Consider the following 56,884-nt stretch of genomic DNA (forward strand, 5'->3'; position numbering starts at 1 on the left):
TTCGCGGTGCCGTCGAGTTGCTGCTGCGTGCGAAAGAGCTGCAGCGTGCCCTGCATGCGCTCGTCGTACTGGATGCCCGTATCGGCGCGCAGAGCCTTCAGGCAATCGCGGCTGTATTCGGCCAGCCGCACCATGCGGCCCTTGTTGAGCTCGTAGCGCGCCTGCGTGCAGTTGCGCAGCATCGAGAGGCCCCAGCGCCACATCGCCGGATCGAGCATGGGTTTGACGACCAGCGGGCTGTGCTGCATCAGCATCCACTTGATCGCCTTGACCGGAACGCCCGGCCCGGCCCAGGGCGCCGAGTAGCCGGGCGAGACTTCGCCCGCGTTGCCGAAGCTGGTTTCGAGCGCGGGCGCTGGTTGGCGCTCCAGCACTGTCACCTCATGGCCGGCGCGCGCCAGGTAGTACGCCACCGAGGTGCCGATGACACCGCTGCCGAGAATCAGGACCTGCATGGAACTCCCTCTTTCTTGATGGCCGAACGGCCCGAGGGTACAGGCTAAGCGCTACAGGCCGAGAGCGTCTTGCAATCGCCGTGCCGGCCACCGCTCGGGTTGCTGCGGCCAGGCTTCGAGCAGCGCGACCATGCGCGCATTGCGCGGTGCACTCAGCCCGTGCTCCTGCGCGAGGCGCACCACCTCGCCGCTGAGCGCATCGATCTCGGTGCGGCGCCCGAGCGCGAGGTCATCGGCCATGCTGGAGCGCGCCTTGGCATCGATGCGCAGCATGCGTGCCGCGACGATGCGAAAGAGCCAGTCGGGCAGGCGCAACAGGCTCGAAAGCCGCTGCGCCGGCACGGCCGCCACCTGCGCGGGCGTGATGCCGCTCACGCCGAGCACACCGAGCGTTTCGTCGATGAGCGCGGCGAAGCACCGGCGGTAGCCGCGATGCATCAGCTCCTCCCGCAGCGGCAGGCCCGAGAGCGCGTTGACCGGGTTGTTGAGGTTCAGCAGCAGCTTGCCCCACTGCACCGGCAGCAGGTCGGCATGCAGGTCGATCGGCACGCCGGCGCGCTCGAACACGGGCAGCCAGGGGCGCAGCGCCGCGTCGTCCTTCGCGGCGAGCCGCCCGGGTGTGCCGCGATGGAAGGCGCCCTCGCCGATCTCGGCCACGTTGTACGGCACCATGCCCGGCAGCACGTTGAGCGACGGGCCGGCGTGCGATGCGGCCGCGCTGTTGGAGATTCCGTTCTGCAGCGAGACGACCGTGGTGCCCGCGGGCAGCGCGAAGGCCAGTTCGCCCGCCGCCTCGGCGGTGGCGCCACTCTTCACGCAGAGCAGCACCAGCGCGGGCTTCGCGCCGACAGGCACCTGCTCGCACAGGCGCAGCGCCGAAGGAAGAATGTGGTGCTTCGCGCCGTCGAGGTCGCTGAGCGAGAGGCCGTGGTCCGCGAGCTTTTTCAGCACGCGGGGCCGTCCGACGAAAGTGACGGGCACGCCCGCCGCGGCGAGCCGGCCGCCGATGTAGCAGCCGATGGTGCCCGCGCCCATCACGAGCACTTCGCCGGGCAGCGCGCCTGTCATCTCAGTTTTCCATCACGCTGCGCGTGAGCCTCGACACATGAAACTGCCGTGATTCAGTCGGGAGACACCGCGGAACCGGCTTTGCCGGGCCGCTGGTGTCGCCCCCTGAAAGGGGTTGGCGAAACGACACGAAGTGCGCGAAGACTGGGGGTAAGTTTCATCCTAGACGCGTTCCGAGACCCAGCCCTGAACCGACTTCAGCGCGGCAGGCACGCCCGCTGCATCGGTGCCGCCGGCCATGGCCATGTCGGCCTTGCCGCCGCCCTTGCCACCGACCTGCTGCGCCACGAAGTTGACCAGCTCGCCGGCCTTGGCCTTGCCCACGGTGTCGGCGGTGACGCCGGCCGCGATCTGCACCTTGTCGCCGTCGACGGCGGCCAGCACGATGATGGCGGTCTTGAGCTTGTCCTTGAGCTTGTCCATGGTGTCGCGCAGCGTCTTGGCGTCGGCGCCATCGAGCTTGGCCGCGAGCACCTTGATGCCGTTGATGTCGACCGCTTGCGCGATGAGTTCGTCGCCCTTGGACGACGCGAGCTTGCCCTTGAGCGAACCCACTTCGCGCTCCAGCGCCCTCACCTGCTCCAGCACCTGCGAAAGGCGCCCCTGCAGTTCGGCGGCCGGCGACTTGAGCGTGGCGGCCACGCTCTGCACGGTCGATTCGAGGTCCTGGAGGTAGGTGAGCGCGTTGGCGCCCGTGACCGCCTCGATGCGGCGCACGCCGGCGGCCACGCCGCCTTCGCTCACGATCTTGAAGAGGCCGATGTCGCCGGTGCGGCCCACGTGGGTGCCGCCGCACAGCTCGCGGCTCGAGCCGATGTCCAGCACGCGCACGGTCTCGCCGTATTTCTCGCCGAACAGCATCATCGCGCCGGTCTTCTGGGCCGATTCCATGTCCATCACGCGCGCCTGTGTGGCGACGTTGGAAAGGATCTCGGCATTCACGCGCTTCTCGATCTCCAGGATCTGGTCGCGCGTGACGGGTGCGTTGTGTGCGAAGTCGAAGCGCGTCTTGTCGGCATCGACCAGCGAGCCCTTCTGCTGCACATGGTCGCCGAGCACTTCGCGCAGGGCCTTGTGCATCAGGTGAGTGACCGAGTGGTTGCGCATGGTCGCGTTGCGGCGCGCGCCGTCGACCGCGGCCTTGACCGCGTCGCCGACCTTGAGCGTGCCCTGGGTCTGCGTGCCGTGGTGGCCGAACACGTCGGCCTTGATCTTCTGCGTGTCTTCCACGCCGAACTGCACGCCTTCGGCGCTGAGCACGCCCTGGTCGCCGACCTGGCCGCCGCTCTCCGAATAGAAAGGCGTGGTGTCGAGCACGACGATGCCGGGCTGGCCTTCCTTCAGTTCGTTGACGGCGGCGCCTTCGAAGTACAGCGCGACGACCTTGGCGCTTTCCTCCAGGTGTTCGTAGCCGGTGAAGGTGTTGCCCGCGCCGGTGTATTCGACGTTGCGGTCCATCTTGAACTTGCCACCCGCACGGCCCGCGGCCTTCTGCTTTTCCATGGCGACGTTGAAGCCGGCCTCGTCGACGCTCACGCCGCGCTCGCGGCACACGTCGGCCGACAGGTCGAGCGGGAAGCCGTAGGTGTCGTGCAGCTTGAAGGCGACGTCGCCCGGCAACGTCTTGGCGCCGCCGGCCAGGGCCGCATCGAGGATTTCCATGCCGTTGGCGAGCGTCTCGAAGAAGCGCTCTTCCTCGGCCTTGAGCGTGTCGGTGATGCGCTTCTCGTCGGCCACGAGCTTGGGGTACGCATCGCCCATGAGCTTCACGAGGTCGGGCACGAGCTTGTGGAAGAACGGCTTCTTCTGGCCCAGCTTGTAGCCGTGGCGGATCGCGCGGCGAACGATGCGGCGCTGCACGTAGCCGCGGCCTTCGTTCGAAGGGATCACGCCGTCGGACACCAGGAACGAGGTGGCGCGGATGTGGTCGGCGATCACGCGCAGCGAGTTGTTGCCCAGGTCCTTTTCGCCGGTCTCGCGGGCCGCCGCCTTGATGAGCGCATCGAAGATGTCGATCTCGTAGTTGCTGTGCACGTGCTGCAGGATCGCGGCCAGGCGCTCCAGGCCCATGCCGGTGTCGACGCAGGGCGCGGGCAGTTTCTTGACCGAGCCGTCGGGCTGCATGTCGAACTGCATGAACACGTTGTTCCAGATCTCGATGTAGCGGTCGCCGTCTTCATCGGGGCTGCCGGGCGGGCCGCCGGGGATCTCGGGGCCGTGGTCGAAGAAGATTTCGGAGCACGGACCGCAGGGGCCCGTGTCGGCCATCATCCAGAAGTTGTCGGACATGTAGCGGCCGCCCTTGTTGTCGCCGATGCGCACGACGCGCTCGGGCGGCAGGCCGATTTCCTTGGTCCAGATGTCGTAGGCCTCGTCGTCCTCGATGTAGACGGTGGCCCAAAGCTTTTCGGCCGGGAGCTTGTAGACCTTGGTCAGCAGCTCGAAGGCCCAGGTGAGCGATTCGCGCTTGAAGTAGTCGCCGAAGCTCCAGTTGCCCAGCATCTCGAAGAAGGTGTGATGCCGCGCGGTGTAGCCCACGTTCTCAAGGTCGTTGTGCTTGCCGCCGGCGCGAAGGCACGCCTGGACCGAGGCGGCGCGCACGTAGTTGCGCTTGTCTTCGCCGAGGAACACGTCCTTGAACTGGACCATGCCCGAGTTGGTGAACATGAGCGTCGGGTCGTTGCCCGGCACCAGCGAGCTCGAAGGCACCACGGTGTGGCCCTTGGAGGCGAAGAAATCGAGAAAGGTCTTGCGGATGTCCGCGACCGTGAATGTGGGCTGGCTCATCTTTGGATTTCGTCTTCTGTCGAGGGCGGCCTGGCGATGGCGACCTCTCGTCGAAACCACTGCGTCGAACCGACCTAACTGCTTGATTTGCTTGAACAAACGATTATAGGTTTGCCCATGGCGCCCGGGCGTGGCCGGGGCCAAGGGCGCGATCGGGACGCCGCGGCTAATATGCGCCCTGGCGCCCGCGCGGCCGAACCAAACGCAGCGAGCCCCGTCCTATTCATATGCACAACATGAATCAAGGAGTCCGCATGCCAGGTCTTGAGGCCGAACACTGGAAGATCGAGGACCTCGATTTCTCTCGCATCGCACTCGACAAGGTGCGCCCGGACGAGAACCTTTTCTACCTCGTGACCTCCGCCTCGTTCATCGAAAGCGGCTCGGACCTGTACACGCACAACCTGGTCGATTTTTTCCGCGGCGACGACGAAGTCACCGACTGGCTCTCCAACTACTGGGAACCCGAGGAGCTGCAGCACGGCCAGGCGCTGCGCGCCTATGTGCGCCATGTGTGGCCCGAATTCGAGTGGGACACGGCCTATCGCGGCTTTCTGGAGGAATACGCGAGCTACTGCAAGGTCGAATTGCTGGGTCCCACCCGCGCCCTGGAGATGACCGCGCGCTGCGTGGTCGAGACCGGCACCGCCACTTATTACCGCGCCATGGCCCGGGCCACCGACGAGCCGGTGCTGAGCGACCTGGCGACCCGCATCGCGACCGACGAGGTCAACCACTACAAGCACTTCTATCGGTTCTTCCGCCGCTACCGAGAGCAGGAAAAACTCAGCCGCTTCCGCGTGATCGGCACCATCGGCCGGCGCACGCTGGAGCTCAAGAGCGAAGACGCCGACTGCGCCATCCGCCACGTCGTGAAGGCCCGGTCGCCCCATCGCGCCGACGACACGGCCTATGTGCAGCAGCTGAGCGCGCGCATGAACAGCACCATCCGCACCAACCTGAGCGCCGGCAGCACGCTCAAGATGCTGATGCGGCCGCTGGAGTTGCCTGCCCGGGTGCAGACGGTGATCCAGTACCCGATCAAGCAATTCATGCAGCACGTGTTCCTGCGCTAGCGCGGGCCCGCGTTGTCCCTCTGAATGCGGGTCAGACGTTTGAGTAATTCACCACCGAGGAAGCGTGACCGCCTGTTAGTTCTGGGCGGTTTCAGCGAGAGATATCTCGCTGCCTAACTTCCCGAGCCACTCGTCTGGGGCGAGAGGACATATGAGTCCCGTAGACATCACCAGCTGCGCTCGAAAGCTCGATCAGGCACTGGCGGAAGAAATCGAGCGTCGCGACCGTTTCGGTCATCAAGCAGATTCCCCAGAAATCAATTCATCCTGCAGCAATTTCTGGAAGATTCGTATACCGGAATCGCATGGCGGGCCTTGCCTGCCACCGAGCCTTCTTGCGCTCGATCGATTTCACATATTCACCCCGGCGTCGGAATTTGGGGACTGCTTATCAAATGCGCCGAAATGCTTCAATGCTTCGTTCAGCCAAGGAACATTCCTTGTTGCCGCAAAATCTTCAAATGACGTCCCGCTATGCACCGCCTCCACCGATTCTCGAAGAGACGCGGCGCCGGCGCGGGTGCCACCCGGGTGACCATGCACCCCGCCTCCCGCGAACAGGGCGACTCTTGGACCAAGCTCTTTAACGATTTTCTCCGTAGTCAAAGGATCAAGACCAGCGCCGCAAATAGGCAAAACAGAACGCAATCCATCGAAATCCTGGGCCAGCCCTGACGCTGAGGAGGTTGAGGGTAGATAAGTCGCTTCCGTAACCGATGCAACGATATCGAGTACAGCGGCTTTTTTGGAACTCATAACGCCTATGGCTGGTGTGCCCGTGTGAACCTGATCCCCTCCAATTACTCGGAATAATTTCGCCCAAACCATGTAATCAACACCAAAATCCTGGGCTCGATGCAATGCGGCAAAAAGGGTTCTGTGCCCGTGAATAATGAGGCCCAGGTCCTGATTTCGCAGGGTATGAAGAAGAGAGCAACCGCCCATCACAAAGTCGATCATGATTGCGTCTCCCCCCAGTCTCGCAACAAAATCAGCTCGCCTTATCGATTCCAATACGTTGGACGACGTGACATTCGGCACATAGATTTTCTTTCGACCACTGATATCTTCCGCCCTTTTCATGGCGTCAATCGAAAGGCGAATCCGTGTGTAAAAATCACTGCCGAATGCCGGCTGGTGCGTAAGGGCTTCGTCATCCTTGACCATATCGACACCGTGCGTTCCGCCTTCACTAGCAAGTCCAGACCAGGCGTCGAAACAAATCTCGGCGTGTTCGCTTGCCGTGAGGCCGCATTTCGGTTTGATAATAGATCCGATGATCGGGATATTTTTTTCTATTTTTAACCGCTCATACACGCCCTTTATTCCATGCCTTGGTCCAAGGTAGGACGCCAAATACATTTTTGGGAGCGATATATCCATCAGCTTCAGCTTGGAAACATCGGCAAGGCCGAATGCATTACCGGCAATAACCGTCAGCAATTGACTTATATTGCCAGGTTCAAATAAATCAATTGGATACGCAATTTTTGCTATGCCTACAGCGGGATCATAGGCGAAGACCTTGCCCGCAATCAGGTTTGCCCCGGCGGTCGCGGTCTTTACATCGGTCCAGGTTCCGGTCGATGATTCTGCCGCAACTGAGCCTAAGAATGCGAGGCCATCCAGTCGAGAAGTCACCGCTTTCTCTATCAGATAAGTCGCAACCACATTTTTTTCCGAATCAACTTCAAGACCGATATCAACATATTTCAGGTATGAACTCGATGATTTCATTATTTTATCCCGACGAGGATGGTTCCAATTAAAGATATAAAGATCAGTCCATATGACTTCAGGCCAAGCTTTTCTCCCAAATAATGCGCCGCGACCGCCGTAAAAAGAATGCTCAGGTTTCTCAGTGTGGTGAGCTGTGCTGCCCCAGAGTCTTTGAGTGCATGGAGATAAATACTGAACCCTCCGAAGCTCATCAATCCAAGAATGCAGAGACGTCCCAACGATGTCTTGCTCACTTGATAAACCCGACTGCGCCTCTCCTTGCCAAGTAAAAGATAGGCAATAGCGACACGAATCACATCAGACACCCCTAGCAGCGCGAAGTGATTGGCGCCTGCAGTCACTGCCTTTTTATAAAAGACGCTGTAACCGACGATGCATAGTGCGGACGCCGCTGCCCACCACAAATGTTGATTCAGCTTCTCCTTTTTCCCCTGAAGCATCATCAACGAGAGAGAAACAGTCAAAATTGCAGCCCCGGCAACGCCGGTTGGAGTAATCTTTTCTCCGAGATAGAAAAATGATACCGGCCATAGAAGCAAGATCGCACCAGCACGGGATATGGTATATGCCAGGCCTAAACTTGATCCTTGAAAAGCAAGACTGATAGTCGCAAGAGAAAAGCCAGCAAATAACCCTGCACTAATTGTAAATGGCAATGTTTTTGCTGTAAGGGCGGATCCCAACTCCCCGCTCCCAGCTACAAGTGCAATTAAACAGGCGATGCCGCCCAATAAAACCGCACCAGCCGACACGTCGGCTACCGTTTTGAGGCCAGCATTCCAAATGGAATGAAGTAGCGCCGATACAATTATCAGAATTAAAGCAGTCAATTCCATACATAGCCTCTGCCGAATCACGTGGAGTGATCGTTTTCTTGGTATTGATAATGTCCAACGGACTACGATGGGAAGACGCTCGCACTTTCGGCTTGTGTCTTTCGCATGATTTCACGTCGCGCATTCATTAAACGCCGAACGAGAGTCGTGAAAATTAGCAGCAGCGCTGGCTCCAGCTTTCTGCCTGGCACGACCACTATGTCCGGTCTGACCATCCATGCGCCCTGCAGCGTATTTTTTAGAAATTGGAAGTCATCGGATTCGTTGAGTGTCAAGCGAATCACAGCATAAATCTCGTCCTCGCTCGGGATATTTAGAGACGAGAAGGGATTGGACGAGTCAATGATCGGGATGCGCTGAATATTGACATGCGTCCGAGAGAACTGTGGGCACAAATACCTTACGTAGTCAGGCATGCGCTGCAAAATGGATTCCGTTACTTCGGCTGCCGTATAGCCACGGGAAGTAGTGTCTCTATGCAGTTTCTGAATCCATTCCAGATTAATTGTAGGGACTACGCCAATCGTAAGGTCTACATACTTGGAAATATCGACCTTGTCCGTGACAATGGTGCCATGCAGCCCTTCATACAAGAGGCAATCGGTGTTCTCGGGCAGAGGCTCCCATTCAGTAAAGTTTCCAAGATTTTTTCCCCATTTATCTGCTTCGATTTCGTTATGCACGTAATGCCGTAGCTTGCCTGTGCCTGCCTCGCTGTACTCGCGGAATAAATTCTCGAGTTCATTCAACAGATTTGCTTCCGGATGCAAATGCGTAAAATGGGGATTCCCCTGCTTGGCCGCATCCGCCATCGCTACTTTCATGGCCTTGCGATCGTAACAATGGAACGAATCCCCCTCGATGAGCACAGAACAGATTTTTTCACGTTGAAAAATATCCTGAACTATGTTCGTGATTAATGTTTTTCCAGCTCCGGAAGAGCCCGTGATTGAAATAATGGGATGCTTTGCAGAAATCGAACTCCCTCCCTGGCTGAAATAATTATTTGTCTAAATCATCGATTGACGGCGCCCGTTCTTTTAATTTCCTTCTTAGACATGAAGTAATGCTCGATCTTTTTGGATCGGTTACAACCATGTCGTTTTAATGACCGACAGGGCATTGTTTTATTTCTTTAACCCATGCACAAGATCAATAAATTCATACGAATATGAGGGAATCTTCCATCTGTTGACGCTTACAGGAAGCATCGCGTGGTATGGCAAGGGAATAGTTTTTGGGCTCGCATAGCTGGCTCGGGCGCACCCTCTCCTCGCTGGGCATCACGAGAAAAATCGGTCCTCGCCGACAAGGGATGGGCCGTTTTCCCGGCCTTGTCCTGCATGGGTTTTTGATGCTCGCATGATTGAATTTGGTATCCGAATCATTCATGGAGCAACAACGATGGAGGCCAAGGCATCACGCCTCGGGGGACGGAAAAACGGTCTGCTGGGCATCGGCGTGCCAGGTTTGGACGACGTGCTCGGTGGGGGCATCGAGCCCAACCGCCTCTACCTGGTGGAGGGAACGCCCGGCGCCGGCAAGACGACCATCGCCCTGCAGTTCCTGCTCGAGGGCGCCAGGGCGGGCGAGTCGGTCCTGTACGTCACGCTCTCGGAAACCGAACAGGAACTGCGCGGCGTGGCCAATTCGCACGGTTGGGACCTGTCGGGGATCCACGTTCGCGAGATGCTCCCCGCGCAGGACAGCCTCCACCCCGAAGAGCAGTACACGATGTTCCACCCCTCGGAGGTGGAACTGAGCGAAACCACGCTGCGCATCCTCAGCGACGTCGACACGCTCAAGCCATCGCGCATCGTCTTCGACTCGCTGTCGGAGTTGCGGCTGCTGTCGGGCACGTCGCTGCGGTACCGCCGGCAGATCCTCGCGCTCAAGCAGTTCTTCGCGGGCCGGCAATGCACCGTGCTGCTGCTGGACGACATGACCGCCACCGAGCACGACCTGCAGGTGCAGAGCATCGCGCACGCCGTGCTTCGGCTCGAGCAGCTCAATTCCGACTACGGCTCGGCGCGGCGCCGCCTGCTGGTGGTCAAGTACCGTGGGCAGGCCTATCGCGGCGGCTTCCACGACTACAAGATCCATCGCGGGGGCCTGCAGGTGTTTCCGCGGCTCGTGGCCTCCGAGCATGCAACCAGCGGACCGCTGGTCAAGATGCCCAGCGGCATCGCGGAACTGGACGATCTGCTGGGAGGCGGTCTCGAGAAGGGAACGAGCACCCTGTTCGTCGGGGCGCCGGGCACGGGCAAATCGTCGGTGGCGGTGCAGTTCGCCGTTTCCGCCGCCCGGCGCGGCGAATGCGCCGCGCTCTTCATCTTCGACGAGAGCGTCAACACGCTGCGCACGCGCTGCGCCGGCCTGGGAATGGATCTGGAGCCGTACATCGCGTCGGGCCACCTGCGCATCAAGCAGGTCGACCCCGCCGAGCTCTCGCCAGGCGAGTTGGTCCACGAGATCCGCCTGGCCGTGACCGAGCACGCCGCAACGGTCGTCGTCATCGACAGCCTGAACGGCTATCTCAACGCCATGCCCGACGAGCGCTTTCTGATCGTCCAGTTGCATGAACTGCTCACCTACCTCGGGCAGGCCGGCGTGGCCACGCTGCTGGTCGGCGCGCAGCACGGGCTGATCGGCATGCAGATGCAGACGCCGGTCGATGCCAGCTACCTGGCGGATGCGGTCGTCCTGCTGCGCTACTTCGAGTTCGAGGGCGAGGTCCGGCAGGCCATCTCGGTGCTGAAGAAACGCGGCGGCGCGCACGAGCGGACCATTCGCGACTTCTCGATGACCAGCAGCGGGTTGCATGTGGGCGAACCCCTGCGCCACTTCCGGGGCATCCTGAGCGGCATTCCGGTGCCTATCGATGGCGTCACCGCCACTCCGCCGTGACGACGAACGCGACGGCCTCCACCATCACGCAAGAAGACACGCAACTGCGCGTCCTGCTCAGGACGGCAACTTCGAGGGACGCCGTGATGGCGACGGCCGTGCTCGAACGCGCCGGCATCGCCACCCGGGTCTGCGCCACGCTGCAGGAGCTGGTGCTGGAAATCGGCCGGGGCGCGGGCGCCATCCTGGTGTCCGAGGAAATGCTGTCGGGCGACGATGCTGCCGCCCTGTCGGACGCGGTGTCGATGCAGCCGCCCTGGTCGGACCTGCCGGTGCTGGTGCTGGCCCGCCAGGGCGCCGATTCGCGCGCCATCGCCGTGGCCATGGAAGGCATGGCCAACGTCACGGTGCTGGAGCGGCCGATACGGGTGGCGGCGCTGGTCAGCGCACTGCGAAGCGCCCTGCGAGCCCGGCGGCGCCAGTACGAGCTGCGCCGCATCCTCGATGACCTGAGCGAAGCCGACAAGCGCAAGACCGAGTTCCTCGCCACGCTGGCGCACGAGCTTCGCAATCCTATGGCGCCGCTGAGCACGGCGCTGGCCATCCTCACGCGCAAGCCGCTTACGCCCGAGGCCGCACTGCCCTACTACCAGCTCATGGGCCGCCAGATCGACCACATGGTGCGCCTGGTGAACGACCTGATGGAGGTCTCGCGCATCACCCGCGGGAAGATCGAACTCCAGCTCGGCGAGCTGATGGTCGACCAGGTGATCCGCGATGCGGTGGAACTCAGCCGCCCGCTGATGGACGCCGGCCGCCATCGGCTGGAGGTGCATGCAGCAGATGCTCCGCTGGCCGTCGAAGGCGACGGCGTGCGACTCACGCAGGTGTTCTCGAACCTCCTGAACAACGCGGCCAAGTACACGCCCGAAGGCGGACGGATCGACGTGTTCGTCGAGCGCGACGGTGCGAATGCGGTGGTTCGCGTTCGCGACAACGGTGCCGGCCTTCCACGCGACATGCTGGCGTCGATCTTCGACATGTTCGTGCAGGTGAGCGGCACGGCCAGGGCCGCCCAGGGCGGCCTGGGCATCGGGCTCACGCTGGTGAAGAGCCTGGTGGAACTGCATGGCGGCACGGTCAGCGCAAAGAGCGAGGGCCTCGGCCAGGGCAGCGAGTTCGTGGTGACGCTGCCATTGGCGATCGCGCACGACGCGGACGCCGGGAAGCGCGCAGCGCCCTCGACCGAAGCAGCCATCGCGCGGCACGACATCCTGGTGGTCGACGACAACCGCGATGCGGCGGAGTCGCTCGCGGCGCTGCTGGGCCTTCTCGGGGCGCGCACCGCGGTGGCGTTCAGTGGCGCCGAAGCGCTGAAGATCGCGGAAAGTTTTCGCCCTTCGCTGGCGATCCTGGACATCGGCATGCCCGGAATGGACGGCTGCGAATTGGCTCGCAGGCTTCGGGCCGACCCGGCGCGCAGCGGGCTGACGCTGATCGCCCTCACGGGCTGGGGCCAGCCGGACGACAGGGTGCGCATTGCCCAGGCCGGCTTCGACCACCACCTCCTGAAACCCGTCGACATGGAAGAGCTGTCGATGGCGCTGCGGCGGCTGGCGCAGCGCTAGCTGAAGTGGCGCTTCAAGCGCCGCTGAACCGGCGCAGCGCGCGGTGGCCGAGCCGGGTGAGTTCGGTCACCGTTGCCACCGGCACGCTGGCCTCGGCGGAGCGCTTCGATGGAAGCACCGCCTTGACGCAGCCCTCCATCAGCAGGGCCTGTACGGCGGCAATGCCTTGCACACCCGCGACGGTGGCGGGCAATCGCTGCGTGGAGAGGTAGTGCAACAACGTGTGGCGCATCTTCTTGAATCCCTGGACGCTTGATGGAGATGCGGAGCGCGGAGAAAGAAATCTTGACGACCTTCAGCCTCGAGGAACCGCTCGATGAGCGGGTGCAAAAGCAGATGCAGAAGCGACCTCTACCAACGCCGGAAGACCGTCAAGATTCAGTATCGTTCTCCAACCTTAAGCCGGGCTGAAGACCGGTTGTGCGTCATCGCAATCAAGGTAACTAGATTAGTGATGCGCCCGGTCTCCCGCCAGTGCCGAAAGTCATCTGCGACCGGCAGCCTTCCTGATCGAGCCTCTTACAGATGCTGCGCGACGATCACCACCGCCCCGGCCAGCGAGATGGCTCCACCAATGACTTTTCTGAATGTCTTCATGCGACTCTCCAACAGCGAAGTGAGTCGTCATGGTGCCGCGTCTGCACCTGCCGCGGGTTTGACAATATTCATCCCCGGGATAGGGACGGCCCTCAGGTCGCGGAGGTCAAGCCCGGCTTGCGGTTGCCATCCAGCGAATACAACTGGGGCCGGTCCTCCGCGAGGACGTCGGCGGGTCCCTGCTCCGCGCCGCGCGGCTGCCGATAGAGCTCGCTCTCGAGCCGCCTCACACGCTCTGCGTACATTCGCGCCAATGCGCTGTGATGCTCCGCCGCAGCCTGGTGTTCGATGCGGGCCATCTGTGCTTCCTCGAGCAATGCCGACGCCCTTTTGAGGTATGCGGTGTGGCTCGGACGAAACAAGAAGTCGAAGGTCATTTCATGCTCCTTGCCGCGAAAAGTGCGGTGAAGAGATGTTCCTCCCGCGAGCCCCATGACGTCTGTCAGAGCGCACCTACCCCGGTTGCTGCAACTACGTTTTACCTAGCACATGGCCATGTCAGGTTTTCCATTTTCAATGGGGACAATGTTGTGGAAAACCATGTGTGAAGAGTTCGGGATCGTTGCCTGGCGTGGCCTGCAACACGGTGCCTGCAAAAGCAGCAGCAGGCGAAAAATATTTGGATGCGCTGCAGATTTCGTTCTTTGCCGGGCACAAAAGTGCCATCTGCTACAATCCGCCTCCGCCCCGACTTGCTCTGGGTGTTGCCTGGCCAGGCAAGCCGAATCTCACACCGGCGCGTCGAAGTCACTCCGACGAAAAAAATAACAGGTGGCTTCCGCAATTGAACATTTGCCGTAACCGTGGACCGCGTGAGAGTTCACGACCACATTCCCGAAAAAGCCCGCCTCGTGCGGGCTTTTTCATGGCCGATCGAATCGGGCTAACCCGGGCTTTTGCTCTCGACTTCCCGCTCCGTCTCGCGCGGAAGCTCGGCCAGGAACGTCGACACGATGATGGCCGCGGCCCGATCCACCTCGAGCACATCGGTGATCCCGAACTTGAGCGAAGCCGTCTTGACCGTGGAGCCGAGCGGCCTGCGCAGCTCCAGAAGAACCTCGGCCGCCAGTTCGCGATCGGTGCGCGCGCGGCCGTCCGGCCGCATCACCCATCGGTCGACCTGCTCGAACGGCATGCCGCGAAAAACTCCCACGACGGGGAAATACTGGAACCGCTCTTCATCGAGCCGGATCGGAATGCTGAAGCGGCACACGAATGTGTCCACCTCAGGTGACAGTTCATTCATAACTCCCATGAGACACCTCTTTTTGTTGCTAAGAGTGTGCTGCAGCGATCCGCACATTGGGAATGTGTCGGCCTGCGACATGAGGCACAAAGACACAATTACACAAAGTTGATGGCCAAAAATGGCATTAATTCACGGCCGTTTGGAACGCCGAGGCCAAAAAAACCCAGCACGCGGCTGGGTTGAATCTCTTCAAGTGCTGTCACACACAGAGAACTCGCAGTTCGAAGCGAGTCCGCAAAATCTAGGGCTTCGCACAAGCCGCCTCTGTCAGACGAGACCGACACTTCGGACCCATCTCCCGTCCGAGTGGCTTTCGCGCCTGCCAAATACTTCACGTTTTTAGGTGTGTCCTACGCGAACAGCCTATTTTTGGCTTACAGCCGATAACAACTGCTCCACCGACGATCGAGGGGCTGTCACGCAACAGGGCCGCATAGAAGAAGAGCTCTCTGTTTTGTCCTTAGAGCGCCCTCAAAGGGCTCCTCGAACCCGCTTCGGCGGGTATTTTTTTGCCCGCCCGATTTGTCCGTTCGTCGTCCTGCCCGAAGCTCATTCGGCGGCAAGGGCCTGCGCCGGCGCGTAGGGCATCGGATCGGCATCGAAGCGCTCGAATCCGCAGTAGCAGAGAAAGTGGCGACCGGCGGCGCGCCCGAACAGCGTCATGCCGAGCTTCCCTGCCAGCTCGTGCCCCATCGCGGTGACGCCGTTGCGCGAGACGATGATCGGCACGCCCATGTGGGCCGACTTCATCACCATCTCGCTCGTCAGGCGCCCCGTTGTGTAGAAGACCTTGTCTCCGCCGTCGATGCCATGGACCGCCATCCACCCGGCGATGGAGTCGATGGCGTTGTGACGCCCGACGTCCTCCACGAACACCAGCATCTCGGTTCCGCTGAAGAGCGCGCAACCGTGCACCGACCCTGCCTGCCGATGCACGCTGTTGCGCGATTTCATCAGTTCGAGAATGCGCAGCAGCGTGTCCTGCGCGATGCGCGCCGACTGCGACGTCGGCAGCTGGACGGCGCCGATCTGGGCCATTGCATCGCCGAAAACGGTGCCCTGCCCGCAGCCGGTGGTCACGACCCGGCGCGCGGTCTTCTCTGCGAGGCCGTCGATGCCGCGATGCGTCTTCACGGCCGCGGCGTCCACGCTCCAGTCGACATCGATGCTCTCGACATCGCTCGCATGGCGGATCAGGTCCTGGTTGAGCAGATAGCCCAGCACCAGCAAGCCGGGCGCGGCGCCCAGGGTCATCAGCGTCACGAGTTCGCGCTTGTCCACGAAGACCGTCAACGGCCGCTCCGCCGGAATATCGATGTCGCGGCGTTCTCCGTGCTGATCGACGATCTCGATGCGGCGCAAGAGCGTGCCGCGCACCTGATTCAGCCGAGGCGCGTCGGCACGCCGGGGCAACTGGACGGCGTCGAAAGCCAGCGGCTCTTCGTCTTCAAATGTGGGCATGCGAAATCCTACGCCACCGCGGGTTCCGCCTCCGTGCTTTCTCGGCCGTAGCCCGTTGTCGGCGCCGGGGTTCCCCCCGCCGTGATGGCCACCGCGCAGTACTTGAATTCTGGAATCTTGCCGAACGGATCGAGCGCCGCATTCGTCAGCAGATTGGCGGCCGCTTCGTAATAGGCGAACGGAATGAACACCGCTCCCGTCGGTGTGCCGTCGTCGCGCCGCACGCTCAGCGCGACCTCGCCACGACGAGACTTCACGGTGATCACGTCGCCCGCTTCGACACCCAGCTTGCGCAGGTCGCCACCGTTCATCGATGCAGTGGCAATCGGTTCGATCGCATCGAGCACGCTGGCCCGCCGCGTCATGCTGCCGGTGTGCCAATGCTCCAGCTGGCGGCCGGTGATCAGGACGAAGGGAAATGCCGCGTCGGGCCGCTCATTGGCGGGAATGATGTCCGCCGGCACCAGCTTGACGCGACCGTCCTTCGTCGCGAACGTGTCGATGAACACGGTGGGTTGCCCTGGATCGTCCTCGGACAAGCAGGGGTAGGTCACGCTTTGCTCGCGTTCGACGCGTTCCCATGTAACGCCTTCGATCACGGCATGCATCGCCTGGCGCATTTCTTCGTAGACCGCCGCGACGCCGCATTCAGGGCCTTCGTAGTTCCACGACAAGCCCAGGCGCTCCGCGATCTGCTGAATGATCCACAGGTCGGGCTTGGCATCGCCAGGCGAATTCAGTGCGCGGCGGCCCATCTGGATCATGCGGTCCGTGTTCGTGACGGTCCCGGTCTTCTCCGGCCAGGCGCTCGCCGGCAGCACGACATCGGCATACCAGGCGGTCTCGGTCATGAAGATGTCCTGGACGACCAGATGATCGAGCGAGGTCAGCGCATGGCGTGCATGGTTCAAGTCCGGGTCGCTCATCGCGGGGTTCTCGCCCATGATGTACATGCCGCGGATCTTGTGCGGATCGCTGTCCGGCGCAAGCGCCTTGTGCATGATCTCGACGACTGTGTAGCCGGGCTTGTTGTCCAGCGGCGCGTCCCAGAAATTTTCGAACCACGCGTGCACGCCCGGATCGTCCACGCGCTGATAGTTCGGCAGCATCATGGGGATCAGGCCCGCGTCGCTGGCACCCTGCACGTTGTTCTGCCCACGCAGCGGGTGCAATCCGCTGCCGGGCTTGCCGATCTGCCCGGTGACACTGACGAGCGCGATCAGGCAACGCGCGTTGTCGGTGCCATGCACGTGCTGGCTGATGCCCATGCCCCACAGGATCATCGAGCCCTTGCTCGTCGCGAACTCGCGTGCGACCTCGCGAATCGTCTCGGCCGGAATGCCGCAGATCGGCGCCATCGCCTCCGCGGAATAGCCCTGCACATTGGCCTTCAACGCCTCGTAGTTGCTTGCGCGACGGGTCAGGAAATCGGCATCGACCAGGCCTTCGTCGATCACGGTGTGGATCAGCGCATTGAGCAGCGCGACGTCGGTGTCCGCGCGGAACTGCAGCGTGCGCCAGGCATGTCGGCCGATGTCCGTCACCCGTGGATCGGCAAGCACGATCTTCGTGCCGCGCTTTGCGGCGTTCTTCATCCACGTCGCGGCGACCGGGTGATTGGCCGTCGGGTTCGATCCGATCACCAGGATCAAGCCGGCGTGCTCGACGTCGCTGACCTGGTTGCTCACCGCGCCGGAACCGACGCCTTCGAGCAGCGCCGCGACGCTGGAGGCGTGGCACAGGCGCGTGCAGTGATCGACGTTGTTGCTGCCGAAGCCGGTGCGCACCAGCTTCTGGAACAGATAGGCCTCTTCGTTGCTTCCCTTGGCCGATCCGAAGCCGGCCAGGGCCTTGAGACCATGCGTGTCGCGCAAGGACTTGAGCTTGCTGCCCGCCAGGTCGAGCGCCTCTTCCCAGGTGGCCTCGCGGAATACCTTGCTCCAGTCGGCCGGGTCGCCGATCGCATCGGGGTCCTTGGGCACGCCGGCTCTGCGGATCAGCGGCTTGGTCAGCCGTTGCGGATGGTGTGCGTAGTCGAAGCCGAAGCGACCCTTGACGCACAGGCGGTTGTGGTTCGCCGGACCATCGCGGCCGTCGACGCTCACGATGACCTCGTCCTTCACGTTGTAGGTCAGCAGGCAGCCGACGCCGCAGAACGGGCACACCGAGTCGACCTTGCGATCGACCTCCTGGGCACCGATGTGGCTTTTGGGCATGAGGGCCCCGGTCGGGCAGGCCTGCACGCATTCGCCGCAGGCCACGCAGGTGCTGTCGCCCATGCCGTCCTGCAGGTCGAACACGATCGCGCTGTCGTGGCCGCGAAAGGCATAGCCGATCACGTCGTTGACCTGCTCCTCGCGGCATGCGCGCACACAGCGGTTGCATTGGATGCAGGCATCGAGATTGACGGCCATGGCCGGGTGCGACAGGTCGGGCGCGGGCTGCGTCCGGCTGATGGCCGCCAGCGCGGGGCGGACTTCGACATCCATGCGCGATGCCCACTCGCTCAGCTCGCCATGCTGCAGCGTCTCGTCGTTGCCGATCCACTTGTGGCCCTTCTGCGGCATGTCCGACAGCAGCATCTCGAGGACCATCTTCTGGCTCTTGAGGGCACGCTCGCTTTTCGCCTGCACCTTCATGCCCGCGACGGGCGCGCGGCAGCAGCTCGGCGCCAAGGTGCGCTCGCCATCGATCTCGACCATGCAGGAGCGGCAGTTGCCGTCTGCACGGTAGCCGGGCGTGTAGCAAAGCCGCGGAATCTCGACGCCGTGCCGATCCGCCACCTGCAGGATCGTTTCGCCCTCGTAGCCCTGGACCGGCCTGCCGTCGAGTTCGAACTCGACGACGGCGGGCGTCAGAAGGGTTCCTTCGCGTGCATTCATTCAAAGCACCTCGTGGGGAAAATATTTCTGGACGCAGCGAACCGGATTCGGCGCCGCCTGACCGAGCCCGCAGATCGACGCGTCGACCATCACCTGGTTCAGATCCTCCAGCGTGGCGTGGTCCCAATGGGGTTCCGCCATCAACCGGGCCGCCTTGCCGGTACCGACACGGCACGGCGTGCACTGGCCACAGCTCTCGTGCTCGAAGAAATGCATCATGTTCAGCGCGGCGTCGCGAGCACGGTCCTTCTGGCTCAGCACGATGACCGCGGCCGAGCCGATGAAGCAGCCGTGCGGCTGCAGGGTGTCGAAGTCGAGCGGAATGTCGCTCATGCTGGCTGGCAGGATGCCGCCTGACGCTCCGCCGGGCAGGTAGGCGTAGAGGTCGTGCCCCGGGAGCATCCCGCCGCAGAACTCGTCCACCAGTTCGCGCAATGTGATGCCTGCCGGCGCCAGCTTGACGCCAGGCTCCCGCACCCGGCCGCTCACGCTGAACGACCGGAGGCCATGGCGTCCGTTGCGGCCGAAATCGCTGAACCATGCCGCACCACGCTCGACGATGTCGCGCACCCAATAGAGGGTCTCGAAGTTGTGTTCGAGCGTCGGCCGGCCGAACAACCCGATCTGCGCGATGTAGGGCGGCCGCATGCGTGGCTCGCCCCGCTTGCCTTCGATGCTCTCGATCATCGCGGACTCCTCGCCGCAGATGTACGCGCCCGCGCCACGCCGAAGCTCGATGCGCGGCAACGCACAAGGCGGATTTGCCTGCAACAGTGCGAGTTCGCGTTCGAGGATCGCGCGGCAGCCGTGGTACTCGTCGCGCAGATAGACATAGCAGGCGTCGATGCCGACCACTGTGGCGGCGATCAGCAGCCCATCGAGGAATCGATGAGGGTCACGCTCCAGATAGGTTCGATCCTTGAACGTCCCGGGCTCGCCTTCATCGATGTTGACGGCCATCAGGCGCGGCGCCAATTGCTGCCGCACGATGCCCCACTTGCGCCCTGCGGGAAAGCCCGCGCCTCCAAGGCCGCGCAGGCCGGAATCGGTCATTGTTTTCAGTACGTCGTCCACCGGCCTGGCGCCGGAGGCCACCGCGGCCGCGAGCTGATAACCACCGCGCGCCCTGTATGCCTGATAGCCGACATAGGCAGGTGCCGTTTCTTCTGGCGATGAGGTGATGGACACCGGTCCCGCCGCTGCGGCATCGAATACCCCGTCGTCGGCAGGCAGCCCGTGCGCCCTTGCGTCCTGATCGACTGCTGCCTTGACATTGGCCGCCGTGGCCCTGACCACGGGGGCCTGGCCGATCACCGCCACCGGCGCCTGCTCGCAGCGCCCGACACAAGGCGCCGCGATCACCCGCACGTCGGCGCCGAGCATTGCCGGCAGGCGCTGCAAGAGATCGCGGGCACCCGCCAGTTCGCATGAGAGCCCGTCGCAGACGCGCACGGTCAGCGCGGCGGGCTGGTCGTCGCCGCGAAGCACTTCGAAGTGGTGGTAGAAGGTCGCCACTTCGAAGACCTCGGCCATCGGCAGATTCATTTCCCGAGCGAGCGCAACGAGATGCCGGTCGTGCAGGCATTGCCATTCGTCGTTCAGGCGGTGCAGATGCTCGATCAGCAGATCCCTCCTGTGCGGCCCGGGCCCGAGCAGCGCCTGAACCTCCTCGAGTGCCACGTGGTCGGGTTGGCGTCCCTTGAGCTTGCCCTTGCGGCGTATCTGACCGCGGAGTTCGTCCAATGTGGCTAGTCGCACCGGTTCAGGTGCGCGCATGGCTGTGGTCATGGCATCGGCGAAGCGATCAGGCCTCGCAGCAGTGGGTGGGGTTAAAGGTATGTGGGACCAACATGACGCCGGCGGCGTCACATTCCGTGTGTCGGGCGCGGACAAGTCCTGCTGGCCACCCGGTTGAGTGACGATGCTGATGGGTGCCCGAGGCCAGGTCATTGATCGTGGTCAACTTATCGCAGCACGGCGATCGGGCGAAACCCGAAGCTCGCCATGCTGCGGAGTTGCCTCGGCGTTTGCCCATGCGACTCCTTATTTGCGCGGCATGCTACCCCATGTATTCTTGTGGCGTATCGACGAGGCGGCGGCTGTACTTCCGTCGCGCGGGCACCCCCAACTGTCCCTGAGCATCGCTGAAGCATCGACTATCGTTCTCCCCATGCCCTCCTCGGAAACCCCTGCGATCTCCGCCTCCGGCCGCCCGACGCTCGATGTCGCGGTCGTCATGCGCCGCGAGCGGCTGCATGGCCCGTCCAGCCACTGGCAACCCTGGCGTTGGACGCTCGACAGCGTGATGCCCGACGAGCCCGGTTTCGGCACCGAGCCGCGCTTGCTGCACGACGACGAAGGCGAGCAACGCTGGTTGCATCCGGGCTTCAAGGTCGAACTGTTCCGCGACGAGGCCGAGGGCTACCACCTCAACGCGACCACGCCGACACCCTGCTGGTTCGTGCTCTGGCGCATGGACGAAGAGGCGACGCTCGGACCCGAGCCGATTCCGCGTCCGGTCGTGGTGACGCTCAGCTACTACGAGGCCGGGCGCTGGCTCGACGCGCAGGAAACCGTCGAGCAGGTGCCGGCGCCTACGGAAGTGATCGACTGGGCACGCGCTTTCGTGGACGAGCACTACGTGATCGAGCCGAAGCGACGTCGTCGGCCCGAGAGTTTCCGGTCGCTGGTCGATCGTTTCGGCAACGCCGCGAGCGTGACGACCGAGAAGAAGCGCGGGCGGGGAGCCGGGGATGTCTGAGGGTTTTCTCGGACGGTGGTCACGACGCAAGCAAGAGGTGCGGGAGGCCGAAGCATCAGTCGAAGCGAAGACGGCGCCGGAGTTGGTGTCTGCGCCGATGCCGATGCCAGCGACGGAGACTTCCCCTTTGCCGCAGGCTTTGCCCCCGCATGCGCCCCCTGCCTTGGAGAAAGAGCCGGCGAACGAACTGGAGAAGGCGCCACCGCTGACGCTCGTGGATGTGGAAGGGCTGGGCATCGAGTCGGACTACAAGCCCTTCCTGGCCAAGGAGGTCGCGCCCGAGGTCAAGAACGCGGCCTTCCGCAAGCTCTTCTCCGATCCGCATTTCAATGTGATGGACGGTCTCGACACCTACGTCGACGACTATTCCAAGCCCACGCCGATGCCCGACAGCGTGTTGCGCCAGATGGCGAGCGCCAAATTCCTGAAGCTCTTCGACGAGGAGCCCGAGCGCATTCCCCCTGAAACCCCCAAAGCCATGGGGGCGGAGGACGTGGCACAGTCCAACGATTCCGGAGATCTTCCCAGCCCGCCGGTTGCCGATGCGCAACCAGCCAGCCAAGAAAACGATGACCACCACGCTGATCTGCGACTGCAACCAGACGATGCCGCTCGAGCCGAAGACACTCGGCGCGGCACTGGCTGAATCCCTTCCCCTGCATTCGGCGCTCTGCCGCCGCGAAGCCGCTTCCTTCCAGCGCGCCATCCAGTCCGGAGACGAAGTGGTTGTCGCCTGTACCCAGGAAAAGCGGCTGTTCGGCGAACTCGCCACGCAGACGCCCGCTGCGACTTCTTCGATCCGCTTCGTCAACATCCGCGAGACAGGCGGATGGAGCCGCGACGCGAAAAGCGCGATGCCCAAGATCGCAGCGCTCCTGGCCGCGGCCAGCCTGCCCGAGCCCGAACCGGTCTCGACCGTGAGCTACAACAGCCAGGGCCGGCTGCTGATCATCGGGCCCCTCGACGAGGCCGAGCGCGCTGCGGCCTTGGTCGGCGACACGCTCGACGTGACCCTGATGGCGCAGGGTCCGGGCGCATTCGGCGGCACACAGGAGCGCCGCTGGCCGGTGATCGCGGGCCGCATCGATTCGCTCGCAGGCTGGCTGGGCGCCTTCAAGCTCCGCTGGACGCGCGACAACGCGATCGACCTCGACCTGTGCACGCGCTGCAATGCCTGCATCGCAGCCTGCCCCGAACAGGCGATCGGCCTGGACTACCAGATCGACAACGCCCGCTGCACGTCGCACCGCGATTGCGAGCGCGCCTGCAGCGTGGCCGGTGCGATCAATTTCGCGCGCGAGCCTCAGGTGCTCGACGCGGCGTTCGACCTGGTGCTCGATCTCGGCGCCTCGCCGCGCATCGATTGGCATGCGCCGCCCCAGGGCTACTTCCACTTGCCGGGCGGCGTCGCGCATGCCGAGGGCCTCCAGACGCTGCTGCGCCTGCGCGAGCTGGTCGGGGAGTTCGAAAAGCCCAAGTTCTTCGACTACAAGCAGAGCCTCTGCGCGCACAGCCGCAACGAGGTGGTCGGCTGCAATGCCTGCGTCGAGGTGTGTTCGGCCCATGCCATTGCCAGCGACAAGCAGCGCCAGCGCATCGTGGTCAATCCGAACCTGTGCGTCGGCTGCGGCGCGTGCACGACGGTCTGCCCGACAGGCGCGCTGGGCTACACCTACCCCCGTGCTCCCGATCAAGGACTCAAGCTGCGCGAGCTGCTCACCACCTATGCCGCAGCGGGCGGCCGCGATGCCGCGCTGCTTCTGCACAGCCAGGAAGGCGGCCAGGCGCTGGTCGAGCAACTCGGACGGCAGGCGCAACTGGGCAAGGCGCAAGGCGTGCCGGCCCGGGTCATTCCGGTGGGCCTCTTTCACGCGGCGAGCACCGGCATCGATCTGTGGCTCAGCGCGATCGCCTTCGGTGCTTCGCAGGTGATCGTGCTTTGTACCCGCGAGGAAGCGCCGCAGTACCTGGCAGCGCTCAAGAAGCAGATGGAGATCGCCCAGGCATTGCTGCTGGGGCTGGGCTACACCGGAACGCACTTCCGCGTGATCGAGGCCGATTCGACGGCGGTGCTGGATGCCGCGCTGGCCGGCTTGCGCACGACGACACAGCAAGTGCCCGCAACCCCGGCCCGTTTCGCAATCGGCGCGGTCAAGCGCGACAGGCTCGAGATGGCGCTCGACCATTTGATGGGTGCGGCCCCTGCCCTGCAGGCGCCTGCCGATGCGCCATTGGCTTTCGGCCTGCCTCCAGGCTCCCCCCTCGGTGCCATCGCAGTCGACAAGGAAAAGTGCACGCTGTGCCTGGCCTGCGTCAGCGCCTGCCCGTCCGGCGCGCTGCTGGACAGCCAGACCGCGCCGCAGTTGCGCTTCATCGAGAAGAACTGCGTTCAATGCGGCTTGTGCGAGATCACCTGCCCAGAAGATGCCGTTTCGCTCGTGCCACGCCTGCTGGCTTCGCCCGAACGCAAGCAGCAGGTGCTTCTCAACGAGGCAAAGCCCTGGGCATGCATCCGCTGCAGCAAGCCCTTCGGCACGCAGAAGGCGATCGAAGCCATGCTCGGCAAGCTGGCGGGTCATGCGATGTTCCAGGGGGAAGCGCTGGAGCGCCTCAAGATGTGCAGCGACTGCCGGGTCATCGACCTCTACAGTGCCACCAACGAAGTGAAGATCGCCCCGCTATGAGTGAGACCTTTCCCGCGTCCTCCGCGCTCGACGAGGAAGTGGCACGCGCCGAGCTCTACGGCCTGCTGGCGCGCCTTTGGTACGCGGCACCCGATGCCGGGCTGCTGGAGGCTTTCCAGGTTGCGCCGACCGAGGCTCCGGCCGCGGGCGCCTTTCTGGAGGAGCCGTGGCGCCAACTGGTCGGCATCGCGCGCGACACCAGCGCGGCCGCCGCGCACGACGAGTACGACGCGCTCTTCGGCGGCATCGGCAAGCCCGATATCTTCCTTTTCGGCTCGCACTACCTGAGCGGCTTTCTCAACGACAAGCCGCTCGTGCAACTGCGTCACGACCTCGACCGGCTGGGTCTTGCGCGCACCGAGGCCACCTATGAAACCGAGGACCACATCGCCTGCCTGTTCGAGGTGATGCGCTACCTGATCGCCGGCGACGACGTGGCCGTCGCCAACCTTACACAACAACAGGCTATTTTCTCGAAGCACATCCAGCCCTTCTTGCCCGCGTTGTGCGACGCTGTCGCCCAGCATTCCAAAGCCCGGTTCTATGCAGCACTCGCGGTCTTCACGCGCGCGTTCGGCGAGGTCGAGGCACAGGCTTTCGACATGATGGCCTGATGGAAGGGGAAACCGGGTTGCCCGTGAAGTGTTGCTGGTCTAGTATCCAAAAGCACTCACGTATTTCATGACGTGTCGCACCTAGCCACTCCTGGAGCCAATATGCAGGACAGCCAAAAAGACACCGGCCTCAAGCCGGCCTCTCGTCGGGGATTCTTCCTCGGCGCCGCGACCGCCGGCGTCGCCGCAGCAGCCGTCACGGCGCTGCCGAAAATTGTCGAGGCGCCCGTCGCCACCGCCGCTCCCTCCTTGCCGCCTGCGCCCGAAAACGGCGGCGGCTATTCCCTGAGCGAGCACGTCAAGCGCTACTACAAGACCGCTTCAGCCTGAGGAGTCCCCGTGCTTCTGACAAGAAAATCCCCGGGCAGCGCGAGTCAACGCGACTCCGACCCGTCCACCGCCACTTCACCCTTCGTCCACAGCCTGCGGCGCGGCCTTGCGAATGCACTGCCGACGATGGACCGGCGTGCCTTCCTGCGGCGCTCCGGTCTCGGTGTCGGTGTAGGCCTCGCCGCCAGCCAGCTCACCCTGATCCAGAAGGCTCGCGCGGCCGACGGCAGACCCGTCGCCATCGGCGCCGGCAAGATCGAGGTGAAGCGCACCGTGTGTTCGCACTGCTCGGTGGGCTGCGCCTCCGATGCGGTGGTCGAGAACGGTGTGTGGGTGCGGCAAGAGCCGGTGTTCGACTCCCCCATCAACCTCGGCGCCCACTGCGCCAAGGGCGCCGCGCTGCGCGAACACGGCCATGGCGAATACCGCCTTCGCTATCCGATGAAGCTCGTGAACGGCAAGTACGAGCGAATCAGCTGGGACACTGCGCTCGACGAAATCACCGCCAAGCTCAAGGAGCTCACCAAGGCCAGCGGTCCCGATGCGATCTACTGGATCGGCTCGAGCAAGCACAGCAATGAGCAGTCGTACCTGCTGCGCAAGTTCGTGAGCTTCTTCGGCAGTAACAACTGCGACCACCAGGCGCGCATCTGCCACTCGACCACGGTCGCGGGCGTGGCGAACACATGGGGCTACGGCGCCATGACCAATTCGTACAACGACATGCGCAATGCGAAGGTCGCGATGTACATCGGCTCCAACGCCGCCGAAGCGCACCCGGTGAGCATGCTGCACATGCTGCATGCGAAGGAAAACGGCTGCAAGATGATCGTGGTCGACCCGCGCTTCACCCGCACGGCGGCCAAGGCCCACGAGTACGTGCGCATCCGCTCGGGCTCGGACATCGCGTTTCTGTTCGGCATCCTGCACCACATCTTCAAGAACGGCTGGGAAGACAAGCGCTACATCAACGACCGTGTCTACGGCATGGACGAAGTGCGCGCGGACGTGATGAGCAAGTGGACGCCCGACAAGGTCGAAGAGGCCTGCGGCGTCAGCGAGGCCCAGGTGCTGAAGGTCGCCACGATGCTCAACGAGAACCGGCCGGGCACCGTGGTCTGGTGCATGGGCCAGACGCAGCACACCATCGGCAACGCGATCGTGCGGGCTTCCTGCATCCTGCAACTGGCGCTCGGCAACGTCGGCAAGTCGGGCGGCGGCACCAACATCTTCCGCGGCCACGACAACGTGCAAGGCGCGACCGACGTCGGCCCCAACCCCGATTCGCTGCCCGGCTACTACGGCCTCGTCGAAGGTTCTTGGAAGCACTTCGCCGCCACCTGGGGCGTGGACTTCGAATGGATCAAGGGCCGCTTCGCATCGCCCGCGATGATGAGCAAGCCCGGCATCACGGTTTCGCGCTGGATCGACGGCGTGCTCGAGAAGAACGAGCTGATCGACCAGGACTCGAACCTGCGCGGCGTCTTCTACTGGGGCCACGCGCCCAACTCGCAGACGCGCGGTCTCGAGATGAAGCGGGCCATGGACAAGCTGGATCTGCTGGTCGTGGTCGACCCCTACCCTTCGGCCACCGCCGCCATGGCCGCCATGCCGGGGCGCCCCGAGGACATGAACGCGAATCGCGCGGTCTACCTGCTGCCGGCCTGCACGCAGTTCGAGACCAGCGGGTCGGTGACGGCCTCGAACCGGTCGATCCAATGGCGCGAGAAGGTCATCGAGCCGCTGTGGGAGAGCCGCAGCGACCACATGATCATGCAGCAGTTCGCCGACCGCCTGGGCTTCGGCAAGGAGCTCAGCAAGAACTACAAGATGCAGAAGGTCAAGGGCATGGACGAGCCCGTGCCCGACGACATCCTGCGCGAGATCAACAAGTCGTGCTGGGCCGTCGGCTACACCGGCCAGAGCCCGGAGCGGCTGCAGGCGCACATGCGCAACATGGCCGCCTTCGACGTGCGCACGCTCAAGGCCAAGGGCTCGGTGAAGGACAAGGTCAACGGCTACGACATGACGGGCGATTACTTCGGGTTGCCCTGGCCCTGCTACGGCACACCCGAGCTCAAGCACCCGGGCTCGCCGAATCTCTACGACCCCTCCAAGCACGTGATGGACGGCGGCGGCAACTTCCGCGCGAACTTCGGTGTCGAGCGCAGCGGCAAGAACCTGCTGGCCGAGGACGGCTCGCATTCGCTGGGCGCCGACATCACCACCGGCTACCCCGAGCTCGACCACCTGCTGCTCAAGAAGCTCGGCTGGTGGGACGAACTGACCGATGCCGAGAAGCCCAAGGCCGAAGGCAAGAACTGGAAGACCGACAGCTCGGGCGGCATGATCCGCGTGTTCATGAAGAACCATGGCTGCCACCCGTTCGGCAATGCCAAGGCGCGGGCCGTGGTGTGGAATTTTCCGGATGGCATTCCGCAGCACCGCGAACCGCTCTACGGCACGCGGCCCGACCTGGCCGTGAAGTATCCGACGCACGACGACAAGATGGCCTTCTGGCGCATGCCCACGCTCTACAAGAGCGTCCAGCAGAAGAACATCGCCGACAAGATCGCCGAGAAATTCCCGTACATCATGACCTCGGGCCGCCTCGTGGAGTACGAGGGCGGGGGCGAAGAAACGCGCTCCAATCCCTGGCTCGCCGAGCTGCAGCAGGAGATGTTCGTCGAGATCAATCCGAAGGTGGCGGCCGAGAAGAACATCCGCAACGGCGAGCGCGCCTGGGTACACACGCCCACCGGCGCCAAGCTCAACGTGCAGGCCCTGGTCACCGAGCGCGTCGGACCCGACACCGTGTTCATGCCCTTCCACTTCTCGGGCCACTGGCAGGGGGCGGACATGCTCGCCTACTACCCGAAGGGCGCGGCGCCCATCGTGCGCGGCGAGGCGATCAACACCGGCACCACCTACGGCTACGACAGCGTCACCATGATGCAAGAGACCAAGACCACGGTCTGCAACATCGAGAAGGCATAAGGAAATCCCATGGCAAGAATGAAGTTCGTCTGCGATTCCGAACGCTGCATCGAGTGCAACGGCTGTGTCACGGCCTGCAAGAACGAGAACGAGGTGCCATGGGGCGTGAACCGGCGCCGCGTGGTCACGCTCAACGACGGCCTGCCGGGCGAGAAGTCGATCTCGGTGGCCTGCATGCATTGCTCCGACGCGCCCTGCATGGCGGTGTGCCCGGTGCAGTGCTTCTATCGCACCGACGAAGGCGTGGTGCTGCACGACAAGGACGTGTGCATCGGCTGCGGCTACTGCTCGTACGCCTGCCCGTTCGGCGCACCGCAGTTCCCGTCGCAGGGCACCTTCGGCGCGCGCGGCAAGATGGACAAGTGCACCTTCTGCGCCGGCGGCCCCGAGGCCAACGGCTCCGAAGCCGAATTCGAGAAGTACGGCCGCAACCGCCTGGCCGAAGGCAAGCTGCCGGCTTGCGCCGAGATGTGCTCGACCAAGGCACTGTTGGCCGGCGACGGCGACGTGGTGGCCGACATCTTCCGCACCCGCGTCGTGCATCGCGGCACCGGCGCGGAAGTCTGGGGCTGGGGCACGGCCTACGGTTCGCAGCAGGCAGGCACGCCGCCCACCGGAGACAAGAAGTGAGACGCGCGGCCCTGACCCTGTTGGCGCTCGCGTCGGGCGCCTTGCTGCTTGCGGCCTGCACCGAGAAGCCGCAGACGAACGCGGAGGGCGTCAAGCACGATGCGGTGCCCTGGAGCGGCACCGGCACGCAGGCCAACACCGGCACCGTCTTCACCGCGCCCGGCTGGAAAGTGGGCGACAAGACGGCGTGGGAGCAGCAGATCAAGCTCCGCTCCAACGGCCAGAACGAATACACCCGAGAAAACTGAGCCGGAGGCCGCATGAGCGTCGTCACCCTTCGCACCAGGCAAGCCTTCAATGCGCTGTTGGCAACCGCGCTGCTGGGCTGCGCGGCGGGCGCGTTGGCCCAGGCCGGCAACCCGGCAACGGGCGGCGTAGACGCCGCAGCGCCAGCCCCCTCTTCTTCCTCCCCCGCGGCTGCGCCTGCTGCCACGACAGCCGCACCGGCTCCGCAAGCCGCGGGCGGCATCCGCAGCCAGAACATCTTCGACGTGAAGCTCGAGGCCAGCGCCGACCCGCACTACCTCAACCAGACCAACGGCGAGCGCAACAAGGTCCAGCCCGGCAACAACGCGCCGATGTGGCGCCAGGTGAGCGGCGGCGTCACCGGCTACAGCAGCCTGCCCTTGAGCGAGGCGCCCGAGGCCGGCAACCTGATCCAGGGCTTCGTGCAGTACCCGGGCTCGCGCTTCACCAATGCCGGCGAGGCGTGGCGCCAGGTGCGCAACAACTGGATCATTCCGTACGGTGCGGCGTTGCTCTTTGTCACCTTGCTGGCGCTGGCGATCTTCTATTTCACGCGCGGACCGATCCGCCTGCACGGCACCGAGACCGGCCGCAAGATCGAGCGCTTCACGCCCTTCGAGCGCGCCACGCACTGGTCGAACGCCATCGCCTTCGTCACGCTCGCGCTCTCGGGCATCGTGATGGCCTTCGGCAAGTTCTTCCTGCTGCCGGTGCTGGGCAGCGCGCTCTTCGGCTACCTGGCCTACGTGCTCAAGACCGTGCACAACTTCGTCGGGCCGCTGTTCGTGGTGACCACGCTGTTCATGATCTTCACCTTCATCCGCAGCAACTGGCCGGGCAAGGAAGACTTCACCTGGCTGCGGCACGGCGGCGGCCTCTTCGGCGGCAAGGAGCCGGCGTCGCACCGCTTCAATGCCGGCGAGAAGCTGGTGTTCTGGGGCGGCGTGCTGTTTCTCGGCAGCATCGTCATCGCCTCGGGGCTGTTCCTGGACAAGCTCCTGCCCGGCTTCGTCTACACGCGCGGCGAGATGCAGGTCGCGCACATGGTGCATGCCGTGGCCACGCTCTTCATGATGGCGATGATCATGGGCCACATCTACATCGGCACGCTCGGCATGACGGGCGCCTACAAGGCGATGCGCGAAGGCTACGTCGACGAAACCTGGGCCCGCGAGCATCACCGGCTCTGGTACGACGACATCGAGGCGGGCAAGATCCCGGCACAGCGCTCGTCGCCGCCCGAGGCACCACCCGAGCCCGCACGGCCGGCGACCGCGCAAGGAACCTCCGCATGAAGCACACGCTGATCCTTCTCTGTGCACTGGCGCTCCCGCTGGCTGCAACGTCCGCCTTCGCCAAGCTGCCGGCACCCTCGCCCGAAGCGCAGGCCAAGGCCGCCGACACCGCGGCCCGGACCGCGTGGAACACCAAGACCGACGCCTACCTGCTCTGCAAGGCGCAGGACCAGGTCGCGGCCAAGTACCGCGCCAGCGCCCAGGCCGCAGGCAAGCCGGCGCCCGCGGCAATGGCGACGCCGCCTTGCGTGGACCCGGGCCCTTACGCCGCGGCGCCGACCGAGACCAAGCCCATCGAGGCATCGGGCGCGCATTCGCCGGCTCCCACGGCGGCGGCACCGCCCAGCACGAACCAGACCTCGGCACAGACGAATCCCGCACCGAAGAAGTAAGCCGGCGGCAGGTGCCGTTGGCTGCCCCAGTCACCTCGGGCGGGTGGCTGGCAGGCGATGGGCCGGGCGCGATGCGCGTCGAGGCCGGCGACCTCCAACTTTCTATACTGGCCCGATGCCCACACCCGAACGAACTGTCTCGACCGATGTGCGTATGCGCGGCTTCAGCCAGCGCGCCGAGGTTCCCGCCGCCCTCGCGTGGATCGATGCCCATGCGGCGCTGCTGCCCGGCGAATCCGTGGCGGTCGACGAGGCCACGGGACGGGTGCTCCTTCATGAGGTGATCGCGCCCATCGCGGTGCCCGAGTTCGATCGCGCGGCCATGGACGGCTATGCGCTGCGCGGCGGCGAGACCACCGGTGCCGGCGAATACAACCCGCTGGAATTCCCGGTCGTGGGCCATGCCTGGCCGGGCCGGCCCTTCGAAGGCGAAGTGCCCGCGGGCGCCGCCATTCGCATCATGACCGGGGCGCCGGTGCCATCGGGATTGGACGCGGTGGTGCCCGCCGAATACGCAAGCGAGCAGGACGGCCGGCTTGCCATCACGCGCGCCGTCGCTCCGGGCCAGCATGTGGGCCACATCGGCGAAGACATTGCGCGCGGCAGCACGGCCCTCGCCGCAGGCCGCCGGCTTCGCCCGCAGGATGCGGGACTGGCGGCTTCGCTCGGCCTCGCGCAACTGCAGGTGTTGCGCCAGCCGCGCGTGCGGCTGCTCGTCACCGGCAACGAAGTGCGGGCGCCCGGCACGCCCAAGGGACCCTTCGAGATCTACGACGCCAACTCCGTGACCTTGCGCGGCCTGGTCGCGCGCGACGGCGGGCTGCTCGAATCTCATCAGCGCCTGGGCGACGACCCCGAGGTCATCGCGGAGGCGCTCGCGGCGCCCGGCGCCGACGTGGTGCTCGTCTCCGGCGGCTCCAGCGTGGGCGCCGAGGACCATGCGCCGCGCCTCTTGGCCGAACGGGGCGAGCTGGCCATCCACGGCATCGCGATGCGGCCTTCCAGCCCGGCCGGCATGGGCCGCATCGGCGACACGCTGGTCTTCCTGTTGCCGGGCAATCCGGTCTCCTGCCTCTGCGCCTACGACTTCTTCGCGGGCCGCGCGATCCGCCTGCTCGGCGGCCGGCCCGCCGACTGGCCCTATCCCCGCACGCGTGCGACCGTCGCGCGCAAGATCGTCTCGCAAGTCGGACGCGTCGACTACGTGCGCGTGAAGATCGGCCCCGAAGGCGTGGAGCCGCTCGCGCTCTCGGGTGCGTCCGTGCTGAGTTCGACCACGCGGGCCGACGGCTTCGTGGTGGCCCCCGCCGAAAGCGAAGGCTTCGGGGCGGGAACCGAAGTCACTGTCTACCTCTACGAGTGCCCGTGAAAGCCCAAACTCAATTTCTCGATGTCGTGACGCGCGACGAGGCCGAGCGCCGTTTTCGCGAACACCTGAACCTCGCGCCGCTGGGCCGCGAGACCGTGCCGCTGCACGCGGCGCTGGGCCGCGTGCTCGCCGAGGACGTGGCCGCGCCCATCGACGTGCCCGGCTTCGACCGCTCCAACGTCGATGGCTTCGCAGTGCAGGCCGCCGACACCTGGGGCGCGATGGAAGAGCAGGCGCGCTCGCTGGCCCTCGTCGGCGAGACGCTCGCGCCCGGCATCGTGCCCCGGCGCGAAGTGGCGCACGGCCAGGTGACCGCGATCGCCACCGGCGGCATGCTGCCGCGCGGCGCCGATGCGGTGGTGATGGTGGAGCACACCGATGCCGAGGACGGCCAGGTGCAGATCCGCCGCGCGGCCGTCGAGGGCGAGAACGTCAGCTACGCCGGCACCGACATCGCACGCGGCGAAACCGTGCTGCGCGCCGGCCAGCCGCTGAGCTCGCGGGAGATCGGCGTGCTCGCGGCCCTCGGCCTGGCCGAGGTCGGCGTGTACCGCAAACCGCGCGTGGCCATCTTCTCCACCGGCAACGAAATCGTCGCGCCCGGTGCGCCGCTGCCCACCGGCGCGGTGTACGACTCCAACGCCGCCATCATCGGCGCCGCTGTCGAGGAACTGGGCGGCCTGCCGGTGCGGCTGGGCGTGATTCCGGACGACGAGGCCCTGCTGTCGGCCGCGCTCGCGCGAGGTTTGGAATGCGATGCCGTGGTCTTCTCGGGCGGCACGTCCAAGGGCGAAGGCGACCTCTCGTACCGCGTGGTGGCCGCGCTCGGCGACCCGGGCATCGTGGCGCACGGCGTGGCGCTCAAGCCCGGCAAGCCGGTGTGCCTGGCGGTCACGGGCGGCAAGCCGGTCGTGATCCTGCCGGGCTTTCCGACCTCGGCGGTCTTCACCTTCCACGAGTTCCTCGCGCCCGTGATCCACGCCTTCGCAGGCCAACCGCCCGAGCGGCGCGAGCACATCGCGGCCACGCTGCCCATGCGCGTGAACTCCGAGCGCGGCCGCACCGAATATCTGTTGGTGGGCCTGGTGCCCACCGAGCAAGGCGTGGCCGCCTATCCGATGGGCAAGGGCTCGGGCTCTGTCACCACGTTCAGCAGCGCGGATGGCTTCATCACCATCGGCCAGCACACCGAGATCGTCGATGCCGGCGCGCCGGTGCAGGTGCAGCTGCTGGGCCAGGGACTGGACCCGGCCGACCTGATCTTCATCGGCAGCCATTGCGTCGGCCTCGATTGGCTGACCGGCGAACTGATGCGCCAGGGCATCCGCATCAAGGCCATGAACGTGGGAAGCACCGGCGGGCTGATGGCCGCGCGGCGGGGCGAATGCGACGTGGCGGGCATCCACCTGATGGACCCGGCGACGGGCGTCTACAACCTGCCGCTGCTCACGCCGGGGCTCGATCTGATTCCAGGGTACGGCCGCATGCAGGGCATCGTCTACCGCCCGGGCGATGCGCGCTTCGAGGGACTCGTCGCCGCCGCGGCCATCGCGGCCGCGACCACGCAGCCCGGCTGCACCATGGTCAACCGCAATGCCGGCAGCGGCACGCGCATCCTCATCGACCGCCTGCTCGGCAGCACCAAGCCGCCCGGCTACGGCGTGCAGACCAAGTCGCACAACGCGGTGGCGGTGGCCGTGGCGCAAGAGCGCGCCGACTGGGGCCTGGCCATCGACACGGTCGCGCGGCAATACGGCCTCGGCTTCATTCCGGTGCAGGAAGAGCGCTACGACTTCGTGGCGCCCAAGGCGCGGCGCGACCGCGCGCCTGTGCAGGCGTTCGTTGCGTTGCTGCAATCGGCCACGGCGCGCGAGGCGCTGCGTGGCTTGGGCTTTCGCATTGACGACGCAGCCGCCGCTTCCTGACACCCGATGCATTTCCAACTCTTGAGGACCACCCCCCGATGACCTCCCGCAGACGCTCCACCCTCCTCGCCCTCGCCGGTGTTCTCGCCGGTGCGCTTTTCTCCCCGCTCGCCCAGGCGCAGGACAAGTTCATCGTTCTGGCATCCACCACCTCGACGGAGCAATCCGGGCTCTTCAAGCACCTGCTGCCGCTGTTCACGCAGGCCTCGGGCATCGAGGTGCGCGTGGTGGCCGTGGGCACAGGCCAGGCGCTGGACATGGGGCGCCGCGGCGATGCCGATGCGCTGTTCGTGCACGACCAGCCGGCCGAAGAGAAGTTCGTCGCCGAAGGCTTCGGGCTTCCGCGCCGCGCGGTCATGTACAACGACTTCGTCCTGATCGGGCCGAAAGCCGATCCGGCCGGCGTGCGCGGCAACGACATCGCGGCGGCACTCAAGCGGCTGGGTGCCGCGGGCAGCGGCTTCGTCTCGCGCGGCGACAAGAGCGGCACCCATTCGGCCGAGCTGCGCCAATGGAAGCTGGCCGGCATCGACCTCGCGGCCGCCAAGCCCGCCGGCTACAAGGAGTGCGGCTGCGGCATGGGCCAGGCGCTCAACATCGCCGCGTCCACCAACGCCTATGTGCTGTCCGACCGCGGTACTTGGCTCAACTTCAAGAACCGCGGCGACCTGGGCATCGTGGTCGAGGGCGACAAGCAACTGTTCAACCAGTACGGCGTGATCGTCGTGAACCCGGCCAAGCATCCGCACGTCAAGAAGGAACTGGCGCAGGCTTTCTCCGACTGGGTGGTGTCACGCGACGGGCAAGCCGCGATCGCCTCGTACAAGATCGGCGGCGAGCAGCTCTTCTTCCCGAACGCGAACCTGTGAACGACGGCGGTCTGGCCCGGGTGATTCCGGGCGCCGTGCCGGCCGGCTACGGCTCCGGCCTCCCATCGCTCGCCGCGTGACCATGGCCTCGCGCTTGCAGCACTAGCCGTCCGTCGATGAACACCATGACCGAAGGCTGGGCGCTGGCCTGGCAACTCATTCGCCACGCCGATCCTGAACTCGTGCACATCACGGCGCTCTCGCTGCAGGTGAGCGCGACGGCTTGCGCGATCGGTGCGCTTTTCGGCTTGCTGCTGGGCGCCTGGCTGGCGGTCGCGCGATTCCCGGGGCATGTGCTGGCCGTGTGGCTGGTGAACACGCTGCTCGCGCTGCCCGCCGTGGTGGTGGGCCTATTGGTGTACCTGCTGCTCTCTCGCTCGGGGCCGCTGGGCGAACTGGGAATCCTCTTTACGCCGACGGCGATGGTGGTGGCGCAAAGCGTGCTCGTCACGCCGCTCATCGCCGCCCTGTCGCGCCGGCTCGTGATGGCGGCGCTGGCCGATGGCGGCGACCAACTGCGCTCGCTGGGCGCCGGGCCGCTCACCACTTCGCTGCTGATGCTGGTGCACGACCGGATGGGCGTGGCCACCGTATTGCTCACGGCCTTCGCGCGGGCCATTGCCGAGGTCGGGGCCGTGATGATCGTGGGCGGCAACATCGCCGGCGTCACGCGCGTGATGACCACCACCATAGCGCTGGAGACCAGCAAGGGCGACCTGGCGCTGGCGCTGGCGCTGGGCCTCGTGCTGCTGGCCGTGGTCGGCGCAATCAACGGTGCGATCGGGCTGCTCCAGTGGCTGGCGACCCGCCCGCTGAATGCCGCGCAGGCGAAGCCGCATGCCGCGGCGGCGAAGCCCGGCCTTCGCACGCCGGTGGGCATCGAGGCGGCCGAGCCCGCCGCGGGGACGCCGTTGATCCTGGCCGAGAACGCCACGGTGCGCTTCGGTGCACTCGTCGCGCTGGACAACGCAACGCTGACCCTGCGCCGCGGCGACCGGCTCGTTCTCGTGGGCGCCAACGGCTCGGGCAAGACCACGCTGCTGCGGCTGCTGCACGGCCTCCTGCCCTGCGAAGGCCGCTGCGAACGCCTGCCGCTGCAACCCGAAGGCAGCCTACCGCGCGCGGCCATGCTGTTCCAGCGCCCTTTTCTTCTGAGCCTTTCGGTGGAGCGCAATGTGCGGGTCGGCCTCTGGCTGTCCGGCGTGCCGACGGCCGAGCGCGGGGTGCGCTGCCGCGAGGCGCTCGCGCGCGTGGGCCTGGTCGAACTTGCGGCGCGGTCCGCCCGCTCGCTCTCGGGCGGACAGCAGCAGCGGCTGGGCCTTGCCCGCGCCTGGGCGCTGCAGCCGGACATCCTGTTCCTTGACGAGCCGACCGCCAGCTTGGACCCCGGCGCCAAGAACGAGATCGAGGCCCTCATCCAAGAGGTCGCCAACAGCGGAGTGACCATCGTGATGAGCACCCACAACCTCGGGCAGGCCAAGCGCCTGGCCACGCGCGTGGCCTGTCTGCACGCGGGGCGGATCGTCGTTGAACGTCCGGTTGCGCACTTCTTCGACGCAGAGGATTTGCCTGCCGAAGCCGAGCAGTTTCTCCAGGGGGAACTGGGCTGGCACCTGCGGCCGTAGGTTGCGGGTCGGAGATTCCGGCCCGCGTGTGGACGGTGCCGGGGTCGCGCATGAAGCCCATCGGCGGGAAGTGCAGTCATAGGGCACAGATTCCATGCCGCGCGCGCACTCGACGCGAGCTGCGGTCTTCGCTTCAAGGTGCCCGCGAAAGAACCCCCAAAGCAAAGCGGCCCCGAAGGGCCGCCCGCTCGCTTGCGCATTGCTGCGCGATGCTTACTTCTTCTTTGCAGCAGCCTTCTTGGGAGCAGGCTTGGCAGCCGCGGCCTTGTCAGCCTTGCGCTTGGCCGCCTTCGGGTCCACTGCTGCCTTGAACGCAGCGCCTGGCACGAACTTGGGCACCTTCTGTGCTGCGATCTTGATCGCGGTGCCGGCCTGCGGATTGAAGCCGGTGCGAGCCGCACGCGCGACCTGCTTGAAGGTGCCGAAGCCGACGATCTGCACGGGATCGCCCTTTTTCACTGCGGCGACGATCGCGCTGGTGACGGTCTCGAGAATCCGCGCGGCTTCTGCCTTGCTGACGGTGTGGGTGGTGGCGATTTTTTCGACGAGTTCGATGCGGTTCACTGTTGATTTTTTCCTATGACGAGAGATCAGGCTCATGGCCTGTGCACACCGCAGGCGGATGTCCGCGGCAGGCGGGCGGGAGTGTAGCCGCAGCACGCAGCGTAGGACACGTACGGGCAGCAGGCATCGCGTTTGGCGGGTAGCGGCAGCCTCCACCGATGTGGAAAGTGCTTGGGCACTGCGAGAGCGTCGCCGCGTCGGACGGCCACCGGAAGGTCGCGCGACCGTGAACATTGAATTTGGGCGCCGAGCGCTGGCGAAGCGATGATGACGTCCATCGGTGGCTGCGCCCGCATGCACTGCAACCACGTCTTACAGGACACCCGGGACCCGAAACCATGAACATGAAATTGATCCGGACGATTCTGGAGATTGCGGCAATGCCGCTGTTCGCTGTCGCGCTGTTCGCGGCAGGACTCATCGCGGCCTTTGCGCACCTGCTGGCCCTGCCGGGTCTTTATCTCTGGGAGAGATACCAGGAGAACAAGCCCTTGTCACCAGGACGCCCGAGCGCCGGCGCGTCAAAGTCGCCACGAGGAGAAAAACAACGTTGACTTCTGCAAACGAATTTGCCGGAGCGTGGGCCGCGTAAGAGTTCACGACCATCTTCCGCAGCCCTCCTCGCGAGGGCTTTTTTCATGGGTCCACGGCTGGTCGACTGAAGCCGGCCCTCCCCTGACGCGCGCCCTTTAGCGAACACCTCCGCGAACACAAACCCGCGCGGCATTCGGGTTTTTCCTCGTTTTTTTGATTATGTTTGAAAACTATATTGGTTATCTTCAATAACCGTAAAACCGGCAAATAGCCGTCCCAGGAGACAAGCATGGATCGCATCGTGTCATCGTCATGGCGCACGGCATGGGCCGTGATGGGTACGGCCGTTTTGCTCGGAGGGTGCGGCGGAGGCGGCGGGGGAAGCTCCGGATTTCTTCCAATCTTTCCTGTCGCACCGAATACCTCGACGCCGCCCGCGGTCACGCCGCCGGTCGTGACGCCACCCGCGACGTCCTCGGAGGCTCGTCCCGGCACGCTGAAGTCGTGCACCGACCTTGCAAGCCAGGCGGCGTTCAGCGGCACGGTCTACACCAGCGTGACCTCGGTGGCCGCAGGCGCACTCACGGTCGCCGGCGTGAGCACACCGACGCCGGCGCATTGTCTGGTTCAGGGAAAGATGAACGAACGCACCAGCAGCGTCGATGGCCGGGTCTACGCCATCGGCTTCGAAATGCGCCTGCCGGTCGACTGGAACGGACGTTTCTTCTATCAGGCCAACGGCGGGCTCGACGGCAGCGTGGTTCCGGCAACGGGCGGCGTTGGCGGCGGCGCGCCCACCACCACTGCGCTGCACATGGGCTTTGCGGTGATCAGTTCCGACGCGGGGCACTCCGGCTCGCAGATTCCATCCTTCGGCATCGATCCCCAGGCTCGTCTGGACTACGGCTACAACGCCGTGGCGCAACTGACGCCGATGGCCAAGAACCTTGTCGCCAAGGCCTACGGCCGCGGGGCGGACCGCTCCTATTTCGGCGGTTGCTCCAACGGCGGGCGCCACGCGATGGTTGCCGCCGCACGTTCTGCCAACGAATACGACGGCATCCTGGCCGGCGACCCGGGCTTCAATCTGCCGAAGGCGGCGGTCGCGCAGCTCTACGGCGTGCAGCAATACGTGCAGGTCACCACGGCCAACACGCCTGCCGGCAAACCGGATCTGCAGACCGCCTTCACGCAAGCCGAGATGGACACGGTCGCCAGCGCGGTGCTGTCGAAGTGCGATGCGCTCGATGGCGCCACCGACGGCCTCGTCGCGAACGTGCAGGCCTGCAAGGCGGCCTTCACGCTGGCCACCGATGTGCCCACGTGCGGCGGCGCCCGCACCGGCTCCTGCCTCACGGCCACGCAGAAGACCGTGCTGGACAACGTGTTCACCGGTGCGCGCAACACCGCGGGCACCGCGCTCTACAGCAGCTTCCCCTACGACGCGGGCATCAACCGCGCCGACTGGCGGCAATGGAAGTTCTCCAATTCGCAGAGCCTGGACACCGCCGCGGTCGGCTTCGTGTTCAGTGCGCCGCCGCTGGGCACGAGCCGCCCGCCGGGCATCGACTTCGCGCTGGGCTTCAGCATGGACGCCGACGCACCGGGCATCTTCGCGACCACCGCGCTCTACACCGAGTCGGCCATGTCGTTCATGACGCCGCCGAACCCGGCCATCCTCGCCACGCTGCGCGATCGCGGCAGCAAGCTCATGGTCTACCACGGCACCAGCGATGCGGTGTTCTCGTCGGACGACACCACGCGCTGGTACGACGCCCTGCGCACGGCGAACGGCGGCGATGCCTCCGGCTTCGCGCGCTTCTTCCCGGTGCCGGGCATGAACCACTGCGCCGGAGGCGCTGCCACGGACCAGTTCGACATGCTGACGCCGCTGGTGGCGTGGGTCGAAAAGGGCAAGGCGCCCGACTCGGTCGCTGCCGCCGCGCGCGGGGCGGGCGCCAACGTGATCAACACGGAATTGCCCGCCGCTTGGTCGGCGACCCGGAGCCGGCCGCTGTGCCCCTATCCCAAGGTGACGACCTATGTGAGCGGCGACGTCGAGCTGGCCTCCAGCTTCGCTTGCAAATAATCAAGCGCCAGAAGCGCCTCGCGCGCATCTTGAGTTCGACGAGTGCCCCGACTCTTTGTCGTCGCCCGCAATCCGCCTTTCCTGCGCCTCGTCTCGACGGGCAAGTTCACGCCTTGCCGTTTCTTCGGCCGTGCCCTCCTCGTCGACGACATCGCGCCGCGCGTCCGGGTCGGCAACCAGGACGGGCCGGTTCTGAGGTGGCTTCACATAGTCGGTCATGTACGTTGCTCCTTCGATTTCGCTCGAAGGATCGGCGCTCGCGGACTGGCGGTGCTGTAGGAGCGGACCGCTGAAGTGCGACGCAAGATTCCGATGCCCCGCACCAATGGCTGCATAGCAAGCCGGGTGATCCTGTGTTCTGCCGGCCCGACGGGAATCCGTCCGACGCGCGGAATCTCGCGCTCTGTCACAACACACCGCCATGGCATTTCTCCATGGCTTTGCACATCGCGCATTCGCGCGATCGCGCTTCGTTCGGAGGCAGCTGCGAGCTGCAGTTCTCTGCGGCTTGGCGGCGGCGGCCGGTGCGTTCTCTCATGCAGAGGAGCTGCGCATGGGCTATGTCGACCTCGAGTACGTGATGTGGCATTCCGATCTCGCAGAGGCGTCCCAGGCACGGCTCGCGCGGCAGCGCCAGGACGCGGAGTCGGCGCTGCAGGCAGAAGAAGCCCGGTCGGTCCGGTCGGCGCCCTCCACGCTGACTCCCGCCATGGCGTCCATCGCCCGCCGCAGACTGCAAGCCGACATGGAGCAACGCCAGATCGATGAGTTGCGCAAGCTCGCGGACGCGGCCCGGCAGGCGGTGCAAGAGATTGCGGAGGCGGAAGGCTTCGACTTCGTGGTGCACGACGCCGTGTTCGTCCAGCCGCCGCACGACCTCACGCAGCGCGTGCTGGTGTTGATGCGCCAGCACGCGCACCGCTGATGGGTTTCAGGCGCCGCCGATGTTGACCGTGACCGTGCCGCGGCCTTCGCACTCCGGGCATTCGCGCGGGCCGTCACGGCCGGTGCCATGGCAGCGCGGGCAGGTGTCCTCGCCGGTGCCCGGTGCGCCGGGTGGCGCCTCGTCGCCGGGCGCCATGGGTGCTGCGGGCTCGGTCGGGGCACGCCCCGCGCCGGGGCCGCCCGCCGGTTGATCGGTCGCACCCGGCGATGTGTTTTTCCGGTTCATGGCGAAGCCCCGGTGTCAACGTGTGGTGGCCGCGAGCGAGCGCGCCGCATCGAGGTGCGAGCGCAGCACCGGCAGCGTCTTCTGTGCGAAGGCGCGCAGTTCCGGGTCGGCGACTTCGCGGCTGGCCCGCTCGAACACCACGATGTCGGCCTCGTGGTCCTCGATGCCCACGGTCTGGATGTAAATGCGGTCGAATTGCCTCGCGGGGACCGACGACAGCCGGTCGAGCTTCACGCGCTTGTCACGCGGAATCATGTCGGGGGGCCTGATGCCCTTGGCTCGCAGCAAGGCGATCAGTTCATTGTTTGCGCGCGTGTGGTGGTCCACCAGCATCCGGGCGTAGTCCTGCACCGGGCCGCTGTTGGCGCGGTTCATCGCAAGCCGCGACACCTGCACCTCGTACATGCCGTTGCCGCCGGCGGTCGCCGCGAACTGTGCGGGCTGCATGCTGCGCACGCCGATGCCCGTTCCTACCGCCGCCGCGGCGGCCGATCCACCGCGCGTGGTGGTGCCGGGTTGCTGCGATGTGCAGCCCGCGGCAACGCCCGCCAGCGCGAGTGAAACCGCCAGGATGCGCCCCAGCCTCTCGAATGTCTTCATGACGCCTCCTTCGGATGTTGCGCAGGTACTTTGCGTTCGTCCGGCCGCGCGCATGTAGGACCGCGGCGCGTCCGCATGCGCGAACCGCAGCGCGCATACAGCGTTGGCGGTGCGGGCAAGCGCTTCCCGCTCAGGCTCGCCGGTTCACCGACACGCACCGGCCCGGTTGCGGAGGCCGCCTTTCGCCTTACTTGCGGGGCTTGCGTTCTCAGAGGGACACCCAGTTCGGCGTGGCGGCGAGCGCGCGAAAGAACACGGCGGCATGGTCCGGCGCGATGTCACGCGGCGTGGAGCCCGGCGGTCGCAGGCCATGCAAGCCCATGATGGCCTTGATGCGCTCGTCCCACGCCAGAAGCGCCATCGACCACTCCGGAAATTCACGCACCGCGATGAAGGTTCGGTCGAGCACCACCGGCGCGCGATGCCGTGCATCGACCTCGATCCTCGCGTAGAGCGCTTCCACGGCGCATTCGTCGCCCTCGAGGTATTGCATGTAGACGCCATCGAGAAGGCACAGCGCACCCGTGATGCCGGCCGTGGCGTTGCCAATGCGCGAGGCAGTGAGGATGGCCCGCAGGTTCGTCGAATTCGCATCGACGGCTCTGCTGCCGTAAATAAGCCGCTTGAGCATCGGCGAATGCTAGCGCCGGGCGACCCGTTTTGCAGGGAGCCGCCAGATGCAAATGCGCTCGGGAGTACGGCGCTGCCCCATCGGCCGTTTGCCTCGAGCCCCGGCGTTCACCTCATCGGGAGCGCGAACGACCGCCGCTTGCGCCCTGCTCCTACGCAGCGCAACCGTCGGCGCGGTAGCTTATGCCGCTTCGAAACCGCCACCGGCCGATGCGGCCACGACCCATGAATCTTCACCGTTACCTTCTGATCGCCGGCGCCGTTGCGCTCGGTGCCTGCGCCAGCAACGCACCCACTTCCACCGCGAACTCGGGCGTCGACAACCAGCCCGATCCCACCATCCTGCTCGTTCCGCTGCGCGTCGAGGACCCGCGGCTGGCCTCGGGCTGCTGGGCACAGTTCTATTCGAAGCGCGACTTCCAGGGCGACGTGGCCACCCTCGTCGGCCCGGCCCAGGTCCAGAGCATGGACAAGGGCACCGCGCGCCAGCTCAAGCGCGACATCGACAGCGTGAGCATCGGCCCGCGAGCGACGCTGGAGGTGTACGAACACGCCATGTTCAAGGACCGCACGGTGCGCTTCGAACCCAACAGCCGCGAGGGCGGCCTGGTCCGCAAGCTCGGCTTCGGCGGCCGCATCGAAGCGTTGAAGCTGTCCTGCTCCTGACCATTGGCGCGATGCGCCGGCATGACATGGCAGGCGCACGGCAAAGCCGGTACCTGCCCCCTGAACGACAGCGGCGCACTTCGTTGTCCAGCGCGGCGGCAGGCCGGATTCAATTGATGATCTCTCCCATGCCTGTGCGCACGCGCTCTTTGAGTTGCCGGATGTACTCCGCGTCGAAGGGCTCCCAGGTCTCCAGTTCGCCGACGATCCGAAGCGGCTCCCGACTGCGGTACGAGCGTGTGGGATTGCCCGGAAACTTCTTGTCGGTGACGTTGGGGTCGTCCTCGAAGGCACCTGTGGGTTCGACGATGTAGACGCGGCCACGGCCGTCGCCCTTCGCCATTTCGGCGGCCAGCCCAGCGCCCTTTGGCCAGGCGGTGAAGTAGATGTGGTTCATCACGACTCGGCCGTCGTAGTTGGAGCGGAAGCCTGCGGTGAGCAGGTCGCCCACCTGAAGTTCCGCTCGCGTGCCGTGGAAGTAAGGACCCGTGTCCAGGACAGTCATCGCCCGTCGCTCCTCTGCGGTAAGAAAAGGCCGCGGAGTTTACTAGGGGCGTTTACACGCAAGAAGGTCCGCAGGACCGCGGCGCTCAACTTCGAGGAAGCGAGGGCACGGGTGAGAAGCCCTGATCGCCTGCAGAGCAGGAAGGTGAATCGGCCCGGTGCGGAGGTGGCGCCTTCTTCGGGTTTTTTTCTTTGCATCTCGCGATGTCAGCAGTCCGGTTCAGGTCTCGCAAACCCAGACGGATGTGCAGCCACTGCCGACAAACACCGAAAGCAGCGGCGATGGACGCAAGCAGCGCCGCCCGCTTCTTCACACCGCACTCAAAGGCTCTTGCCAAGCCTGCGCGCCGAACCGAGATAGCCGGTACGCCGCGCAACCAACAGCCCGACCGCAGCGAGACCCACCATGGCAATCGCCGCGGTATTGCCCGAGGCGGCCCGTCCCATGTCGAGCGCGATCTCACCGCTGCGCGGCCCGACGAGTTGCAGGCGGCGTTTGGTCATTCGCATGCCCAACTCGCCCAGTTCGTCGGCCAGGAGGCGCTCGGCCTCGGGAATCACCAGCGTTTCCTCGTCCGCGACATGGTGCATCACATCGCGCATCAGCTCGGCCACGGTGTCGTCGTAGTCGCGGGCCTCCGGCTCCATCTGCCGCAGCAGGCCGATCAGTCGCCGCATTTCCTGGTGCTCGTCGAGCGACTTGGCGATGAGCTCGTTCTGCGTGACTGCGCGCACTGCCGGGTAGAAGATTTCCTCCTCGAGCTGCGCGTGCACTTCCAGGGCGGTGCACATGGTATTCACCAGCCCCTTCTTCACGCGCACGGGCGCGCTGGCCTTGTACTGGTGGAAGGTGGAGAGCACGTGCGTGTGATCCAGCCGGATCATGTTCGTTGCGCTCGGGAAAAGGCGTGACACGAGTTTCGTCATGAGACCTCCTCTGTCAGGGGGCGGCGCCGAGCGCTTCCGCAAACTCTTCCTTCACACCGACGCCGCGGAGGTCGGCATCGGGCTCTGTGCGTTTGGTGGTGGGCATCGTGGGCTCCGCTGGATGAATGTATGAATGAATCGGGAAAGTCGAACGTGGAGCCGGCGGCCGGCCCCGTGCGTAGGAAAGTACCGTGTCCGCATAGCAGTGCGGACTACCCTTCGAAACATGCGGCGACGTCCGGCCGAGGGCTCCCGCGGGTCGCGGCTGAAATGCGCTTATAAAGCGCTCGCCCCCATCATTGATTTTTAAGCGAGCGCGTATGAAGTCCGCAGGCTTGAAAGGCACCGTATCCATCGAGCTGGTGCACGAGGCGATCTACGCCGCGGTGCTCCGGAACATGGACATCAGCAGCGTCCTCGAAAGCGCCAAGATCGATCGCGAGCTGTTGAACGCGCCGCGTGCGCGCATCTCGGCGGCTGCGTACTCGCGCATGTGGGTGGCAATGGCCGACCTGATGGACGATGAGTTCTTCGGCCTGGACAGCCACGGGCTCCGTCGGGGCAGCTACGCGCTCATGACGCGCGCGGCGGTCAACGCCGACAACCTGGCGCATGCGCTGCGCCGGATCCTGAGGTTCCTTCATTCGACCTTGGACGACTTTCGCGGCGAGCTGGTCTGCGACGGTGATGAGGCGCGCGTGATCCTGCATGACGGCGGCGTGCTGCGCCGGCTGTTCGGCTACGGCACCTGGTTCATCCTGGTCCACGGCTTGGCATGCTGGCTCGTGCACAGGCGCATTCCCCTGCGCGAAATGCAGTTCCGGTGCCCGCCTCCCGGCGATGACAGCCACTACCGCACGCGCTTCTGCGAGAACCTGAAATTCAACGGCGAGACCACGCACATCAGCTTCGCAAGCGACCTGCTGGACCTGAGGATTGCGGAGTCGCCGGCAACGGTCGACAACTTCCTGAGGGCGGCGCCGGCCAACCTGCTGGTCAAGTACCGCAACGACGCGAGCACCAGCGCGCAGGTGCGCAACAGGTTGCGCAGCCAGGTGCCTGATGCATGGCCGGAACTGGAAAAGCTCGCACAGGAACTCTGCGTCTCCGGCACCACGCTTCAACGCCGCCTGCAGCAGGAAGGCGTGAGCTACCAGCGCGTGAAAGACGACTTGCGGCGGGACATCGCCATCGACCTCCTGTCGAGCGCGTCACTGACGGTGGCCGAAGTCGCTGCCCGCACCGGGTTCCAGGAAACCAGCGCCTTCCATCGCGCCTTCAAGAAATGGACGGGCGTGAGCCCCGGCGCCTATCGCTCGTCCACGCCCGCGCGGGAATAAGCCGAACCGTCCGGCGTTTGCCGGGGATGCCGGCATGTCCGAATGCCCCATCCAGATCGAGACGCGCGGGCATGGAAGCGGAGCGCATGCAGAACTAACCTCCTTTCGAATCGCATCCCGCGATAGCCAAAACGACAGAACGACAGGAGACAACATGCAGCACCTCGGCCGTGACCGCGACGGGGCGATTCGCCCGGCGTCGACATAGCAAGGAAACCGGAATGAACCGAACGATGGCGTCGCCGCTGGATGCAGAGGCGCTGCGGGGAGCGGTCGACTGGGCCATTGCCACCCGACGCAGCGTCAGGGCGTTCCTGCCCCAGCCGGTGCCTAGGGACGAGGTCGAGGCGATCCTCGCGACCGCACGCTACAGCGCCTCCGGCATGAACATGCAGCCCTGGCATGTGCATGTGCTCACGGGGCCTGCAAAGGCCCGCCTGTCGGCTGCGATTGCGGTGCTCAACGACGATCCCGGCCGGTCGGGCGAGCTGCTCGAACCCTACGACTACTACCCGCGCGAATGGTTTTCGCCGTACCTGGAGCGGCGCCGCAAGGTCGGCTGGGACCTCTACGGATTGCTCGGCATCGCCAAGGGCGACAAGCAGCGCATGCACCTGCAGCACGGGCGCAACTACCGCTTCTTCGATGCGCCCGTCGGCCTGTTCTTCACGGTGGACCGCACGCTTCAGGAAGGCAGCCTGCTGGACTACGGCATGTTCCTGCAGAGCGTGATGGTGGCCGCGCGCGGCCGGAACCTGCACACCTGCCCGCAAGCCGCCTTCCTGAAATTCCATCGCCAGATCGCGGACCTGCTGGGCATTCCCGCCGGCCAGATGCTGGTCTGCGGCATGAGCCTGGGCTACGCCGACCCGTCGTCGGTCGAGAACTCGCTCGTCACCGAGCGCGAGCCCGTGTCCGCCTTCACCACATTTCACGACACCACCAAGGAGACCACCGCATGAGCGCGCCATCCTATGCACGGGGCCTCGAACGCTGCGCGGCGAATCATGTGCCGCTCACGCCGCTGGGCTTTCTCGACCGCGCCGCCCTGGCACATCCGAACCGCGTGGCGGTGGTGCACGGCGATCTCTCGCGAACCTGGGCCGAGACGCGGGAGCGCTGCCATCGCCTGGCGTCGGCGCTGATGATGCGCGGCATCGAGGCGGGTGACACCGTGTCGGTGCTCGCGCCCAACACGCCCGCCATGCTGGAGGCCCACTTCGGCATTCCGCTGGCGGGCGCGGTGCTCAACGCGATCAACCATCGGCTGGATGCCGAAGGCATCGCGTTCATCCTGCGCCACGGCGAGTGCAAGTTGCTGCTGGTCGACCGCGAATTCGCCGCCACGGTGGCCGCGGCCCTGAAGCTTCTGGACCACGCACCTGCGGTCATCGACATCAACGATCACCTCGCACCACCGGGCGAACCCATCGGCGAGACGGACTACGAATCCTTGCTGGCGAACGGAGACCCGGAATTTGCCGGCCGGTGGCCCGGCGACGAGTGGCAACCCATCGCCCTTAACTACACCTCCGGCACCACCGGAGACCCCAAGGGCGTAGTCGCCAGCCACCGCGGCACCTACCTCATGAGCCTGCTGCAGATCACGAACTGGGCGATGCCCCGGGCGCCGAAGTATCTGTGGACCCTGCCCATGTTCCACGCGAACGGCTGGTGCTTCACCTGGGCCGTGACCGCGTCCGCGGGCACCCATGTCTGCCTGCGCCGGGTGTCCGCCGAGGCGGTGCTGGAGGCCATCGACCGGCACGAGATCGATCACCTCTGCGCAGCGCCCGTCGTGATGGCGATGCTCGCGGACGCGGCCAAAGACACCCGGCTGCCGCGCCCCGTACGCGTGCTGACTGCCGGCTCGCCGCCGCCGCTCGCCGTGCTGAATGCGGTGCTGGCGATGGGCTTCGACGTGGAGCACGTCTTCGGCATCACGGAGGTTTCGGGCACGCCGGTGAGTTGCGCGTGGCAGGACGGCTGGGACGATCTTGCGCCCGCCGAGCAGGGCGCGCTGCGGGTGCGCCAGGGCGTGCGCGCCGCCATGTTCGAGGGCCTCATGGTCGGCGATGCAGACACCCTCGAGCCCGTCGTGCCCGACGGCAAATCGGCGGGCGAGCTCATGCTGCGCGGCAACACCGTGATGATGGGTTACTTCAAGAACGAGGCCGCAACGCGCAAGGCGCTCGCCGACGGCTGGTTCCGCACCGGCGACGTCGCGGTTTTGCATGCCAACGGGTATGCGCAGATCACCGACCGTTCGAAGGACGTGATCATCTCGGGCGGCGAGAACATCTCCTCGGTCGAGATCGAGGACGTCGTCCATGGACACCCGGCGGTGCTGCATGCGGCCGTGGTGGCCCAACCCGACGAGAAATGGGGCGAGGTGCCCTGCGTGTTCATCGAACTCAAGACCGGTGTCGCCGCGCCCACCGAGCAGGAGATCATTTCGTTCTGCCGGGAGCGGCTGGCGCACTTCAAGTGTCCGCGCCGGGTGATCTTCACCCCGTTGCCGAAGACGGCCACGGGAAAGATCCAGAAGTTCCGCTTGCGCGAGCAGGCCGGCAGCCAGGACGCCATCACCCGGCTCGCGAGCCATGGCTGAGTTCGAAGCTGCCGCGGCCCTGGCGCCGCTCGAACCCGGCTACCGCTTCTCGCGCCACCACACCTTCGACGAAGCGCAGGTGCGGGCCTTTGCGCTGGCCGCGGGAGACGAGAACCCCCTGCACCACGACGCGGCGTTTGCACGGGGCACGCGCTTCGGCGGATTGATCGCCAGCGCGACCCACACCACCTCCCTCTTGATGGGGCTGACCGGCAGCCACTTCGGCAAAAAGGGGAAGGTGCTGGGGATGAACTTCTCCGTCGACCTGCTGCGCCCCGTGCGGGCGAGCGAGACGGTGCTCATCGAGTGGCGCGTGACGTCGATGGCCGCGCATTCGAAAGGCGGCTGCGTCCTCGAACTGCAGGGTGCGATCAAGAGCGCGGATGACCGGACCAGTGTGCTTGCGCAGGGGACGGTGCTTTTCACGCCCGCCTCGTGAGTGCGGTTTCCCGCAGCCTCATCACGTATAGCGCTTCTCCAACGCATCCCACTCCGGCTTGCCGACCAGCCGCTGGCGCTCGGCAAAGGTCGTGACCAGCCCGCTGGATTCCAGCACCTGCTTTTCATCTCGCAGCACGGTCAGGGCCTTCTGCATGCCGGAGACCGCCCCCTGCAGCGCCGCATTGGCATAGAGCACGATGCCGTAGCCGAGCTCACCCAAGTCTTCGGCATTGAAGATCGGGGTCTTGCCGCCAATCACCATGTTCATCAACTGCGGCTTGGCCAGTCGCTGCGGCAGCGCACGAATCTCATCCGCAGTGGTGACCGCTTCGACAAACAGGATGTCCGCCCCCGCCTCCGCGAACTTCTGCGCCCGCTCGACGGCAGCCTCGAAGCCGTGCACGGCGGCCGCGTCGGTGCGGGCCATGATCAACAGCTCCTGATCCTGCCGCGCATCGACGGCCGCCTTGATCTTGCTGACCGCTTCTTCCGTGGAGATCACTTCCTTGCCCGAGAAATGCCCGCAGCGCTTGGGCGCCACCTGGTCCTCGAACTGGATGCAATCAGCACCCGCGCGCTCGAGCGTGCGCACCGTGTGGCGCACGTTCAACGCATTGCCGAAACCCGTGTCGGCATCGACGATCAGCGGCACCGACACCGCATCGCGGATGCGCGCCGTGTGGTCGGCGATTTCCGCCAGGCCCATGAAGCCCTGGTCGGGCATGCCGAACCACATGTTGGTGACACCGGCGCCGGTGATGTAGATCGCCTTGAAGCCCAGGTCTTCGACGACCTTGGCCGAGAGCGCATTGAAGGCGCCGGGAACGATCAGGCCGCGGCGGGCTTCGGCGAGGGACTTGAGTTGCTTGCGGGTGGACATCAGAGAACTGCCGATCATCATCAGAAACTGTCGCCGGGTACGCGCACCCAGCCTTCCATCAACACACGGGCGCTACGGCTCATCAGGGCCTTGGTCACCACCCATTCGCCATCGTCGGCCTTGCGGGCCTCGGCACCGACGCGCAGCGTGCCAGACGGATGGCCGAAGCGCACGGCCTGGCGTTCGCCGCCACCGGCCGCGAGGTTCACCAACGTGCCGGGAATCGCGGCGGCCGTGCCGATGGCGACGGCCGCCGTGCCCATCATGGCGTGGTGCAGCTTGCCCATCGACAGCGCACGCACCAGCAGGTCGACATCCCCTGCCCTCACTGACTTTCCGCTGGAGGCCGTGTAGTCCTTGGGCGGCGCGACGAAGGCGACCTTGGGCGTGTGCTGGCGCTTCGCCGCTTCGGCGATGTCCTTGATGAGCCCCATCTTCACGGCACCGTGCGCGCGAATGGTCTCGAACATCGCCAGCGCCTTCGCATCGCCATTGATCGCGTCCTGCAACTCGATGCCCGTGTAGCCGATGTCGGCCGCGTTGACGAAGATCGTGGGAATGCCCGCATTGATCAGCGTGGCCTTGAGCGTGCCGACCCCGGCCACTTCGAGGTCGTCGACGACCTTGCCGGTCGGGAACATCGCGCCGCCGCCTTCACCGTCGCCCTCGTCGGCCGGGTCGATGAATTCGAGCGGCACCTCGGCCGCGGGGAACGTGACGCCATCGAGCTCGAAGTCGCCGGTCTCCTGCACCTCGCCTTCGACGATCGGCACGTGGGCCACGATGGTCTTGCCGATGTTGGCCTGCCAGATGCGCACGGTGCAGATGCCGTTCTGCGGCACGCGCGCCCGCTCGATCAGCCCCTGCGCAATCGCGAACGGCCCGACCGCCGCCGACAGGTTGCCGCAGTTGCCCGACCAGTCGACAAAGGCGCTGTCGATGGAAACTTGGCCGAAGAGGTAGTCGACGTCGTGGTCCGGCCGCGCCGAGCGCGACAGGACCACTGTCTTGGAGGTGGACGAGGTGGCAGCGCCCATGCCGTCGATCTGCTTGGCGTAGGGGTCGGGGCTGCCGATCACGCGCAAGAGGAGCGCGTCGCGCGCCGGGCCGGGTTGTTGCGCGGCTTTGGGCAAGTCCTGCAGGCGAAAGAACACGCCCTTGCTGGTGCCGCCGCGCATGTAGACGGCGGGAATCTTGATCTGGGGAACGGATGCCATGGCGTTGGTGATGAGGGTTGTCTCAGGCGGCGAGTTTGTTCTCGGCCAGGAAGTCTTGCGCAAAACGCTGCAGCACGCCGCCCGCCTCGTAGATAGACACCTCTTCGGCCGTGTCGAGCCGGCAGGTGACCGGCACCTGCAGGACCTCGCCGTTCTTGCGGTGCACGACCAGCGTGAGGTCGGCGTGGGGCCTGGGCTCGCCGACCACGTCGTAGGTCTCGGTGCCGTCCAGGCCCAGCGTGAGGCGCGTGGTGCCGGGCTTGAACTCCAGCGGCATCACGCCCATGCCGAGCAGGTTGGTGCGGTGGATGCGCTCGAAGCCCTCGGCCACGACAGTCTCCACGCCGGCCAGCCGCACGCCCTTGGCGGCCCAGTCGCGCGACGACCCCTGGCCGTAGTCGGCGCCGGCCACGATGATGAGCGGTTGCCTCCGGTCCAGGTAGGTCTCGATGGCCTCCCACATGCGCACGACCTTGCCTTCGGGCTCGATGCGCGCGAGCGATCCCTTCTTCTGCACACCGCCCTCCACCGCCATCTCGTTGACGAGCTGCGGGTTCGCGAAGGTAGCGCGCATGGCTGTCAGGTGGTCGCCGCGGTGCGTGGCGTAGGAATTGAAGTCTTCTTCCGGCAGGCCCATCTTCGCCAGGTACTCGCCGGCGGCGCTGTCCAGCAGGATCGCGTTGGAGGGCGACAGGTGATCGGTCGTGATGTTGTCCGGCAGGATGGCCAATGGCCGCATGCCGCGCAGCGTGCGCGGCACGGCAGCGAGCGCGCCCACGCCTTCGCTGTCCCAGTACGGCGGGCGGCGGATGTAGGTCGATTGCGGCCGCCAGTCGTACTGCGGGCTCACCTTCTCGCCGTTGTCCGCGTGGATCGCGAACATGGGCTCGTACACCTTGCGGAACATCTCGGGCCGCACCGAGGCCGCAACGATAGCGTCGATTTCCTCGTCGCTCGGCCACAGGTCGGCCAGGCGAATCTCCTTGCCGTCGACCACGTCCAGCACGTCGCGCTCGATGTCGAAGCGCATCGTGCCCGCGATGGCATAGGCGACCACCAGCGGCGGCGAGGCCAGGAAGGCCTGCTTCGCATACGGATGGATGCGGCCGTCGAAGTTGCGGTTGCCCGAGAGCACCGCGGTAGCGTACAGGTCGCGCTCGATGATCTCCTGCTGGATCTTCGGGTCCAGCGCGCCCGACATGCCGTTGCAGGTGGTGCAGGCGAAGGCGACGATGCCGAAGCCCAGTTGCTCCAGGTCGGTCAACAGCCCGGCGTCGCGCAGGTAGAGCTCCACCGTTTTCGAGCCCGGTGCCAGTGACGACTTGACCCACGGCTTGCGTTTGAGGCCCAAGCGGTTCGCGTTGCGCGCCAGCAGGCCCGCGGCGATCACGTTGCGCGGGTTCGAGGTGTTGGTGCACGAGGTGATGGCCGCGATGACGACGGCGCCATCGGGCATCAGGCCCGCAGCCTCCTGCTGCCGGGCTTCGGCCAATCCGACGGCGATGTCGCGCTCGGCCAGTTGCGAGGTCGGCAGGCGGCGGTGCGGGTTGGAAGGCCCGGCCATGTTGCGCACGACGCTCGACAGGTCGAACTTCAGCACGCGCTCGTAGCTCGCGGTCTTCAGCGCATCGCCCCAGAAGCCGGCGGTCTTCGCATAGGTCTCGACCAGCGCGACCTGCGCATCTTCACGGCCGGTAAGTCGCAGGTACGTGAGCGTCTGGTCGTCGATGTAGAACAGCGCGGCCGTGGCGCCGTACTCGGGGCACATGTTGGAGATGGTCGCGCGGTCGCCGATCGTGAGGCCCTTCGTGCCCTCGCCGAAAAATTCCAGGTAGGCGCCGACCACCTTTTCCTTGCGCAGGAACTCGGTGAGCGCCAGCACGATGTCGGTGGCGGTGATGCCCGGCTGGCGCCGGCCTGTCAGCTCGACGCCGACGATGTCGGGCAGGCGCATCCACGAGGCGCGGCCCAGCATCACGTTCTCGGCTTCGAGGCCGCCGACGCCCACCGCGATCACGCCCAGCGCATCGACGTGCGGCGTGTGGCTGTCGGTGCCCACGCAGGTGTCGGGAAAGGCCAGGCCATCCTGCACGTAGACCACCGGCGACATCTTCTCCAGGTTGATCTGATGCATGATCCCGTTCCCCGCCGGGATCACCTCCATGTTGGCGAAGGCGCGCTTGGTCCAGTCGATGAAATGGAAGCGGTCTTCGTTGCGGCGGTCTTCGATCTGGCGGTTCTTCTCGAAGGCTTGCGGATCGAATCCGCCGCACTCCACGGCCAGCGAATGGTCCACGATCAGCTGCACCGGCACGACAGGATTTACCTGCGACGGATCGCCGCCCTCGGCCGCGATGGCGTCGCGCAGGCCTGCGAGATCCACCAGCGCGGTCTGGCCCAGGATGTCGTGGCACACCACGCGCACCGGAAACCACGGAAAGTCGCGATCGCGCCGTCGCTCGATGAGCTGCAGCAGGCATTCGTCGAGGATCGTCAGGTCGCAGCGGCGCACCAGGTTCTCGGCGTGCACGCGCGCGGTGTAGGGCAGCGTGTCCCAGGCGCCGCTTTGCAGCGCATCGACCGCGGCGCGGGCGTCGATGTAGTCCAGCGTGGTGCCGGGGAGTTGTTTTCTGTGTCGTTCGTTCATCGTGGCGAATCGTGAATCAGCTCAGACGCGCGCCGCGATCGGCACGAACTTCAGGTCTTCCGGACCGGTGTAGTTGGCGCTCGGGCGGATGATCTTGTTGTCCACGCGCTGCTCGATCACATGCGCGGCCCAGCCGCTGGTGCGCGCGATCACGAAGAGGGGCGTGAACATCGCCGTGGGCACGCCCATCATGTGATAGCTCACCGCGCTGAACCAGTCCAGGTTGGGGAACATCTTCTTGACCTCCCACATCACGGTCTCCAGGCGCTCCGCGATATCGAACATCTTGGTGGACCCGGCCGCCTCGGACAGCGATTTCGCCACGCCCTTGATCACCACGTTGCGCGGATCGCTCACCGTGTACACCGGGTGGCCGAAGCCGATGACGACCTCCTTGGCCTCCACGCGGCGGCGTATGTCGGCCTCGGCTTCGTCGGGCGCGTCGTAGCGCTTCTGGATCTCGAAGGCGACCTCGTTCGCGCCGCCATGCTTGGGGCCGCGCAGCGCGCCGATGGCGCCGGCAATGGCCGAGTGCATGTCGCTGCCGGTGCCGGCGATCACGCGCGCGGTGAAGGTGCTGGCATTGAACTCGTGCTCGGCGTACAGGTTCAGCGAGGTGTGCATCGCGCGCACCCAGGCATCGGTGGGCTTCTGGCCATGCAGCAGGTGCAGGAAGTGGCCGCCGATCGAGTCGTCGTCGGTCTCCACCTCGATGCGCTTGCCCTGGCTGCTCCAGTGATACCAGTACAGCAGCATCGAGCCGAGCGAGGCCATCAGGCGGTCTGCGATGTCACGCGCGCCGGGCAGGTTGTGGTCGTCCTTCTCGGGCAGCACGCAGCCCAGCGCCGAGACGCCGGTGCGCATCACGTCCATCGGATGGGCGCCGGCGGGCAGGCTCTCCAGCGCGGCCTTCACGTTGGCCGGCAGGCCGCGCATCGCCTTCAGCCGCGTCTTGTAGGCCTTGAGTTCGGCGCGCGTGGGCAGCTTGCCGTGCACCAGCAGGTGGGCGATTTCCTCGAATTCGCAGACCTCGGCGATGTCCAGGATGTCGTAGCCGCGGTAGTGCAGGTCGTTGCCGGTGCGGCCGACGGTGCACAGCGCCGTGTTGCCCGCGGTCACGCCCGAGAGGGCGACGGATTTCTTGGGCTTGAAACCAGCCGGGGCGGCCGTTTCGTTCGTGGCGGTGGTGGTCGTGGTCATGCGGTTTCCTTGTTCAGATAAGAGCGATCGATGCCGGTGGGGCGGCCGGCGGCGTTGACCGCCACCATCTCGAACACGCCCTTGAGGACTTCTTCCGCGGGAACGCCCGGCACGTCGGCGATGCCGGTCACGCACACGGTCATCGAGCAGCGGCCGATGCGGCTGACCCAGCCGCGCAGGATGAGTTGGTAGCCCACCGGCACCGGGGCGAGAAAGGCGACGCTGGTCACGCCGGCCATCACCACCTCGCGCTGTGCCAGATCGCGTGCGGCCAGGAAGGCCGCCTTGCTCATCAATTGCAGGCCCTGGCCGGCGAAGAGCGTGCCGCGGTGATTGGCATGCACCGGCAGCACCAGCTCGCGGAGTTCGGTTGTTCCAACGGGTGTCGTCATGCTTCGCAATCTACGCAGATTGCGCCCTTCGCATAAGGACTGAAAGGGCGAACTCTTGCGAAGGCGATCGCGAGCTATTGCGAATGCTGCGAATTCACGGAGCTGCTTACGCCCGGCCGCTGCCGAGCCGGGTCTTCACGGAGACGCGAAGCGTCAGTCGGCGTCGCCCACGTCGTCCATCGCCATCAAGCTCGCATCGTCGCCTTCTTCCCGAGGCCCCACGCCCAGGTCCTCCGACAGGCCCTTGAGCACGACGTAACCCGCCTGCAGCGCATCGCCGTAGGTGGCGAAGCCCGTGGCGGCCTCCATCAGCGGTTCGAACTCCATCGAGTTGTCGAAGGATTCGAGGAGCACCCAGAAATAATCCCCGGCGTCGTGTTGGTCGACGGTGAGGGCAATGGAGATGAGTTGGCCAGCCATGGGCGCATGGTGGCGCGGTCAAGTGACAGTCGCGCGAAACGGCTGTGAAGGTTCTGCTGCCGCAGCGAGGCCCCGCGATCGTGATTTCGTTGGCATGCCCGCCGACGAATCGTCGCCAAAACACTACGTTCCTGCGCGTATCCAGCCTTCACGGCCGTCACCGCAATCGGCGATGCTCGGGTCATGTCCACGGCACGCTCGCAACCGATTTTTCGTCCCGGCTGGCGCATCGCGGCGTCGATCTACACGGTCGCCGGCGTGGTGTGCGTGCTGGGAACCGCGGCCGTGCCGGACAGCGACGCGGGCATGCTGGTCGCCATCGCGGGCGGCCTGCCGTGGTCGCTGGGCCTGCTCACGCTCGACCTGTCGCCCGGCGTGGCGAACACCGCGCTGATGCTGCTCGCGGGCAGTTGGGCGGTCAACGCTGGGCTGCTGTGGTGGCTGGCGCTGCGGCGCGTCGGGCCGCCGCTTTAACGCGACGCGAGCCTGCCGAAGCACATGGCAAGGCGGCCCCGGTAGCACCTTCGCCTGCGTACAGCGAAAGAAGCTGCCCCGCCGGCTGCGCATTCCGGGATGTTTCGATGCGATCATTTCGCGCGCAGGCACCCCTGCGTCGCGAGCCCCCGACTCGCCGATTGCCTGATTTCCCGAATCCGAGAACAAAGGAAGACAAAACAATGCCCAGACCCCTGCACGCCAATTCGCCGCTGATCGGCGTTCCCGGCGGCCGCCACCTGCTCGACACCCCCGCCCTGCTGATCGACCTGCCCGCCATGACCCGCAACATCGAACGCATGGCCGCCTTTGCGAAGGCGCGCGGCATCGGCCTCCGGCCGCACGTGAAGACCCACAAGTCGATCGAGATCGCGCGGCGCCAGGTGGCGGCGGGCGCCATCGGCGTGAGCTGCGTCACCGTGGGCGAGGCGGAAATCATGGTCGACGGCGGCATCCGCAGCGTGCTGATCACCTCGCCCGCCGTCACGCCGAGCAAGATCGCGCGCCTCGTGAAACTCGCTGAGCGCGCGGCGCCCGGCGGTGTGATGGTAGTGGCCGACAACCTCACCAACGTGGCCGACCTGGCCCGGGCCGCGAGCGGGTTGCTGCATCCGCTGCCTGTGCTGGTCGACTACGGCGCCGGCTACAACCGCACCGGCGCCGCGAACGAGGCACAGGTGCTCGCGCTCGCCGCCGCCATCGCCGCCGAGCCGGGCCTGCGGCTGCGCGGCCTGCAGGCCTATGCGGGCAACCTGCAGCACATCGTGGCGCGCGAGGAGCGCGGCGCGAGGGCGGCGGCCCTGCGCGAAACCGTGGCGGGCATCGTCGCGGCGGCCCGGCGCAAGGGGTTCAACTTCGAGATCGTCACCGGTGCCGGCACCGGCACCCACGACCTCGATTCGGAGCAGAACGCCTTCACCGAACTGCAGGCCGGCTCCTATGTCTTCATGGACGCGGAATACACGCAGGTGCTGGCCGCCGGCACCGAGCCGTCGCCCTTCGAGGTGGCCCTGTTCGTGCAGACGGCCGTGGTCAGCACCAATGCGGCGGAATGGGTCACCGTCGACGGCGGCACCAAGTGCTTCGCCACCGACGGCGGCGTGCCGCTGGTCGCGCGCGGCACCGATGCCGCGAGCCGCTACGCCTTCTTCGGCGACGAGCACGGCAAGCTGATGCCGGCGGGGCCGCGCCCC

The 56,884-nt window shown here is 65.5% G+C and carries 52 protein-coding genes (2 of these 52 only partly in view); 27 read left to right on the forward strand and 25 right to left on the reverse strand.

Annotated features, from left to right (window positions below; translation table 11 throughout):
* The 3 genes from VARPA_RS17970 to alaS all read right to left on the reverse strand — a co-directional run.
* On the reverse strand, positions 1-455 hold the 5' portion of the coding sequence (locus tag VARPA_RS17970) for a D-amino acid dehydrogenase (protein ID WP_013542008.1). It extends 805 nt beyond the left edge of the window; only the first 455 of its 1,260 coding nucleotides appear in the window; the start codon lies at positions 453-455; its stop codon lies beyond the left edge, outside the window.
* Positions 456-506: 51 nt separating this feature from the next.
* Positions 507-1,523 carry a 2-dehydropantoate 2-reductase gene (locus tag VARPA_RS17975; RefSeq protein WP_013542009.1) on the reverse strand — a complete coding sequence of 339 codons (1,017 nt, stop codon included), beginning with the start codon at positions 1,521-1,523 and terminating at the stop codon, positions 507-509.
* 162 nt (positions 1,524-1,685) lie between these two features.
* On the reverse strand, positions 1,686-4,310 hold the full coding sequence (gene alaS / locus VARPA_RS17980; RefSeq protein WP_013542010.1) for an alanine--tRNA ligase: 2,625 nt from the start codon (positions 4,308-4,310) through the stop codon (positions 1,686-1,688).
* Between the two features lie 254 nt (positions 4,311-4,564).
* Between alaS and VARPA_RS17985 the strand changes: the two genes are divergently transcribed.
* Positions 4,565-5,386 (forward strand): ferritin-like domain-containing protein, encoded by an 822-nt coding sequence (locus VARPA_RS17985; protein WP_013542011.1) that lies wholly within the window; start codon positions 4,565-4,567, stop codon positions 5,384-5,386.
* 351 nt (positions 5,387-5,737) lie between these two features.
* Here VARPA_RS17985 and VARPA_RS30655 read toward each other — a convergent pair whose 3' ends face one another.
* From VARPA_RS30655 to VARPA_RS18000, 3 genes are all read right to left on the reverse strand, one after another.
* Positions 5,738-7,123, reverse strand: coding sequence for a RuBisCO large subunit C-terminal-like domain-containing protein (locus tag VARPA_RS30655; RefSeq protein ID WP_013542012.1), 1,386 nt, complete (start codon positions 7,121-7,123; stop codon positions 5,738-5,740).
* A complete protein-coding gene (locus VARPA_RS30660) occupies positions 7,123-7,962 on the reverse strand; it encodes an EamA family transporter (RefSeq protein WP_013542013.1) in 840 nt (279 codons plus the stop codon). The genes VARPA_RS30655 and VARPA_RS30660 overlap by 1 nt, the downstream gene beginning before the upstream one ends.
* 62 nt (positions 7,963-8,024) lie before the next feature.
* Positions 8,025-8,939, reverse strand: coding sequence for a phosphoribulokinase (locus tag VARPA_RS18000; protein ID WP_013542014.1), 915 nt, complete (start codon positions 8,937-8,939; stop codon positions 8,025-8,027).
* Between the two features lie 427 nt (positions 8,940-9,366).
* Between VARPA_RS18000 and VARPA_RS18005 the strand changes: the two genes are divergently transcribed.
* Both VARPA_RS18005 and VARPA_RS18010 read left to right on the forward strand, forming a co-directional pair.
* Positions 9,367-10,869, forward strand: a complete 1,503-nt coding sequence (locus VARPA_RS18005; RefSeq protein WP_013542015.1) for an ATPase domain-containing protein — start codon at positions 9,367-9,369, stop codon at positions 10,867-10,869.
* Entirely contained in the window at positions 10,866-12,437 is a 1,572-nt protein-coding gene (locus VARPA_RS18010) for an ATP-binding protein (RefSeq protein ID WP_234974771.1), read from the forward strand. Before VARPA_RS18005 ends, VARPA_RS18010 begins: the two co-directional genes overlap by 4 nt.
* Before the next feature lie 13 nt (positions 12,438-12,450).
* Here VARPA_RS18010 and VARPA_RS18015 read toward each other — a convergent pair whose 3' ends face one another.
* From VARPA_RS18015 to VARPA_RS18040, 6 genes are all read right to left on the reverse strand, one after another.
* Positions 12,451-12,669, reverse strand: coding sequence for a hypothetical protein (locus tag VARPA_RS18015; RefSeq protein ID WP_013542017.1), 219 nt, complete (start codon positions 12,667-12,669; stop codon positions 12,451-12,453).
* A gap of 457 nt (positions 12,670-13,126) precedes the next feature.
* Positions 13,127-13,411: a hypothetical protein gene (locus VARPA_RS18020; protein WP_013542019.1), complete on the reverse strand. Its 285-nt coding sequence runs from the start codon at positions 13,409-13,411 to the stop codon at positions 13,127-13,129.
* A 506-nt stretch (positions 13,412-13,917) separates the two neighbouring features.
* Positions 13,918-14,280, reverse strand: coding sequence for a hypothetical protein (locus VARPA_RS18025; RefSeq protein ID WP_049794432.1), 363 nt, complete (start codon positions 14,278-14,280; stop codon positions 13,918-13,920).
* 552 nt (positions 14,281-14,832) lie between these two features.
* Positions 14,833-15,744: a formate dehydrogenase accessory sulfurtransferase FdhD gene (locus VARPA_RS18030; protein WP_013542021.1), complete on the reverse strand. Its 912-nt coding sequence runs from the start codon at positions 15,742-15,744 to the stop codon at positions 14,833-14,835.
* A gap of 8 nt (positions 15,745-15,752) precedes the next feature.
* Complete coding sequence (gene fdhF / locus VARPA_RS18035; RefSeq protein WP_013542022.1) at positions 15,753-18,626, reverse strand: formate dehydrogenase subunit alpha; 2,874 nt, start codon at positions 18,624-18,626, stop codon at positions 15,753-15,755.
* Positions 18,627-20,414, reverse strand: coding sequence for an NADH-ubiquinone oxidoreductase-F iron-sulfur binding region domain-containing protein (locus tag VARPA_RS18040; protein ID WP_013542023.1), 1,788 nt, complete (start codon positions 20,412-20,414; stop codon positions 18,627-18,629).
* A gap of 382 nt (positions 20,415-20,796) precedes the next feature.
* Between VARPA_RS18040 and VARPA_RS18045 the strand changes: the two genes are divergently transcribed.
* The 14 genes from VARPA_RS18045 (at position 20,797) to VARPA_RS31905 (ending at position 36,363) form a co-directional block, all read left to right on the forward strand.
* On the forward strand, positions 20,797-21,387 hold the full coding sequence (locus VARPA_RS18045) for a DUF3305 domain-containing protein (protein WP_013542024.1): 591 nt from the start codon (positions 20,797-20,799) through the stop codon (positions 21,385-21,387).
* Positions 21,380-22,033 (forward strand): DUF3306 domain-containing protein, encoded by a 654-nt coding sequence (locus VARPA_RS18050; protein WP_013542025.1) that lies wholly within the window; start codon positions 21,380-21,382, stop codon positions 22,031-22,033. The genes VARPA_RS18045 and VARPA_RS18050 overlap by 8 nt, the downstream gene beginning before the upstream one ends.
* Positions 21,993-24,071 carry a 4Fe-4S dicluster domain-containing protein gene (locus VARPA_RS18055; RefSeq protein ID WP_013542026.1) on the forward strand — a complete coding sequence of 693 codons (2,079 nt, stop codon included), beginning with the start codon at positions 21,993-21,995 and terminating at the stop codon, positions 24,069-24,071. Before VARPA_RS18050 ends, VARPA_RS18055 begins: the two co-directional genes overlap by 41 nt.
* On the forward strand, positions 24,068-24,685 hold the full coding sequence (locus VARPA_RS18060; RefSeq protein WP_013542027.1) for a TorD/DmsD family molecular chaperone: 618 nt from the start codon (positions 24,068-24,070) through the stop codon (positions 24,683-24,685). Before VARPA_RS18055 ends, VARPA_RS18060 begins: the two co-directional genes overlap by 4 nt.
* A gap of 102 nt (positions 24,686-24,787) precedes the next feature.
* The gene (locus tag VARPA_RS18065) at positions 24,788-25,015 is read left to right on the forward strand and encodes a hypothetical protein (protein WP_013542028.1); all 228 of its coding nucleotides are present in this window, start codon (positions 24,788-24,790) and stop codon (positions 25,013-25,015) included.
* 9 nt (positions 25,016-25,024) lie between these two features.
* Positions 25,025-28,012 carry a formate dehydrogenase subunit alpha gene (locus VARPA_RS18070; protein ID WP_013542029.1) on the forward strand — a complete coding sequence of 996 codons (2,988 nt, stop codon included), beginning with the start codon at positions 25,025-25,027 and terminating at the stop codon, positions 28,010-28,012.
* Positions 28,013-28,021: 9 nt separating this feature from the next.
* The gene (gene fdh3B, locus VARPA_RS18075) at positions 28,022-28,642 is read left to right on the forward strand and encodes a formate dehydrogenase FDH3 subunit beta (protein ID WP_013542030.1); all 621 of its coding nucleotides are present in this window, start codon (positions 28,022-28,024) and stop codon (positions 28,640-28,642) included.
* Complete coding sequence (locus VARPA_RS18080) at positions 28,639-28,890, forward strand: hypothetical protein (protein WP_013542031.1); 252 nt, start codon at positions 28,639-28,641, stop codon at positions 28,888-28,890. The genes fdh3B and VARPA_RS18080 overlap by 4 nt, the downstream gene beginning before the upstream one ends.
* 12 nt (positions 28,891-28,902) lie before the next feature.
* The gene (locus tag VARPA_RS18085) at positions 28,903-30,183 is read left to right on the forward strand and encodes a formate dehydrogenase subunit gamma (RefSeq protein WP_013542032.1); all 1,281 of its coding nucleotides are present in this window, start codon (positions 28,903-28,905) and stop codon (positions 30,181-30,183) included.
* Positions 30,180-30,575 (forward strand): hypothetical protein, encoded by a 396-nt coding sequence (locus VARPA_RS18090; RefSeq protein ID WP_013542033.1) that lies wholly within the window; start codon positions 30,180-30,182, stop codon positions 30,573-30,575. The genes VARPA_RS18085 and VARPA_RS18090 overlap by 4 nt, the downstream gene beginning before the upstream one ends.
* 115 nt (positions 30,576-30,690) lie before the next feature.
* Entirely contained in the window at positions 30,691-31,944 is a 1,254-nt protein-coding gene (gene glp / locus VARPA_RS18095; RefSeq protein ID WP_013542034.1) for a gephyrin-like molybdotransferase Glp, read from the forward strand.
* Positions 31,941-33,869: a molybdopterin biosynthesis protein gene (locus tag VARPA_RS18100; RefSeq protein ID WP_013542035.1), complete on the forward strand. Its 1,929-nt coding sequence runs from the start codon at positions 31,941-31,943 to the stop codon at positions 33,867-33,869. The genes glp and VARPA_RS18100 overlap by 4 nt, the downstream gene beginning before the upstream one ends.
* Before the next feature lie 38 nt (positions 33,870-33,907).
* A complete protein-coding gene (locus tag VARPA_RS18105; RefSeq protein WP_013542036.1) occupies positions 33,908-34,738 on the forward strand; it encodes a substrate-binding domain-containing protein in 831 nt (276 codons plus the stop codon).
* A gap of 116 nt (positions 34,739-34,854) precedes the next feature.
* Positions 34,855-36,363, forward strand: a complete 1,509-nt coding sequence (locus VARPA_RS31905; RefSeq protein WP_013542037.1) for an ABC transporter permease — start codon at positions 34,855-34,857, stop codon at positions 36,361-36,363.
* Positions 36,364-36,576: 213 nt separating this feature from the next.
* Here VARPA_RS31905 and VARPA_RS18115 read toward each other — a convergent pair whose 3' ends face one another.
* On the reverse strand, positions 36,577-36,963 hold the full coding sequence (locus VARPA_RS18115) for an HU family DNA-binding protein (RefSeq protein ID WP_167330549.1): 387 nt from the start codon (positions 36,961-36,963) through the stop codon (positions 36,577-36,579).
* A 302-nt stretch (positions 36,964-37,265) separates the two neighbouring features.
* Here VARPA_RS18115 and VARPA_RS31135 point away from each other — a divergent pair, with 302 nt between their 5' ends.
* Both VARPA_RS31135 and VARPA_RS18120 read left to right on the forward strand, forming a co-directional pair.
* Positions 37,266-37,481: a hypothetical protein gene (locus VARPA_RS31135; protein WP_013542039.1), complete on the forward strand. Its 216-nt coding sequence runs from the start codon at positions 37,266-37,268 to the stop codon at positions 37,479-37,481.
* 269 nt (positions 37,482-37,750) lie between these two features.
* Positions 37,751-39,550, forward strand: a complete 1,800-nt coding sequence (locus tag VARPA_RS18120) for a tannase/feruloyl esterase family alpha/beta hydrolase (RefSeq protein WP_013542040.1) — start codon at positions 37,751-37,753, stop codon at positions 39,548-39,550.
* Here the strand turns inward: VARPA_RS18120 and VARPA_RS18125 are convergent, their stop codons facing one another.
* Positions 39,551-39,769, reverse strand: a complete 219-nt coding sequence (locus VARPA_RS18125) for a hypothetical protein (protein WP_013542041.1) — start codon at positions 39,767-39,769, stop codon at positions 39,551-39,553. It abuts the gene before it with no gap.
* Positions 39,770-40,103: 334 nt separating this feature from the next.
* Here VARPA_RS18125 and VARPA_RS30255 point away from each other — a divergent pair, with 334 nt between their 5' ends.
* The gene (locus VARPA_RS30255) at positions 40,104-40,475 is read left to right on the forward strand and encodes an OmpH family outer membrane protein (RefSeq protein WP_049794433.1); all 372 of its coding nucleotides are present in this window, start codon (positions 40,104-40,106) and stop codon (positions 40,473-40,475) included.
* A 6-nt stretch (positions 40,476-40,481) separates the two neighbouring features.
* On the opposite strand, the gene VARPA_RS30260 is transcribed toward VARPA_RS30255, so the two are convergent.
* The 3 genes from VARPA_RS30260 to VARPA_RS18140 all read right to left on the reverse strand — a co-directional run bounded on the left by VARPA_RS30260 (position 40,482) and on the right by VARPA_RS18140 (position 41,952).
* On the reverse strand, positions 40,482-40,721 hold the full coding sequence (locus VARPA_RS30260; RefSeq protein WP_013542043.1) for a hypothetical protein: 240 nt from the start codon (positions 40,719-40,721) through the stop codon (positions 40,482-40,484).
* 15 nt (positions 40,722-40,736) lie between these two features.
* A complete protein-coding gene (locus VARPA_RS18135; RefSeq protein ID WP_013542044.1) occupies positions 40,737-41,321 on the reverse strand; it encodes a DUF4142 domain-containing protein in 585 nt (194 codons plus the stop codon).
* 208 nt (positions 41,322-41,529) lie between these two features.
* Positions 41,530-41,952 carry a BLUF domain-containing protein gene (locus VARPA_RS18140; RefSeq protein WP_013542045.1) on the reverse strand — a complete coding sequence of 141 codons (423 nt, stop codon included), beginning with the start codon at positions 41,950-41,952 and terminating at the stop codon, positions 41,530-41,532.
* Positions 41,953-42,176: 224 nt separating this feature from the next.
* Here VARPA_RS18140 and VARPA_RS18145 point away from each other — a divergent pair, with 224 nt between their 5' ends.
* Positions 42,177-42,617 (forward strand): hypothetical protein, encoded by a 441-nt coding sequence (locus VARPA_RS18145; protein WP_013542046.1) that lies wholly within the window; start codon positions 42,177-42,179, stop codon positions 42,615-42,617.
* 109 nt (positions 42,618-42,726) lie between these two features.
* Here the strand turns inward: VARPA_RS18145 and arr are convergent, their stop codons facing one another.
* Entirely contained in the window at positions 42,727-43,122 is a 396-nt protein-coding gene (gene arr / locus VARPA_RS18150) for an NAD(+)--rifampin ADP-ribosyltransferase (RefSeq protein WP_013542047.1), read from the reverse strand.
* A 320-nt stretch (positions 43,123-43,442) separates the two neighbouring features.
* Positions 43,443-44,048: a hemerythrin domain-containing protein gene (locus tag VARPA_RS18155; RefSeq protein WP_013542048.1), complete on the reverse strand. Its 606-nt coding sequence runs from the start codon at positions 44,046-44,048 to the stop codon at positions 43,443-43,445.
* Positions 44,049-44,368: 320 nt separating this feature from the next.
* Between VARPA_RS18155 and VARPA_RS18160 the strand changes: the two genes are divergently transcribed.
* The 4 genes from VARPA_RS18160 to VARPA_RS18175 all read left to right on the forward strand — a co-directional run bounded on the left by VARPA_RS18160 (position 44,369) and on the right by VARPA_RS18175 (position 48,438).
* On the forward strand, positions 44,369-45,388 hold the full coding sequence (locus tag VARPA_RS18160) for an AraC family transcriptional regulator (protein ID WP_013542050.1): 1,020 nt from the start codon (positions 44,369-44,371) through the stop codon (positions 45,386-45,388).
* 221 nt (positions 45,389-45,609) lie between these two features.
* Entirely contained in the window at positions 45,610-46,350 is a 741-nt protein-coding gene (locus VARPA_RS18165; RefSeq protein WP_013542051.1) for a nitroreductase, read from the forward strand.
* Positions 46,347-47,999, forward strand: a complete 1,653-nt coding sequence (locus VARPA_RS18170) for an AMP-binding protein (protein ID WP_013542052.1) — start codon at positions 46,347-46,349, stop codon at positions 47,997-47,999. Before VARPA_RS18165 ends, VARPA_RS18170 begins: the two co-directional genes overlap by 4 nt.
* Complete coding sequence (locus tag VARPA_RS18175) at positions 47,992-48,438, forward strand: MaoC family dehydratase (protein WP_013542053.1); 447 nt, start codon at positions 47,992-47,994, stop codon at positions 48,436-48,438. Before VARPA_RS18170 ends, VARPA_RS18175 begins: the two co-directional genes overlap by 8 nt.
* Positions 48,439-48,459: 21 nt before the next feature.
* Here VARPA_RS18175 and VARPA_RS18180 read toward each other — a convergent pair whose 3' ends face one another.
* The 6 genes from VARPA_RS18180 to VARPA_RS18205 all read right to left on the reverse strand — a co-directional run bounded on the left by VARPA_RS18180 (position 48,460) and on the right by VARPA_RS18205 (position 55,196).
* Entirely contained in the window at positions 48,460-49,320 is an 861-nt protein-coding gene (locus tag VARPA_RS18180; RefSeq protein WP_041943800.1) for an isocitrate lyase/PEP mutase family protein, read from the reverse strand.
* 20 nt (positions 49,321-49,340) lie between these two features.
* On the reverse strand, positions 49,341-50,537 hold the full coding sequence (gene prpF / locus VARPA_RS18185; protein ID WP_013542055.1) for a 2-methylaconitate cis-trans isomerase PrpF: 1,197 nt from the start codon (positions 50,535-50,537) through the stop codon (positions 49,341-49,343).
* A gap of 22 nt (positions 50,538-50,559) precedes the next feature.
* Positions 50,560-53,184 carry a Fe/S-dependent 2-methylisocitrate dehydratase AcnD gene (acnD, locus tag VARPA_RS18190; RefSeq protein ID WP_013542056.1) on the reverse strand — a complete coding sequence of 875 codons (2,625 nt, stop codon included), beginning with the start codon at positions 53,182-53,184 and terminating at the stop codon, positions 50,560-50,562.
* A 21-nt stretch (positions 53,185-53,205) separates the two neighbouring features.
* Positions 53,206-54,384 carry a 2-methylcitrate synthase gene (gene prpC, locus VARPA_RS18195; RefSeq protein WP_013542057.1) on the reverse strand — a complete coding sequence of 393 codons (1,179 nt, stop codon included), beginning with the start codon at positions 54,382-54,384 and terminating at the stop codon, positions 53,206-53,208.
* Positions 54,381-54,776, reverse strand: coding sequence for an acyl-CoA thioesterase (locus tag VARPA_RS18200; RefSeq protein ID WP_013542058.1), 396 nt, complete (start codon positions 54,774-54,776; stop codon positions 54,381-54,383). Before VARPA_RS18200 ends, prpC begins: the two co-directional genes overlap by 4 nt.
* Before the next feature lie 153 nt (positions 54,777-54,929).
* Complete coding sequence (locus tag VARPA_RS18205) at positions 54,930-55,196, reverse strand: hypothetical protein (RefSeq protein ID WP_013542059.1); 267 nt, start codon at positions 55,194-55,196, stop codon at positions 54,930-54,932.
* Positions 55,197-55,379: 183 nt separating this feature from the next.
* On the opposite strand from VARPA_RS18205, the gene VARPA_RS18210 reads away from it, so the two are divergent.
* Together VARPA_RS18210 and VARPA_RS18215 are read left to right on the forward strand one after the other, a co-directional pair.
* Positions 55,380-55,670: a hypothetical protein gene (locus VARPA_RS18210; protein WP_013542060.1), complete on the forward strand. Its 291-nt coding sequence runs from the start codon at positions 55,380-55,382 to the stop codon at positions 55,668-55,670.
* Between the two features lie 203 nt (positions 55,671-55,873).
* Positions 55,874-56,884 carry the 5' portion of a DSD1 family PLP-dependent enzyme gene (locus VARPA_RS18215; protein ID WP_013542061.1) on the forward strand. Its footprint extends 132 nt past the window's final position, so only the first 1,011 of its 1,143 coding nucleotides appear in the window; the start codon lies at positions 55,874-55,876; its stop codon lies off the right edge, out of view.

The sequence above is a fragment of the Variovorax paradoxus EPS genome, from assembly GCF_000184745.1.
GTDB classification, from domain to species: domain Bacteria; phylum Pseudomonadota; class Gammaproteobacteria; order Burkholderiales; family Burkholderiaceae_C; genus Variovorax; species Variovorax paradoxus_C.

Bases quoted from the DNA above. Each gene is read 5' to 3' on its own strand.
- acnD (WP_013542056.1), bottom strand. From the start codon at position 53,184: ATGAACGAACGACACAGAAAACAACTCCCCGGCACCACGCTGGACTAC.
- glp (WP_013542034.1), top strand. From the start codon at position 30,691: ATGCCCACACCCGAACGAACTGTCTCGACCGATGTGCGTATGCGCGGC.
- VARPA_RS30255 (WP_049794433.1), top strand. From the start codon at position 40,104: ATGGGCTATGTCGACCTCGAGTACGTGATGTGGCATTCCGATCTCGCA.
- VARPA_RS18020 (WP_013542019.1), bottom strand. From the start codon at position 13,411: ATGACCTTCGACTTCTTGTTTCGTCCGAGCCACACCGCATACCTCAAA.
- VARPA_RS18145 (WP_013542046.1), top strand. From the start codon at position 42,177: ATGAATCTTCACCGTTACCTTCTGATCGCCGGCGCCGTTGCGCTCGGT.
- VARPA_RS18125 (WP_013542041.1), bottom strand. From the start codon at position 39,769: ATGACCGACTATGTGAAGCCACCTCAGAACCGGCCCGTCCTGGTTGCC.
- VARPA_RS18045 (WP_013542024.1), top strand. From the start codon at position 20,797: ATGCCCTCCTCGGAAACCCCTGCGATCTCCGCCTCCGGCCGCCCGACG.
- VARPA_RS18160 (WP_013542050.1), top strand. From the start codon at position 44,369: ATGAAGTCCGCAGGCTTGAAAGGCACCGTATCCATCGAGCTGGTGCAC.
- VARPA_RS18050 (WP_013542025.1), top strand. From the start codon at position 21,380: ATGTCTGAGGGTTTTCTCGGACGGTGGTCACGACGCAAGCAAGAGGTG.
- VARPA_RS18025 (WP_049794432.1), bottom strand. From the start codon at position 14,280: ATGAATGAACTGTCACCTGAGGTGGACACATTCGTGTGCCGCTTCAGC.
- VARPA_RS30260 (WP_013542043.1), bottom strand. From the start codon at position 40,721: ATGAACCGGAAAAACACATCGCCGGGTGCGACCGATCAACCGGCGGGC.
- arr (WP_013542047.1), bottom strand. From the start codon at position 43,122: ATGACTGTCCTGGACACGGGTCCTTACTTCCACGGCACGCGAGCGGAA.
- VARPA_RS18170 (WP_013542052.1), top strand. From the start codon at position 46,347: ATGAGCGCGCCATCCTATGCACGGGGCCTCGAACGCTGCGCGGCGAAT.
- fdh3B (WP_013542030.1), top strand. From the start codon at position 28,022: ATGGCAAGAATGAAGTTCGTCTGCGATTCCGAACGCTGCATCGAGTGC.
- prpF (WP_013542055.1), bottom strand. From the start codon at position 50,537: ATGGCATCCGTTCCCCAGATCAAGATTCCCGCCGTCTACATGCGCGGC.
- VARPA_RS18135 (WP_013542044.1), bottom strand. From the start codon at position 41,321: ATGAAGACATTCGAGAGGCTGGGGCGCATCCTGGCGGTTTCACTCGCG.
- VARPA_RS30655 (WP_013542012.1), bottom strand. From the start codon at position 7,123: ATGAAATCATCGAGTTCATACCTGAAATATGTTGATATCGGTCTTGAA.
- fdhF (WP_013542022.1), bottom strand. From the start codon at position 18,626: ATGAATGCACGCGAAGGAACCCTTCTGACGCCCGCCGTCGTCGAGTTC.
- VARPA_RS18030 (WP_013542021.1), bottom strand. From the start codon at position 15,744: ATGCCCACATTTGAAGACGAAGAGCCGCTGGCTTTCGACGCCGTCCAG.
- VARPA_RS18105 (WP_013542036.1), top strand. From the start codon at position 33,908: ATGACCTCCCGCAGACGCTCCACCCTCCTCGCCCTCGCCGGTGTTCTC.
- VARPA_RS18085 (WP_013542032.1), top strand. From the start codon at position 28,903: ATGAGCGTCGTCACCCTTCGCACCAGGCAAGCCTTCAATGCGCTGTTG.
- VARPA_RS18015 (WP_013542017.1), bottom strand. From the start codon at position 12,669: ATGCGCCACACGTTGTTGCACTACCTCTCCACGCAGCGATTGCCCGCC.
- VARPA_RS18090 (WP_013542033.1), top strand. From the start codon at position 30,180: ATGAAGCACACGCTGATCCTTCTCTGTGCACTGGCGCTCCCGCTGGCT.
- VARPA_RS18040 (WP_013542023.1), bottom strand. From the start codon at position 20,414: ATGACCACAGCCATGCGCGCACCTGAACCGGTGCGACTAGCCACATTG.
- VARPA_RS18200 (WP_013542058.1), bottom strand. From the start codon at position 54,776: ATGACGACACCCGTTGGAACAACCGAACTCCGCGAGCTGGTGCTGCCG.
- VARPA_RS18180 (WP_041943800.1), bottom strand. From the start codon at position 49,320: ATGTCCACCCGCAAGCAACTCAAGTCCCTCGCCGAAGCCCGCCGCGGC.
- VARPA_RS31135 (WP_013542039.1), top strand. From the start codon at position 37,266: ATGAACATGAAATTGATCCGGACGATTCTGGAGATTGCGGCAATGCCG.
- VARPA_RS18115 (WP_167330549.1), bottom strand. From the start codon at position 36,963: ATGAGCCTGATCTCTCGTCATAGGAAAAAATCAACAGTGAACCGCATC.
- VARPA_RS18065 (WP_013542028.1), top strand. From the start codon at position 24,788: ATGCAGGACAGCCAAAAAGACACCGGCCTCAAGCCGGCCTCTCGTCGG.
- alaS (WP_013542010.1), bottom strand. From the start codon at position 4,310: ATGAGCCAGCCCACATTCACGGTCGCGGACATCCGCAAGACCTTTCTC.
- VARPA_RS17975 (WP_013542009.1), bottom strand. From the start codon at position 1,523: ATGACAGGCGCGCTGCCCGGCGAAGTGCTCGTGATGGGCGCGGGCACC.
- VARPA_RS17985 (WP_013542011.1), top strand. From the start codon at position 4,565: ATGCCAGGTCTTGAGGCCGAACACTGGAAGATCGAGGACCTCGATTTC.
- VARPA_RS18140 (WP_013542045.1), bottom strand. From the start codon at position 41,952: ATGCTCAAGCGGCTTATTTACGGCAGCAGAGCCGTCGATGCGAATTCG.
- VARPA_RS18120 (WP_013542040.1), top strand. From the start codon at position 37,751: ATGGATCGCATCGTGTCATCGTCATGGCGCACGGCATGGGCCGTGATG.
- VARPA_RS18055 (WP_013542026.1), top strand. From the start codon at position 21,993: ATGCCGCTCGAGCCGAAGACACTCGGCGCGGCACTGGCTGAATCCCTT.
- VARPA_RS18165 (WP_013542051.1), top strand. From the start codon at position 45,610: ATGAACCGAACGATGGCGTCGCCGCTGGATGCAGAGGCGCTGCGGGGA.
- VARPA_RS18155 (WP_013542048.1), bottom strand. From the start codon at position 44,048: ATGACGAAACTCGTGTCACGCCTTTTCCCGAGCGCAACGAACATGATC.
- VARPA_RS18205 (WP_013542059.1), bottom strand. From the start codon at position 55,196: ATGGCTGGCCAACTCATCTCCATTGCCCTCACCGTCGACCAACACGAC.
- VARPA_RS18060 (WP_013542027.1), top strand. From the start codon at position 24,068: ATGAGTGAGACCTTTCCCGCGTCCTCCGCGCTCGACGAGGAAGTGGCA.
- VARPA_RS18175 (WP_013542053.1), top strand. From the start codon at position 47,992: ATGGCTGAGTTCGAAGCTGCCGCGGCCCTGGCGCCGCTCGAACCCGGC.
- VARPA_RS30660 (WP_013542013.1), bottom strand. From the start codon at position 7,962: ATGGAATTGACTGCTTTAATTCTGATAATTGTATCGGCGCTACTTCAT.
- VARPA_RS31905 (WP_013542037.1), top strand. From the start codon at position 34,855: ATGAACACCATGACCGAAGGCTGGGCGCTGGCCTGGCAACTCATTCGC.
- prpC (WP_013542057.1), bottom strand. From the start codon at position 54,384: ATGACCACGACCACCACCGCCACGAACGAAACGGCCGCCCCGGCTGGT.
- VARPA_RS18005 (WP_013542015.1), top strand. From the start codon at position 9,367: ATGGAGGCCAAGGCATCACGCCTCGGGGGACGGAAAAACGGTCTGCTG.
- VARPA_RS18210 (WP_013542060.1), top strand. From the start codon at position 55,380: ATGTCCACGGCACGCTCGCAACCGATTTTTCGTCCCGGCTGGCGCATC.